Annotated in this window: 53 protein-coding genes (2 of these 53 cut by a window edge); 34 read left to right on the forward strand and 19 right to left on the reverse strand. The window is 65.4% G+C overall.

What is annotated here, in order from left to right; genetic code table 11:
- The 15 genes from trpB to JF515_RS04140 all read left to right on the forward strand — a co-directional run.
- On the forward strand, positions 1 to 1,166 hold the 3' portion of the coding sequence (gene trpB, locus JF515_RS04070) for a tryptophan synthase subunit beta (protein ID WP_203101263.1). Its footprint begins 46 nt before the window's first position; only the last 1,166 of its 1,212 coding nucleotides appear in the window; its start codon lies beyond the left edge, outside the window; it ends in the stop codon at positions 1,164 to 1,166.
- Positions 1,167 to 1,187: 21 nt separating this feature from the next.
- Positions 1,188 to 1,994 (forward strand): tryptophan synthase subunit alpha, encoded by an 807-nt coding sequence (gene trpA / locus JF515_RS04075; RefSeq protein WP_203101265.1) that lies wholly within the window; start codon positions 1,188 to 1,190, stop codon positions 1,992 to 1,994.
- Between the two features lie 22 nt (positions 1,995 to 2,016).
- Entirely contained in the window at positions 2,017 to 2,898 is an 882-nt protein-coding gene (accD, locus tag JF515_RS04080; protein ID WP_203101266.1) for an acetyl-CoA carboxylase, carboxyltransferase subunit beta, read from the forward strand.
- 10 nt (positions 2,899 to 2,908) lie between these two features.
- Positions 2,909 to 4,144 carry a bifunctional folylpolyglutamate synthase/dihydrofolate synthase gene (locus JF515_RS04085; protein ID WP_203101267.1) on the forward strand — a complete coding sequence of 412 codons (1,236 nt, stop codon included), beginning with the start codon at positions 2,909 to 2,911 and terminating at the stop codon, positions 4,142 to 4,144.
- Positions 4,145 to 4,789 carry an SPOR domain-containing protein gene (locus JF515_RS04090; protein WP_203101268.1) on the forward strand — a complete coding sequence of 215 codons (645 nt, stop codon included), beginning with the start codon at positions 4,145 to 4,147 and terminating at the stop codon, positions 4,787 to 4,789. It abuts the gene before it with no gap.
- Positions 4,790 to 4,867: 78 nt separating this feature from the next.
- Positions 4,868 to 5,362 (forward strand): CvpA family protein, encoded by a 495-nt coding sequence (locus JF515_RS04095; RefSeq protein WP_203101269.1) that lies wholly within the window; start codon positions 4,868 to 4,870, stop codon positions 5,360 to 5,362.
- Between the two features lie 38 nt (positions 5,363 to 5,400).
- Entirely contained in the window at positions 5,401 to 6,930 is a 1,530-nt protein-coding gene (gene purF, locus JF515_RS04100) for an amidophosphoribosyltransferase (RefSeq protein ID WP_203101270.1), read from the forward strand.
- Positions 6,931 to 6,941: 11 nt separating this feature from the next.
- Positions 6,942 to 8,153 carry an O-succinylhomoserine sulfhydrylase gene (locus tag JF515_RS04105; protein ID WP_203101271.1) on the forward strand — a complete coding sequence of 404 codons (1,212 nt, stop codon included), beginning with the start codon at positions 6,942 to 6,944 and terminating at the stop codon, positions 8,151 to 8,153.
- A gap of 12 nt (positions 8,154 to 8,165) precedes the next feature.
- A complete protein-coding gene (locus JF515_RS04110; RefSeq protein WP_203101272.1) occupies positions 8,166 to 9,077 on the forward strand; it encodes an AAA family ATPase in 912 nt (303 codons plus the stop codon).
- A gap of 34 nt (positions 9,078 to 9,111) precedes the next feature.
- Positions 9,112 to 10,056, forward strand: coding sequence for a DUF58 domain-containing protein (locus JF515_RS04115; RefSeq protein ID WP_203101273.1), 945 nt, complete (start codon positions 9,112 to 9,114; stop codon positions 10,054 to 10,056).
- Entirely contained in the window at positions 10,056 to 12,092 is a 2,037-nt protein-coding gene (locus tag JF515_RS04120; protein ID WP_203101275.1) for a transglutaminaseTgpA domain-containing protein, read from the forward strand. The genes JF515_RS04115 and JF515_RS04120 overlap by 1 nt, the downstream gene beginning before the upstream one ends.
- A 65-nt stretch (positions 12,093 to 12,157) precedes the next feature.
- Positions 12,158 to 12,934: a TenA family transcriptional regulator gene (locus JF515_RS04125; RefSeq protein ID WP_203101277.1), complete on the forward strand. Its 777-nt coding sequence runs from the start codon at positions 12,158 to 12,160 to the stop codon at positions 12,932 to 12,934.
- A 221-nt stretch (positions 12,935 to 13,155) separates the two neighbouring features.
- Positions 13,156 to 15,291 carry a putative bifunctional diguanylate cyclase/phosphodiesterase gene (locus JF515_RS04130; RefSeq protein ID WP_203101279.1) on the forward strand — a complete coding sequence of 712 codons (2,136 nt, stop codon included), beginning with the start codon at positions 13,156 to 13,158 and terminating at the stop codon, positions 15,289 to 15,291.
- A gap of 69 nt (positions 15,292 to 15,360) precedes the next feature.
- Positions 15,361 to 17,787 (forward strand): ATP-dependent helicase HrpB, encoded by a 2,427-nt coding sequence (gene hrpB, locus JF515_RS04135; RefSeq protein WP_203101281.1) that lies wholly within the window; start codon positions 15,361 to 15,363, stop codon positions 17,785 to 17,787.
- 57 nt (positions 17,788 to 17,844) lie between these two features.
- Entirely contained in the window at positions 17,845 to 18,642 is a 798-nt protein-coding gene (locus tag JF515_RS04140) for a thioesterase family protein (RefSeq protein ID WP_203101284.1), read from the forward strand.
- A 12-nt stretch (positions 18,643 to 18,654) separates the two neighbouring features.
- Here JF515_RS04140 and JF515_RS04145 read toward each other — a convergent pair whose 3' ends face one another.
- Positions 18,655 to 19,869 (reverse strand): GAF domain-containing protein, encoded by a 1,215-nt coding sequence (locus JF515_RS04145; RefSeq protein ID WP_203101286.1) that lies wholly within the window; start codon positions 19,867 to 19,869, stop codon positions 18,655 to 18,657.
- 178 nt (positions 19,870 to 20,047) lie between these two features.
- Between JF515_RS04145 and JF515_RS04150 the strand changes: the two genes are divergently transcribed.
- Entirely contained in the window at positions 20,048 to 20,311 is a 264-nt protein-coding gene (locus tag JF515_RS04150) for an acyl-CoA-binding protein (protein ID WP_203101288.1), read from the forward strand.
- A gap of 36 nt (positions 20,312 to 20,347) precedes the next feature.
- Here JF515_RS04150 and JF515_RS04155 read toward each other — a convergent pair whose 3' ends face one another.
- Both JF515_RS04155 and JF515_RS04160 read right to left on the reverse strand, forming a co-directional pair.
- Positions 20,348 to 20,953: a DUF805 domain-containing protein gene (locus tag JF515_RS04155; protein ID WP_203101290.1), complete on the reverse strand. Its 606-nt coding sequence runs from the start codon at positions 20,951 to 20,953 to the stop codon at positions 20,348 to 20,350.
- Positions 20,954 to 21,043: 90 nt separating this feature from the next.
- On the reverse strand, positions 21,044 to 21,505 hold the full coding sequence (locus JF515_RS04160; RefSeq protein WP_238400826.1) for a CopD family protein: 462 nt from the start codon (positions 21,503 to 21,505) through the stop codon (positions 21,044 to 21,046).
- A 167-nt stretch (positions 21,506 to 21,672) separates the two neighbouring features.
- On the opposite strand from JF515_RS04160, the gene JF515_RS04165 reads away from it, so the two are divergent.
- Both JF515_RS04165 and JF515_RS04170 read left to right on the forward strand, forming a co-directional pair.
- Positions 21,673 to 22,845, forward strand: coding sequence for a type III PLP-dependent enzyme (locus JF515_RS04165; protein ID WP_203101292.1), 1,173 nt, complete (start codon positions 21,673 to 21,675; stop codon positions 22,843 to 22,845).
- 120 nt (positions 22,846 to 22,965) lie between these two features.
- Positions 22,966 to 23,727: a zinc-dependent peptidase gene (locus tag JF515_RS04170; protein WP_203101293.1), complete on the forward strand. Its 762-nt coding sequence runs from the start codon at positions 22,966 to 22,968 to the stop codon at positions 23,725 to 23,727.
- Here JF515_RS04170 and JF515_RS04175 read toward each other — a convergent pair.
- Positions 23,724 to 24,014, reverse strand: a complete 291-nt coding sequence (locus JF515_RS04175) for a chaperone modulator CbpM (RefSeq protein ID WP_203101294.1) — start codon at positions 24,012 to 24,014, stop codon at positions 23,724 to 23,726. The genes JF515_RS04170 and JF515_RS04175 overlap by 4 nt on opposite strands.
- Complete coding sequence (locus tag JF515_RS04180; protein WP_203101296.1) at positions 24,011 to 24,913, reverse strand: DnaJ C-terminal domain-containing protein; 903 nt, start codon at positions 24,911 to 24,913, stop codon at positions 24,011 to 24,013. Before JF515_RS04180 ends, JF515_RS04175 begins: the two co-directional genes overlap by 4 nt.
- Positions 24,914 to 25,105: 192 nt before the next feature.
- On the opposite strand from JF515_RS04180, the gene JF515_RS04185 reads away from it, so the two are divergent.
- The 3 genes from JF515_RS04185 to JF515_RS04195 are packed head-to-tail and all read left to right on the forward strand — an operon-like array spanning position 25,106 to position 27,985.
- Positions 25,106 to 26,236, forward strand: a complete 1,131-nt coding sequence (locus tag JF515_RS04185; RefSeq protein ID WP_203101297.1) for a glycosyltransferase family 4 protein — start codon at positions 25,106 to 25,108, stop codon at positions 26,234 to 26,236.
- Positions 26,220 to 26,996, forward strand: coding sequence for a DUF2334 domain-containing protein (locus JF515_RS04190; RefSeq protein WP_203101298.1), 777 nt, complete (start codon positions 26,220 to 26,222; stop codon positions 26,994 to 26,996). Before JF515_RS04185 ends, JF515_RS04190 begins: the two co-directional genes overlap by 17 nt.
- Entirely contained in the window at positions 26,993 to 27,985 is a 993-nt protein-coding gene (locus JF515_RS04195; protein ID WP_203101299.1) for a lysylphosphatidylglycerol synthase transmembrane domain-containing protein, read from the forward strand. The genes JF515_RS04190 and JF515_RS04195 overlap by 4 nt, the downstream gene beginning before the upstream one ends.
- Positions 27,986 to 28,044: 59 nt before the next feature.
- Here JF515_RS04195 and JF515_RS04200 read toward each other — a convergent pair whose 3' ends face one another.
- The 6 genes from JF515_RS04200 to JF515_RS04225 are packed head-to-tail and all read right to left on the reverse strand — an operon-like array spanning position 28,045 to position 32,893.
- The gene (locus JF515_RS04200; RefSeq protein WP_203101300.1) at positions 28,045 to 29,373 is read right to left on the reverse strand and encodes a hypothetical protein; all 1,329 of its coding nucleotides are present in this window, start codon (positions 29,371 to 29,373) and stop codon (positions 28,045 to 28,047) included.
- A gap of 56 nt (positions 29,374 to 29,429) precedes the next feature.
- A complete protein-coding gene (locus JF515_RS04205; RefSeq protein WP_203101301.1) occupies positions 29,430 to 29,996 on the reverse strand; it encodes a cytochrome C in 567 nt (188 codons plus the stop codon).
- Positions 29,997 to 30,001: 5 nt separating this feature from the next.
- A complete protein-coding gene (locus tag JF515_RS04210; protein WP_203101303.1) occupies positions 30,002 to 30,529 on the reverse strand; it encodes a methylamine dehydrogenase light chain in 528 nt (175 codons plus the stop codon).
- A gap of 3 nt (positions 30,530 to 30,532) precedes the next feature.
- Positions 30,533 to 31,168 (reverse strand): methylamine dehydrogenase accessory protein MauD, encoded by a 636-nt coding sequence (mauD, locus tag JF515_RS04215; RefSeq protein WP_203101305.1) that lies wholly within the window; start codon positions 31,166 to 31,168, stop codon positions 30,533 to 30,535.
- A gap of 24 nt (positions 31,169 to 31,192) precedes the next feature.
- Complete coding sequence (locus tag JF515_RS04220) at positions 31,193 to 31,732, reverse strand: MauE/DoxX family redox-associated membrane protein (RefSeq protein WP_203101307.1); 540 nt, start codon at positions 31,730 to 31,732, stop codon at positions 31,193 to 31,195.
- A 12-nt stretch (positions 31,733 to 31,744) separates the two neighbouring features.
- Positions 31,745 to 32,893 (reverse strand): amine dehydrogenase large subunit, encoded by a 1,149-nt coding sequence (locus JF515_RS04225; RefSeq protein ID WP_203101309.1) that lies wholly within the window; start codon positions 32,891 to 32,893, stop codon positions 31,745 to 31,747.
- Positions 32,894 to 33,103: 210 nt separating this feature from the next.
- Between JF515_RS04225 and JF515_RS04230 the strand changes: the two genes are divergently transcribed.
- Positions 33,104 to 33,604, forward strand: coding sequence for a MarR family winged helix-turn-helix transcriptional regulator (locus JF515_RS04230; protein ID WP_203101311.1), 501 nt, complete (start codon positions 33,104 to 33,106; stop codon positions 33,602 to 33,604).
- Here the strand turns inward: JF515_RS04230 and JF515_RS19590 are convergent.
- The 7 genes from JF515_RS19590 to JF515_RS04265 form a co-directional block, all read right to left on the reverse strand.
- Complete coding sequence (locus JF515_RS19590; protein ID WP_203101312.1) at positions 33,601 to 34,860, reverse strand: hypothetical protein; 1,260 nt, start codon at positions 34,858 to 34,860, stop codon at positions 33,601 to 33,603. The two genes, JF515_RS04230 and JF515_RS19590, sit on opposite strands and share 4 nt — an antisense overlap.
- A gap of 189 nt (positions 34,861 to 35,049) precedes the next feature.
- Positions 35,050 to 37,002: an acetoacetate--CoA ligase gene (locus JF515_RS04240; protein ID WP_203101313.1), complete on the reverse strand. Its 1,953-nt coding sequence runs from the start codon at positions 37,000 to 37,002 to the stop codon at positions 35,050 to 35,052.
- Entirely contained in the window at positions 36,999 to 38,945 is a 1,947-nt protein-coding gene (locus JF515_RS04245) for an acetyl/propionyl/methylcrotonyl-CoA carboxylase subunit alpha (RefSeq protein WP_203101314.1), read from the reverse strand. Before JF515_RS04245 ends, JF515_RS04240 begins: the two co-directional genes overlap by 4 nt.
- A gap of 24 nt (positions 38,946 to 38,969) precedes the next feature.
- Positions 38,970 to 39,749 (reverse strand): enoyl-CoA hydratase-related protein, encoded by a 780-nt coding sequence (locus JF515_RS04250; RefSeq protein ID WP_203101315.1) that lies wholly within the window; start codon positions 39,747 to 39,749, stop codon positions 38,970 to 38,972.
- A gap of 210 nt (positions 39,750 to 39,959) precedes the next feature.
- On the reverse strand, positions 39,960 to 41,570 hold the full coding sequence (locus JF515_RS04255; RefSeq protein ID WP_203101316.1) for a carboxyl transferase domain-containing protein: 1,611 nt from the start codon (positions 41,568 to 41,570) through the stop codon (positions 39,960 to 39,962).
- Between the two features lie 78 nt (positions 41,571 to 41,648).
- On the reverse strand, positions 41,649 to 42,812 hold the full coding sequence (locus JF515_RS04260; RefSeq protein WP_203101317.1) for an isovaleryl-CoA dehydrogenase: 1,164 nt from the start codon (positions 42,810 to 42,812) through the stop codon (positions 41,649 to 41,651).
- Positions 42,805 to 43,200, reverse strand: a complete 396-nt coding sequence (locus JF515_RS04265; protein ID WP_203101318.1) for a MerR family transcriptional regulator — start codon at positions 43,198 to 43,200, stop codon at positions 42,805 to 42,807. Before JF515_RS04265 ends, JF515_RS04260 begins: the two co-directional genes overlap by 8 nt.
- A gap of 325 nt (positions 43,201 to 43,525) precedes the next feature.
- Here JF515_RS04265 and JF515_RS04270 point away from each other — a divergent pair, with 325 nt between their 5' ends.
- From JF515_RS04270 to JF515_RS04305, 8 genes are all read left to right on the forward strand, one after another.
- Positions 43,526 to 45,745, forward strand: coding sequence for a response regulator (locus JF515_RS04270; RefSeq protein WP_338015167.1), 2,220 nt, complete (start codon positions 43,526 to 43,528; stop codon positions 45,743 to 45,745).
- Positions 45,746 to 45,760: 15 nt separating this feature from the next.
- Positions 45,761 to 46,456 carry an NAD(P)H-binding protein gene (locus JF515_RS04275; protein WP_203101326.1) on the forward strand — a complete coding sequence of 232 codons (696 nt, stop codon included), beginning with the start codon at positions 45,761 to 45,763 and terminating at the stop codon, positions 46,454 to 46,456.
- 45 nt (positions 46,457 to 46,501) lie between these two features.
- Complete coding sequence (gene rraA / locus JF515_RS04280) at positions 46,502 to 46,984, forward strand: ribonuclease E activity regulator RraA (protein WP_203101327.1); 483 nt, start codon at positions 46,502 to 46,504, stop codon at positions 46,982 to 46,984.
- Positions 46,985 to 47,119: 135 nt separating this feature from the next.
- Entirely contained in the window at positions 47,120 to 48,661 is a 1,542-nt protein-coding gene (locus tag JF515_RS04285; protein WP_238400827.1) for a glucan biosynthesis protein, read from the forward strand.
- Complete coding sequence (locus JF515_RS04290) at positions 48,661 to 48,930, forward strand: hypothetical protein (RefSeq protein ID WP_203101329.1); 270 nt, start codon at positions 48,661 to 48,663, stop codon at positions 48,928 to 48,930. Before JF515_RS04285 ends, JF515_RS04290 begins: the two co-directional genes overlap by 1 nt.
- An 8-nt stretch (positions 48,931 to 48,938) precedes the next feature.
- A complete protein-coding gene (mdoH, locus tag JF515_RS04295) occupies positions 48,939 to 51,029 on the forward strand; it encodes a glucans biosynthesis glucosyltransferase MdoH (RefSeq protein WP_203101331.1) in 2,091 nt (696 codons plus the stop codon).
- Between the two features lie 68 nt (positions 51,030 to 51,097).
- Complete coding sequence (locus JF515_RS04300; protein WP_203101333.1) at positions 51,098 to 51,475, forward strand: CBS domain-containing protein; 378 nt, start codon at positions 51,098 to 51,100, stop codon at positions 51,473 to 51,475.
- A 43-nt stretch (positions 51,476 to 51,518) separates the two neighbouring features.
- Positions 51,519 to 52,085, forward strand: coding sequence for a DUF805 domain-containing protein (locus JF515_RS04305; protein ID WP_203101335.1), 567 nt, complete (start codon positions 51,519 to 51,521; stop codon positions 52,083 to 52,085).
- Positions 52,086 to 52,168: 83 nt separating this feature from the next.
- Here JF515_RS04305 and JF515_RS04310 read toward each other — a convergent pair whose 3' ends face one another.
- Complete coding sequence (locus JF515_RS04310; protein WP_203101337.1) at positions 52,169 to 53,149, reverse strand: malate dehydrogenase; 981 nt, start codon at positions 53,147 to 53,149, stop codon at positions 52,169 to 52,171.
- 633 nt (positions 53,150 to 53,782) lie between these two features.
- Here JF515_RS04310 and JF515_RS04315 point away from each other — a divergent pair.
- From JF515_RS04315 to JF515_RS04330, 4 genes are all read left to right on the forward strand, one after another.
- Positions 53,783 to 54,550, forward strand: a complete 768-nt coding sequence (locus tag JF515_RS04315) for a hypothetical protein (RefSeq protein WP_203101338.1) — start codon at positions 53,783 to 53,785, stop codon at positions 54,548 to 54,550.
- Positions 54,547 to 54,729, forward strand: coding sequence for a hypothetical protein (locus JF515_RS04320; protein WP_203101339.1), 183 nt, complete (start codon positions 54,547 to 54,549; stop codon positions 54,727 to 54,729). Before JF515_RS04315 ends, JF515_RS04320 begins: the two co-directional genes overlap by 4 nt.
- An 83-nt stretch (positions 54,730 to 54,812) precedes the next feature.
- Complete coding sequence (locus JF515_RS04325; RefSeq protein WP_203101340.1) at positions 54,813 to 55,568, forward strand: hypothetical protein; 756 nt, start codon at positions 54,813 to 54,815, stop codon at positions 55,566 to 55,568.
- 333 nt (positions 55,569 to 55,901) lie between these two features.
- Positions 55,902 to 56,684: the 5' portion of an NAD(P)/FAD-dependent oxidoreductase gene (locus JF515_RS04330; protein WP_203101341.1), read on the forward strand. The gene runs 330 nt beyond the window's last position; the window shows 783 of its 1,113 coding nt (coding positions 1–783); the start codon lies at positions 55,902 to 55,904; the stop codon falls past the right edge of the window.

Below are 56,684 nucleotides of genomic sequence, written 5' to 3' on the forward strand. Positions count from 1 at the left end.
ATTTCGGACGGTTCGGTGGACGCTTCGTCTCCGAGACCCTGATGGCCGCCCTCGATGAGCTGGAGACCATGTACCGCCGGCTCAAGGACGACCCCGAATTCCAGGCCGATTTCGATCGCGACCTGGCGCACTACGTGGGCCGTCCCTCACCGCTGTACCTGGCCGAACGATGGACCGAGCAACTGGGTGGCGCCCGTATCTGGCTCAAGCGCGAGGATCTCAACCACACCGGCGCCCACAAGGTGAACAACACCATCGGCCAGGCCCTGCTCGCCAAGCACATGGGCAAGCAGCGGGTGATCGCCGAAACCGGCGCCGGCCAGCACGGCGTGGCTTCCGCCACGGTGGCGGCGCGTCTGGGGCTGGAGTGCCATGTGTTCATGGGCGAGGAGGATATCCGCCGCCAGAAGCTCAATGTCTACCGCATGAAGCTGCTGGGCGCCGACGTGATTCCGGTGACCTCCGGTTCGCGCACCCTCAAGGACGCCATGAACGAGGCCATGCGTGACTGGGTCACCAACGTGGACGACACCTTCTACATCATCGGCACCGTGGCCGGCCCGCACCCGTACCCGATGCTGGTGCGTGACTTCCAGTCGGTGATCGGCCGCGAGGCCCGCGAGCAGAGCCTGGCCCAGGCCGGCAAACTGCCCGACGCCCTGGTCGCCTGCGTGGGGGGCGGCTCCAACGCCATCGGCCTGTTCCACCCGTTCCTGGAAGACGACGGCGTCGCCATGTACGGCGTTGAAGCGGCCGGTGACGGCGTCGAGACCGGCCGCCACGCGGCGCCGCTGTCCGCCGGCCGGCCCGGAGTGCTGCATGGCAACCGCACCTACCTGATGGAAGACGACAACGGCCAGATCATCGAAACCCACTCGGTGTCCGCCGGGCTGGATTACCCCGGGGTGGGCCCGGAACACGCCTGGTTGAAGGACATCGGCCGGGTCAACTACGTGGCCGCCGATGACACCGAGGCGCTGGCCGCCTTCCGCGAGGTGACCCGCGTGGAAGGCATCATGCCGGCGCTGGAATCCGCCCATGCCCTGGCCTACGCCCGCAAGCTGGCGCCCACCATGGGCAAGGACAAGGATATCATCGTCAACCTGTCCGGGCGCGGCGACAAGGACATCCTGACCGTGGCCGAGATCGACGGCATTCACTTCTGAGGATTGGGGAGACCACGCAACATGAGCCGTATTGAAACCACCTTCGCGCGCCTCAAGGAACAGCAGCGCAAGGCCCTGATCCCCTTTATCACCGCCGGCGACCCGGGGCTGGAAGTCACCGTGCCGCTGATGCGCACCCTGGTGGAGGCGGGCGCCGACGTCATTGAACTGGGCGTGCCGTTTTCCGATCCCATGGCCGACGGCCCGGTGATCCAGAAAGCCTGTGAGCGGGCCCTGGCCGCCGGCACCGGTTTGCCCGACGTGCTCGCCATGGTGCGCGAGTTCCGGCGCGGCGACGACACCACCCCGGTGGTGCTGATGGGCTACCTGAACCCGGTGGAGTGCATGGGCTACGAGCGCTTCGCGGAAACCTGCGCCGAAGTGGGCGTGGACGGCGTGCTGCTGGTGGACCTGCCGCCGGAGGAATGCGACGAGATCGCGCCGCTGTTCAAGGAACGCGGCGTGGACCTGATCTTCCTGGTGGCGCCGACCACCACGGAGGCGCGTATCAGCCGCATTGCCGAGGCGGCCAGCGGCTACCTCTATTATGTGTCCCTGAAGGGCGTTACCGGCTCCGCGTCACTGAACGTGGACGAAGTGGCGGCCCGGGTTGAAACAATTCGCAATCTTGCTCAATTGCCCATCGGGGTGGGCTTTGGTATCAAGGACGCGCAATCGGCGCGGGCGGTGAGTCGCGTGGCCGATGGCGTGGTGGTGGGCAGCGCCCTGGTCAGTCAGGTCGCCGCGCACGCCGACGATCCCATGGCCATGACCGCCGCCGTGTCGGAGATTCTGGCCGGCATGCGCGCCGCCATGGACAAGCCCTGAGTATTCGAGGAAGGCCCGGACGATGAGCAATAACTGGCTGGAAAAGATTCTCCCCACGGTGCGTCGTTCCCAGGAGAACCGACGCAGCAACGTGCCCGAGGGGCTGTGGCGAAAGTGCCCGCGCTGCGACAGTGCGTTGTACCGGCCGGAATTGGAACGCAACCAGGACGTGTGCCCGAAATGCGGCCACCATCTGCGGGTGGGCGCGCGCAAGCGTCTGCGCTTGTTCCTGGATGAAGGGCAGACCAGCGAGATCGGCGCCGATCTGGCGCCGGTGGATCGCCTCAAGTTCAAGGACTCCAAGAAATACAAGGACCGCCTTGCCGCCGCCCAGAAGGACACCCAGGAAAAAGACGCCCTGGTGGCCATGAAGGGCGGGCTGCATGGCATGCCGCTGGTGGCGGTGGCCTTTGAATTCCGTTTCATGGGCGGTTCCATGGGCTCCGTGGTCGGCGAGCGCTTCGTCCGCGCCGTGGACGTATGCCTGGAGCAGGGCCTGCCACTGGTGTGCTTCGCCGCCAGCGGCGGCGCGCGCATGCAGGAGGCGCTGTTCTCCCTGATGCAGATGGCCAAGACCTCCGCCGCCCTGGAGCGCATGCGCGAGGCCGGGCTGCCGTTCATTTCGGTGCTTACCGATCCGGTCTATGGCGGCGTGTCCGCCTCCCTGGCCATGCTTGGCGACGTCAACGTGGCGGAGCCCAACGCGCTGATCGGTTTCGCCGGCCCCAGGGTGATCGAGCAGACCGTGCGCCAGAAGCTGCCGGAAGGCTTCCAGCGCAGTGAATTCCTGCTCGAACACGGCGCCATCGACATGATCGTGGAGCGCCAGCATATGCGCGACACTCTGCACCGTCTGCTCGCCAATCTCACCGGGGCCCCGCTGGCCGATACCGCCGACGCATGAGCGCGCGGCCATGAGCGACAGCCTGGATACCTGGCTCGCCCGCATCGAGCGCCTCCACCCCAGCGAGATTGAGCTGGGTCTGGAGCGGCTGCGCGGCGTCGCCGGGGCGCTCGGCGTGGAGCGGCTGCCAATGCCGGTGATCACGGTGGCCGGCACCAATGGCAAGGGCTCGGTGGTGGCGCTGATTCGCGCCCTGGCCGGCGCCGCCGGCCTGGGCTGCTGCGTATACACCTCGCCGCACCTGCAACGCTTCAATGAACGCATCGTGCTGCCTGATGGCCAGGCCGGCGATGACGACCTGTGCCGCGCCTTCGAGGCGGTGGAAGCGGCCCGGGGCGATACCCCGCTGACCTATTTCGAATTCACCACCCTGGCCGGTCTCTGGCTGTTCCGTGACAGCGGCGCCGATCTGGCGGTGTTGGAAGTGGGCCTGGGCGGTCGTTTGGACGCGGTCAATTTGCTCGACGCGGACGTGGCGGTGGTCACGTCGGTGGGCCTGGACCATGTGGAATGGCTCGGCGACACCCGCGAGAAGGTGGCGGTGGAAAAGCTTGGCATCGGGCGTCCCGGCCACCCGCTGGTGTACGGTGAACGGGACGCTCCCGCCAATCTTGACGCGGAGCTGGAGCGGCTGGGCGTGGTGCCACTGCGCGCCGGTCGGGAATACCACGTTGACGATGCCCACCTGATGATCCGGGTCGGTGAGCGGTTGCGCCGCTACCCCTTGCCGTTGCCCGCGCGGCTCGGCTCGGACAATCTGGCCACCGCCTGCCAGGCATTGGCCGCCGCCGGTCTGGCGCCGGCGCCGGATCTGCCGCACCGGGTGGCGGATACCGGCCTGGTGGGGCGTTGCCAGGTACGCCGCTGGCGCGGCGCCCAGTGCGTGCTGGACGTGGGCCACAACCTCGAGGCCCTGAGCCGGCTGCGTGAGCGGCTGCCGCTGTGCGCCGGTCGTCGCCGGATCGTGGCTGGCATGATGGCGGACAAACCGGTGGAGGCGGCGCTGGGCCTGCTCGCCGAGCGCCCCGCCGACTGGTACCTGGCGCGCCCGGGCCTGCCGCGGGCGGCGGACCCGGCGCGGCTCGCGGCGGCCCTGCCCGAGAGCGCCCCCCGGCGCGTGTTCGACAGCGTGGCCGAGGCCCTCGCGTGCGCCGTGGCGGACTGCGGGGCTGGCGACCAGGTGTTGATCGTGGGATCCTTCTACACGGTGGCCGAAGCGCTCAACGCCATGGACGAGGATGACTAGGTGCGACAACGAACCCGCCAACGCCTGATCGGGCTGTTGCTGCTGCTGCTGCTGGCCGCCATTCTCGCGCCGCTGGTATTGCGTTCCCCTGAGCAGGTCCGGATGGCCCTGGATATGTCGATTCCGGAGCCGCCGGCGGTGGATGAACCGCGAGTCGACCCGGTGATCGGCGGCGAGGAGCAGGTCGCCACCGACCAGCAGATCAGCGAGGAACAGCAGGCGGTGGCCGAGGCCGGCGAGGAGCAAGCGAAGGACGAGCCAGCCGAGGACGCGCCCGCCACCACGCAAGCGCCCGCCGCGCCGAGCCGCGAACCATCGGCGGAGCAGGGCGGCGGGGCAAGGGATGAGCCCGCCCCGGCCCCGGCCAAACCGGACGGACAGGACGGACAGGACGGGCCGCGACCCGGCTTCACCGTACAGGTGGCCAGTTTCAGCGACGCCGCCAACGCCGAGGCCCTGGTCACGCGCCTGCGCGCCGCCGGCTACAACGCCTATCACCGCACCGTCAGCCAGGACGGCAACCACTGGGAACGGGTGTTCGTGGGCCCGGAGATCAAGCGCGCCGACGCGGAGTCCCTGCGTCAGCGCCTCGCCGACGACAAGGACTTCGCTCTGGATGGCCTGGTGCGGACCTTCGTGCCTTGAATCCGGGCCGACAAAGCCCTGTGCCGGCAAGGGCCGCTCTGGTAGACTTTGCCGCCTGTTCCAACCACGCGCGTGTTCATGAATCTGGCAGACGGCATCATTCTGTTCATCATCGCCGTATCGGCGTTGATCAGCGTTCGGCGCGGCTTCACGCGCGAAGCGTTTTCCCTGCTGACCTGGATCGCCGCCTTCATCGTCGCGCGCCTGTTCAGCCCGGCCCTGACGGTGCTGCTGGCCGATTCCATCGAAACACCCAGCGTGCGCCTGGCGGTGGCGTTCGGCGGCCTGTTCGCCGTTACCCTGATCGTCGGCGCGCTGATCAATCATCTGCTCGGCGAGCTGATTCGCGTGACCGGTCTCAGTGGCACCGATCGTCTGCTGGGCATGGTATTCGGCGCCCTGCGCGGCGCCCTGGTAGTGGTGGTGCTGGTGGCCCTGGGTCATCATCTCTTCGCCCAGGATGTCTGGTGGCAACAGTCGCTGCTGGTCCCGCATTTCGCCATGCTGGAGGACTGGACGCGGCGCGTCGCCGGGGATCTGATCGCTTATCTCATGAACGTCAGCGGAAGCTAAACTCTCAAGTTAGCGAAGCAAGCTAGAGGACACGCAAAATGTGCGGCATTGTTGGCATTGTCGGCCACTCCTACGTGAACCAGGCGATCTACGACGCCTTGACGGTTCTGCAGCACCGGGGACAGGACGCCGCCGGCATCGTTACCTGCGACGGGGACCGGCTGTTCCTGCGCAAGGACAACGGCATGGTGCGGGATGTTTTCCGTAACCGCCATATGCGTCGCCTGGTGGGCAACATGGGCATCGGCCATGTGCGTTACCCCACCGCCGGCAGTTCCAGTTCCGCGGAGGCGCAACCGTTCTACGTCAACTCGCCCTACGGCATTACCCTGGCGCACAACGGCAACCTGACCAACTCCGAGGTTCTGGCCGAGCATCTCTACCGCTCCGACCTGCGCCACATCAACACCACCTCGGACTCGGAAGTGCTGCTCAACGTGTTCGCCCATGAACTGCACGAGCGGGGCAAGGGCAAGCTGCGCCCCGAGCCGGACGATATCTTCGACGCCGTGGCGGCGGTGCACCGTCGCGCCGAGGGCGCCTATGCCGTGGTCGCCATGATCACCGGCTACGGCATTCTGGCGTTCCGCGACCCGCGTGGCATCCGTCCGGTGTGCTTCGGCAAGAAGGACACCGAGCACGGCCCGGAATACATGGTGGCGTCGGAATCCGTGGCACTGTCCTCCCTGGGCTTTCACCTGGTACGGGACCTGGCGCCCGGCGAGGCGATCTACATCACCGCCGACGGCGAGGCCCACACCCGCCAGTGCTACGATCAGCCGCGTCTTAACCCCTGCATCTTCGAGCAGGTCTATCTGGCTCGTCCGGATTCCATTATCGATGACATCTCGGTGTACAAGGCGCGCCTGCGCATGGGCGAGAAACTGGCCGAGAAGGTCGAGCGCGAATGGGCCGACCACGACATCGACGTGGTGATTCCGATTCCCGACACCAGCCGCACCTCGGCGCTGCAGATGGCCAACCGGCTGAATCTGAAATACCGGGAAGGGTTCATCAAGAACCGCTATATCGGCCGCACCTTCATCATGCCCGGCCAGCAGCAGCGGCGGAAATCCGTGCGCCAGAAGCTGAACGCCATCGAGCTGGAATTCTCGGGCAAGAACGTGCTGCTGGTGGACGACTCCATCGTGCGCGGCACCACCTGCCACGAAATCATCCAGATGGCCCGGGAAGCGGGCGCGCGCAAGGTGTATTTCGCTTCCGCCGCGCCGGCGGTGAAGTTCCCCAACGTCTACGGCATCGATATGCCCGCCGCCCGGGAACTGATTGCCCACGGTCGCAGCGACCAGGAAGTCTGCGATCTGATCGGCGCCGATCGACTGATCTACCAGGACCTGGACGATCTGGTCAGCGCCTGCCAGGAGGGCAACCCGAACATCACCGACTTCGATTGTTCGGTGTTTAACGGCGAATACCTGGCCGGTAACATCGATCAGAATTACCTGGATGAGCTGGAAGCACGGCGCAGCGACGACGCCAAGAAAAACAAGGAAAAGAGTCGCGCCCTGGCCGACAACGAAGTGATCGATCTCCACAATTCGAACTGAACGAGAAGGCAATGAGCGACAAACCGGATCCGAGCGACTACAACACCGACACCCTGGCCATTCGGTGGGCGCAACTGCGCACCGACGAGATGTCGCACTCGGATCCGATCTTCCTCACCTCCAGTTTCGTCTACAACAGCGCCGCCGAGGCCGCCGCCCGCTTTTCCGGCGAGCAGCCTGGCAATGTTTACTCGCGTTTCACCAACCCCACCGTGCGCGCCTTCGAGCAACGCCTGGCGGCCCTGGAAGGCGGCGAGCAGTGCCAGGCGCTGGCTTCCGGCATGGCCGCCATCAGCAGCACCTTTTTCGCGCTGCTGACGCCGGGGGATCACATCGTCAGCTCACGCAGCGTGTTCGGCACCACCAACGTGATCTACGATCGTTACCTGAAGAAATTCGGTATCGACACCACCCTGGTGGATCTCGATGATCTGGATCAGTGGAAGGCGGCGATCCGCCCGCAAACCCGGGTGCTGTTCCTGGAAACCCCCTCCAACCCGCTGTCCGAGGTGGGCGATATCGAGGCGCTGGCGAAGCTGGCCCACGACAACGGCGCGCTGCTGATCGTCGATAACTGCTTCTGCACGCCGGCGCTGCAGAAGCCCATCGCCCTGGGCGCCGATCTGGTGATCCACAGCGCCACCAAATACCTGGATGGCCAGGGTCGCTGCATCGGCGGCGCCGTGGTGGGCCCGGCGGATCTGATCAAGGAAGTGCACGGTTTCGTGCGTTCCGCCGGCCCCAGCATGAGCCCCTTCAACGCCTGGGTGTTCCTCAAGGGTCTGGAGACCCTGGGGCTGCGCATGAAGGCGCATTGCGCCAACACCCTGGAGCTGGCGCGCTGGCTGGAACGGCAGCCGGGCATTGCCAAGGTTCATTACGCCGGGCTGGAAAGTCACCCGCAGCACGCCCTGGCCGCCCGCCAGCAGAGCGGCTTTGGCGCGGTGCTGGCCATTGAGGTGGTGGACAGCGACGGCAATGCCGACCGTCAGGCCGCCTGGCGTTTTATCGACGGCACCAGGCTGCTGTCGATCACCGCCAACCTGGGCGACGTGAAATCCACCATCACCCATCCCGGCTCCACGACCCACGGTCGTGTGAACCCGGAAGAAAAAGAACGCGCCGGGATTACTGAAAACCTGATCCGTATCGCGGTAGGCTTGGAAGACATCGACGATCTGAAACAGGACCTGACGCTGGCGATCAAGGCGCTCGGCTTCTAAAGCAGGGGGTTTATGCAGGCACTGGACAAGGCGCTGGCCCAGGTGGGCCGCGTGGTACTGGGGAAGCCGGAGCAGCTCAAGCTGGCCCTGGCCTGCATGCTTGCCGGTGGCCACCTGCTGATCGAGGATCTGCCGGGCATGGGCAAAACCACCCTGGCCCATGCTCTGGCGAGGGTGTTCCGGCTTGATTACCGCCGGGTTCAGTTCACCAGCGACATGCTGCCCGCCGACATCCTTGGTGTTTCGGTATTCGACCCGGACAGCGGCGCTTTCAATTTGCGTGAAGGGCCCGTGTTCAGTCAGTTGCTGCTGGCCGATGAAATCAACCGCGCCACCCCCAAGACCCAGGGCGCCCTGCTGGAGGCCATGGAGGAGCGGCAGGTCACCCTGGATGGCCTGACCCGGCCATTGCCCGAGCCGTTCTTCGTGGTCGCTACCCAGAACCCGGTCACCCAGGCCGGCACCTTCGTGCTGCCGGAATCCCAGCTCGACCGTTTTCTGATGCGCATCTCCCTGGGCTATCCGGCCCCGGAGGTGGAGATGGAACTGCTCGCCGGCGGCGATCCGCGCGACACGGTGCGCGGCCTCAAACCGGTGATCGAACCCAGCGGCCTGATCAAGCTGGTGGCCCACGTCGGCAAGGTGCGCGCCACCCGCGACCTGCTCGATTACGTGCAGCGTTTGCTCGAGGCCACCCGCGCCGACGACCGGCTGGTGGCCGGGCTATCGCCCCGGGCCGGCCTGGGCCTGCTGCGCGCCGCTCGTGCCTGGGCCCTGATCCACGACCGCGACTACGTGCTCCCCGAGGACGTGCAGGCGGTGTGGCCCTCGGTGGCGGAACACCGTCTGCAGCCCCGTGAGGGGGGCAGCGTGGCCGCCATGACCCAGTCGCTGTTGCAAACCGTGCCCGTGGTGCGCGGCTGACCCGGCCCCCGGCCGCGGCCCGACGGAGAGCGCCATGGTCAAGAACGCCTGGCAACGCTGGCTCGACCGCCGCCTGCCCCGCGCCCGCCAGGTACGCCTGGATCAGCGGCGCATCTTTATCCTGCCCACCGGCTACGGCCTGCTATACCTGACCGTGGCGGTGCTGCTGTTCTTCGGTGGCATCAACTACGAAAACAACCTGATTCTGGCGCTGTGCTTCCTGATGGTGAGCCTGTTTCTGGTCGCCATCCTGCACACTTTCCGCAATCTCTCCGGCCTGATGCTGCGCGCCGGTGGTGGCCGCTCCGGCTTCGTCGGTGGCCAGGGCAGCCTGGAGGTGGTGCTGATCGCCCGCCGCCGGCCACACCGGGCGCTGTGGCTGCGCTGGCTGGACCAGGCCGCTCAGGAAACCAGTGTTGAGCCCGGGGAGGAAACCAGCCTGTGGCTGAACCTGCCGCTGCGTCGCCGGGGCCCGGTGCTGCCACCCCGACTGCGTGTGGAGAGCCGCTACCCTCTGGGTCTGTTACGGGCCTGGTCCCTGGTCGCCCTGGACCAGGAATGCCTGGCCTGGCCACGCCCGCTGGAAAGCGCCGATTGCCCGGCGGAGGGCGGTGACCGGGAACGGCGCGTGGCCCGGGCCGGGCAAAGCGGCAGCGAGGAATTCCGCGGGCTGCGCGGCTATGTGCCCGGCGACAGCCTGTCCCAGGTGGATTGGAAGGGCTATGCCCGGGGGCGTGGACTCAACGTCAAGCTGTTCGAGGAACCCGCCAGTGGCCGCCTGTGGTTGCGCTATGACCGTACCGAGGAGCGCCCTCTGGAACAGCGGCTGTCGATTCTGTGCTACTGGGTGTTGCGTCTGAGCCGCGAAAACCGGCCCTTCGCGCTGGTGTTGCCCGGTGCCGAGCTGGCCCCCGGCCAGGGCGACGAGCAACGCCTGCGCGCCCTGGACCTGCTTGCCCGTCACGGCAAGGAGGGCTGATGGCGCGCATCTATCAGGTACCCAGCCACGCCCGCCTGTGGCTCACCCTTGCGATCATCGCCGCCTCCCTGCCGCAGTTTCAGGACGGGCCCTGGTGGCAGGCGCTGCTGCTGCTGGTGGTGTTGGGCTGGCGCGCGCTGCTCGATCACCAGCGTCTGGCGCAGCCAGGCCGGCTGGTGCGCCTGGGGCTGCTGCTGGCCACCGTGGGCGCTACCTTTTACAGCTATGGCCGCCTGCACGGGCCGGAGGCGGGCAGCGCGCTGATCACCAGCCTGTTCGCCCTCAAATACCTGGAACTGGTCGGCAAGCGCGACGCCTATGTATTGATCGTGCTGGGTTATTTCGTGTGCGCCACCATCCTGCTGTTTCACCGCGGCCCCCTGGCGGCGCTCTACGTGCTGGGCTGCCTGACCCTGCTCACCGCCAGCCTGGCGGGCATCAACTACAGCGATACCCACGCCCGGCGGCGGCAGCATCTGACGGTGGCCGCCGCCATGCTGCTGCAGGCGCTGCCTCTGGCGTTGGTATTGTTCGTTCTGGTACCCCGGGTGGCGCCGCTCTGGAACATGCAGCTCGACAGCGGCCAGGCCCGCACCGGCATGAGCGACAGCATGTCACCGGGGCAGGTGAGCCGGCTCACCGAATCCAGCGAGCTGGCGTTCCGGGTGCAGTTCGACGGCTCGCCGCCGCCCCCGGAGCAACGCTACTGGCGGGGTCTCACCTACAGCTATTTCGACGGCGGCACCTGGCGGCAGGCGCGCCCGCCGGGATGGGGCGACACGGACACCCTCTACAACGGGCGTGGCCCGCAGCCACCCTGGTACCGGGATCTGCGTGCCGCCGCCCGGGGGCCGGCCTGGGAATACCGGGTGATCATGGAGCCCAGTCAGCAGCGCTGGCTGTACGCTCTGGCGGTGCCGTTCACCAATCTGGACGGCCAGGGCCTGGCCCGGGACCTGCGCCTGGTGGCCGACAATCCGGTGTCCGGCAGTTACAGCTATCGGGTGCGCAGCGTACCGGCGGCCGCCGAGGGCGTTACCCTGAACGGGCCCGAACGTCGCCTGATGCTGGATCTGCCGGCGCGCGGTAATCAGCGCGCCCGGGATCTGGCGGCCTCCTGGCGCCAGCGCTACCCGGACGACGACGATCTGGTGCGCGTCGCGTTGCGTTATTTTCGCGAACAACCTTTCCATTACACCCTGGAGCCGCCCAGGCTCGCCGGCGACACCGTGGACGGTTTCCTGTTCAACACCCGGCGCGGCTTTTGCGAACACTACGCCTCCGGCTTTACCTTCCTGATGCGCGCCGCCGGCATTCCGGCCCGGGTGGTGGCCGGCTATCAAGGCGGTGAACGCAACGGTGATTACCTGCAGATTCGTCAGTACGACGCCCACGCCTGGAGCGAGGTATGGCTCAATGGCCGCTGGCAACGGGTGGACCCCACCGCCGCGGTGGCCCCGGAACGCATCGAACTGGGCCTGCGTGGTCTGGTGGAGCAACGCGCCGACAGCGGCGGTGACGCGGTGACCGGTGCCCTGGGGCGTCTGCCGGTGCTGTTCCGCCTGCGGCAATGGATGGACTATGTGGACTTCAACTGGCAGAAGTGGGTGCTGGGCTATCGTCAGGAGGATCAGCGTGCCCTGATCGAACGGCTGCTGGGGGCGTTCACGCCTACCCGCGTGGCGCTTGCCCTGGTGGGCGCGGTGTTGCTGGTATGCGCGGCGTTGGCGGTAGTGATACTGGCGCGCCGCCGGGACGACCCGGCGCGGCCCCTGGAGCGGGAGTTCGGGCGCCTGCGCCGGGGGCTCGCCAGGCGTGGTCTGGATGTGAGTGCCTGCCATTCCGCCGCCGCCCTGGAAGCGGCGGTGGGGCGTCGCTGGCCGGGCAGTGCTGCCCGTGCCGGGCACTGGCGGCGCTATTTCGAGTACCTGGCCTACCGCCGCGACGGCGACCCGCCCCGGGCCGAACTGCACCAACTGGGCCGCCGGCGCCGGGCGCTGCTGAGCGGTTTGAATGCCGGCGCGGACCGCGCCTAGCATGAACCACGGCAACACAATGCGGGCATCAACGACGGATAATGAAAATCAAGGGAGGAATCGCTATGGGGGTCGCACGTTACAAGGAAGCCCTGTCACTTACCGAGCACTCGCCCTGGGCGCGCCGTTTCTGGGACGCCCTGGTGCCCCTCAAGGACCGGGTGGTGGAGCATCCGCTGTTCGTCCAGATGGGGCAGGGCAATCTGTCCCTGGAACGCTTCCAGGATGCTCTGCTGCATTTCTATCCGCTGGTGGAGAATTTCCCCAAGTACATGGGGCTGGCCCTGGCCAAGACCCGGGCCGGGCGCCTGCCCGGCCACGAGGACACCAAGAACTGGCTGATCGGCAACATCAAGATCGAGCAGCGCCACGCCTACTGGTATCAGGACTGGGCCGCCGGCTTCGGCCTGGACCGCCGGCGCCTGGAGACCACCACGCCACCACCGGCGATGGACGCCGTCAATCAGTTTCTGTGGAGCATCGGTCACCAGGGCACCCTGGAAGAGAGCATCGCCGCCACCAATCTGGCCATTGAATGGGCCACCGGTGAGTGGAGCCAGCGCGTGGTGGCCGGCGTCAAGCACTACGCCGAGCAGGGGCGCGCCGACATCAACCGCCACACCATGGCCTGGCTGCGGGCCCATGCCAGTTACGACGACGCTCATCCCCACGAAGCCATGGAACTGGTCAAGCGGCTGGCGGTGGACGAACCCGCCCGACGGCGCGCCTTCACCGCCGCGCGACGCGGCCTGGAATATTATGTGCTGGCGCTGGACGATTGTTACCAGCAGGCCGGAAAACGCTCGTTGGTGGTGCCGCCAGTACTCGCTGATTCAAATTAGCGCGCCATTTTTTGAAGAGAAATTCGTTTGATTCTCATTATTGAAAAAAAGGGGCTCGTTATTTTGAGCCCTTAGTATTTCAGAGAGTATTTTAACAAATAGAACAATAAAATTGCTGGACCACGAAAAACATCAACGCTATTTTCCGCCGGAAGGGAGGCGCAAGCCTCTTTTGACGGGCATTCGCCGATGAACGGCGACCTTAGGTCGGGAAAAGAAAGATGATGGTCCATTCATTGAATGAAGCATCGCGCCTGGGCGCGCTTACCGATTATAAAGTTTTTGGCACACCGCCCGAAAAGGAATTCGACCGGATCGTCAAGCTGATGGCGGAGGTGTTTTCCATGCCGACCGCGCTGATTGGCTTCATGGGCGGTGAATCGCATTATTTCAAGGCGCGGGTCGGCTTCGACGCTTGCGAGGCTTCCCGGGAGGTGTCGTTTTGCACCTATACCGTGGAAAGCAATCAATTGCTGGTGATCCCGGATACCCACGCGGACCCGGCCTATCGGGACAGCCCTCTGGTGCAGGGCCCGCCGGGCATTCGCTTCTATGCCGGCGCGCCCATCCGCAGCCCGGATGGCCATTGCCTCGGCGCCATCAGCCTGGTGGACTACGTGCCACGCGCGCCCCTGAGCGCGGCGCAGGAGACCATGCTGGAGGAGTTCGCCGAGATGGTGATGGACCATCTCAACCGGCGCCGCCTGCTGATGGTGCGTCGCGCCGCTCTGAAGCTGGCATCCTCGATTCCCGACGCGATCATCTGCACCAACCATTTCGATGAAGTCACGTTCTGGAACAAAGGCGCTGAAGGTCTTACCGGTATCCATGGCAACAAGGCGCGGGGTCGCAAACTGGGTGCGCTGTTGGGCGCTCAGTTTCAGCACCTGCTGTTCGATGTCGGCCAGCACGCTGGTCTGGACCGGCGCCCGGTGGAGAACGAACGCAGCTTCATTTTGCGTGACGACGGCAGCCACCGCCCGGTGGAGGTGTCGTCCGCGATCTGGATGGAGGACGATCAGCAACAGAGAGGGTTCGTGATTCGTGACGTGGCCCACCGCCAGGACCTGCAGAACCGGGTCCGTTATCTGCGCGACAGCGACCGCCTCACCGGCTTGCCCAACCGGAGCCGGTTCCTGGAAATTGCCCAGGACTATCTGGAGCGCGGTCGGGCGTTGACGGTGCTGAAGGTCGGGCTCGATAACTTCAAGGTGGTGAACTCCTCCCTGGGCATCGCCACCGGCGACGAGGTACTGCGTGAAGCGGCGCGGCGGGTGTCCGCCCTGGCGCCGGAGCAGGCCATGGTGGCCCGACTGGCCGGCGACGAATTCGGCGTGCTGTTGTCCGGCGACCCGGACCCTGAGACCATCCACCGGTTGGGTGAGGCCATCGTCCGCGACATGGCGCGCCCTTACCGAATCCACGGTTTCGAATGCCGGCTTACCGCATGCATGGGCATTGCCTCGGCGCCGGCGGAGGCCAAGGGCGAGCTGGACAGCGCCGGTCTTCTGAAACGGGCGCTGCTGGCCCTGCAGGAGGCAAAATGCCGGGGGGCCAACCAGAGCGTGGTGTTCACGTCGGCGCTTAGCGAGCAGGCGGACAAGAAGCATCGCCTGGAGCAGGACCTGCGCACCGCCTTTCAACAGCACGATTTCGAGTTGCACTTCCAGCCGCAGAATACCCTCGACTCCGGCAAGGTGGTGGGCGCCGAGGCCCTGCTGCGCTGGCGGCACCGCGAGCGGGGTCTGGTGTCCCCGGCGGAGTTCATCAGCGTGCTCGAGGTCAGTGACCAGGCGTTGCGGGTGGGCGACTGGATACTGGAAGCCAGTTGCGCCTTCGCGGCGGCGCAGCGGGTTCGGCACGAGACCTTCCGGGTCGGCGTCAATCTGTTCCCTTGCCAGCTCCATGATCCGGAGCTCGCCAATAAGGTGGAGGCCCTGCTGAACCGCTATGGGCTGCCGCCCCAGGCGCTGGAACTGGAAATCACCGAGACCACCATCCTCGAGAGCAGCCCGGATATTCTGGGGACACTGCGGCGGCTGCATGATCTGGGCGTGGGAATCGCCTTTGATGATTACGGCACCGGTTATGCCTCCCTGAGCCTGCTCAAGAAATACCCGCTGACGCGGCTCAAGATCGACCGTCAGTTCGTCGCCAATCTGGGGACCAGCCCGCATGACCTGGCGATCGTTAATTCGATCATCGTGCTGGGCCGCAATCTGGGGCTGGAGGTGATCGCCGAGGGCATCGAGGAACAGGGCCAGATGGAGATGCTGCTGCGCCTGGGGTGCCAGGAAGGGCAGGGTTATTGGTTCAGCCGCCCGGTGCCGGAGGCGGAGTTTCCCACCAGCCAGTGATCCACCCCGCGCGCGCTTTCCGATACCATGCCGGTTTTCCTGGCCAAGGGTGCAGGCGCGATGTCGAACATGAACCCCGCCTCCCTGCCCGTGGAGGCGGTGCTGCCGGAATTGCTGGACTGCCTGGCGGGGCAGGGTGGGGCGGTGCTGGAGGCGCCGCCGGGGGCTGGCAAGTCCACCCGGGTGCCGCTGGCTCTGCTGGGCGCGCCCTGGCGAGGCGAGCGCCGGATTCTGGTGCTGGAGCCGCGCCGGGTGGCGGCGCGGGCGGTGGCCACCTTCATGGCCCGCCAGCTTGGCGAACCGGTGGGTGCGACCGTGGGCTACCGCACCCGGCTGGATTCCCGGGTCGGGGCGACCCCCCTTGTGGAAGTAGTCACCGAGGGCGTGCTGACGCGGTTGTTGCTGGATGATCCTTCCCTGGACGGCTACGCCGCGGTGCTGTTCGATGAATTCCATGAGCGTTCCCTACAAGCGGATCTGGGCCTGGCCCTGGTCCAGGAAGTGCGTGGCGCGCTGCGCGAGGACCTGCGTCTGCTGGTGATGTCCGCCACCCTGGCGGTGGGGCCGCTGGCGGCAGGGTTGGGGTTGCCGGTGGTACGCAGCGAGGGTCGCGTGTTCCCGGTCACCATCGACCATGCGCCGCCGCCTCGCGACGGTGATCCCCTGGAACACTGCGCCCGGCAGGTGGCGGCGCTGGCCGGGCGGGGCACCACCCTGGTGTTTCTGCCCGGCGTGCGCGAGATCGAGCGGGTGCGTGAACGGCTCCGTGACGGCCCGCCGGTACAGGTGTTGCACGGGCGGCTGGACGGCGACGCCCAAGCGGCGGTCCTGGATGCCGGTGACGAAGCCCGGGTGGTACTGGCCACCAACGTGGCGGAGACCAGCGTTACCCTGGGCGGCGTCACCACCGTGGTGGACAGTGGCCTGGAACGGCGCCCGGATTATGACCCCCGCCGTCATCGCACGCGTCTGGTGACGCGCCGCATCAGCCAGGCCAACGCCGATCAACGCGCCGGGCGGGCCGGTCGCCTCGGCCCTGGTCGCTGCCTGCGGCTGTGGGCTCGCGAAGAGGTGCTGGCCCGGCACATCGAGCCGGAGATTCATCACACCGCCCTGGACGCCCTGGTACTCGATCTGGCCCGTTGGGGCTGCCGGGACCCGGCGGAGCTGTTCTGGCTCGACCCGCCGCCGGCCGGCCCCTGGCGTGCCGCCACGGGCCGCCTGCGCGAAGCCGGCGCCCTGGACGCGGCGGGTGGCCTTACCGAGTTGGGCCGACGCCTGCACGGCGTGCCGCTGCCGCCGGACCTGGCCGCTCTGGTGCTGCTAGGCCGTGATCGTGGCCGCCGCCGGGCCGCCGCCGCCCTGGCGCTGCTGCTCAACGAGCGAACCCCCGGCCTGGACCGGGAGCCGGATCTGTCCCGGCGCCTGCGGCGTTTTTCGCAACGTCCCGACGATTGGCCGCTGCTGGCCCGGGAGTGGCGGCGCCTCGCCGGTGAGCGCCAGGATCGGGATAATGGCTCACCGCTGGACGTCTTGCTGGCCGCCGCCTTCCCGGAGCGGCTGGCACGGGTTCGCGATGGCGATGCCCGTCGCTATCTGCTCGCCGATGGCAGTGGCGCGCGCCTTGATGCGGACAGCCCGTTCATCGGGCGTGATTGGCTGCTGGTGCTGGATACCGACGGTCGTGCCCAGGATGCGCGGGTGCGTCTGGCCTGGCCGTTGAGCGACGACGTTCTGGCCATGGTGCTGGGTGAGCGGGGCCGCGACGAAGAACGGGTGCATTGGGATGCCGACCGCGACCGCGTGGTGGCGGAGCGGGTGCGGGCGGTGGGCGCCATCGTGCTGGAGCGGCGTCCCCTGGCGAACCCGCCGCCGGCGCTGCTGGAACGGGGGCTGCTGGACGGAGTTCGAGCCCGGGGCCTGGAGCTGCTTCCCTGGGACGAGGCGGACCGGCAATGGCGCGCCCGGCTGGCCTGGATGCACCGGTTGGCGCCGGATGCCTGGCCGGCCATGGACGACGACGCCCTGCTGGCCGGGCTGGAGACCTGGTTGCTGCCGTTCCTGGCCGGCCGGCGTACCCTGCGTGATCTTAACCAGGTGCCGCTGCGCCAGGCGCTCAACCTGCTGCTGGCGCCGGGCCAGGCCGCCGAGCTGGAGCGGGACCTGCCGGCCCGTTGCCCGGTGGCCTCCGGGCGCGATGTGACAATCAATTACCGGGCCGAGGGTGGCCCGCGACTGGCGGTGAAGCTGCAGGAGTGTTTCGGCATGGAGTGTCTGCCGGCGCTGGCCGGCGGGCGGCTCGCGCTGACCGCCGAGCTGCTCACGCCCGCCGGGCGACCGGCGGCGATCACCGGCGATCTGGCGCGTTTCTGGCGGGAAGGCTACCCGGCGGTGCGCAAGGACCTGCGTGGCCGCTATCCCAAACACCCCTGGCCGGAGGACCCGACCACCGCGCAAGCCACCGGTAAAACCAAGCGGGCGTTGAGCGATCGCTGACCCCTTTCCAAGCGGGAGCCGCTCTGCTATCAATAGCCGCTTTGTTGGGAGCGATTTATGAAATACAGTTCCATTGTTGAGGCGGCCGCCGCCACCTCCATGACCGTGCCCGAGGGCTGGGGCCAGGGCCGGGCCACCTTCGGCGGCATCGTGGGCGCCATCCTGATCGCTCACATGGACGCCCATCTCAAAGCGGAGCAGGGCGACGACGTGGCGCCGCTGCGCAGTTTCTCGCTGTCCTTCGTGGCGCCGATGGCGCCGGGGCCGCTGGACCTGGACGCGGAAACCCTGCGCGCCGGCAAATCGGTGACCCAGGTTCTGGTCACCGCGCGCCAGGACGGCGCCGTGGTGGCGACCATGCTCGGCAGCCTGGGGCGCCCACGTCCCTCCTCGCTGGCGGTGCCCGGCGCCGGGGCGCCGGCCATCAAAGCACCGGAAGAATGCATGCCAATGCCCTTCATCGAGGGCGTGACCCCGGATTTCCTGCGTTACTTCGATCTGCTCTACGCCGGTGACAACCTGCCATACACCGGTTCGCCGCGACCGGACTTCGAGGGTTACATGCGCTTCAAGGATGACAACCAGCCCCAGGACGCCGCCAGCCTGGCTTGCCTGGTGGATACCTGGCCGGCGGCGGTGATCACCATGCTCAGCAAGCCGGCACCGATGAGTTCGCTGACCTGGACCATGGATTTCCTGGTCGATCCGGCGACCCTGCCGCCCACCCGCGACTGGCAGTACGACGTGATCACCGACGCCTTCGCCGACGGCTACGGCCATACCCGCTCAAGGATCTGGGATGGTGAAGGGCGTCCGGTGGCCTTCAGCCGCCAGGCGGTGGTGGTATTCGCCTGATCCGCGGGCCGCTCACCCGGCTTCGCGATGCCGGCGGATGTAATCCTCGCGACCCATGGCCGCCACCAGTGCATAGGCGAGCGGCGCCGCCAGCGCATCCAGCAGGGTGCGGGTATCGTCGTCGAAGGGCTCCAGCGATGCCAGTTCCAACACGCCCAGAGCCTCGTCGCCCTGGCGGATGGTCAGGAACAGCAGGTGGCCCGGACGTATCACGCTCTGGCCGGTTTCCAGGTCCAGATAACCCGCCGGCACGTCGTGGCGCACGGTGATCGTGCCTTCCGTGTCCAGGGCTCCGGCCAGCAGGCCGTCGCGCTCCACCCGGCCCGTTTGCCGGGCCTCGGCGTTGAGGCCCCGAGCGGCCTCCTGGTGCAGGCCATCGTCGTCCACCCGGTAGGCGGCGCCGGCCACCGCCGGCCCGTGCTCGATCATGAACGCCAGGGCCTGGTCGAGCAGCACCGCCACCCGGGGGTTACCGGCGATGTGCGCCATGAACTCGTTGAGCAGGGCCTGGCGGCGCGCTTCCCGGTCCGCGTTGTCGCGCCATTGCCGCAGGCGGTCGGATTCCCGATTGAGCAGCAGGGTGTTGGCGTAGCTGTGGCGGGCGCTGGCGTCGAGCATGTAGCCATTGAGCGCGCACACCACCAGCGGGAAGCCGTAGAACAACAGCAACGCCGCCGGGTCCACGGACCAGCCCAGGATCAGAGCCAGGGTCAGCGCCACCACCAGCGAGCCGAGACACCAGAACAGGGTGCGCGTGGGCGGCAGTCGCAGAATGGAAAAACCGATGATCAGCACGTAAACGGTCTCGAAGGCGGCCACCTGGCCCAGGAAGGTGTCGGCCAGTTTGATCGCGCCGAGCAGGGTGCCGGCCAGGGAGGTCATCAGCGCCAGGCCGATCAGGGTGCTCATGAAGCGCTTCAGAGCCTCCACCTTCACCGCCAGGAACAGCAGCGCCAGGGCACCGGCAATGGGCCAGAAGCCATACAGGCGCCAGGTGGCCAGGTGGCTGTCGTCGACGAAGACCAGTACCGGTAGCGTCACCGCCAGGAACAACACGATCAGCACGTACAGTGAACGACCGATCAGCTTACGGGCGCGGCGCAGGGCGTGAATGATGTAGGCGTCTTCCAGGGAACCGGGAAAGCGCACCCACAGGGTGGCGACCGCCCGCTTCAGATCGCGCTCCTGGCGCGCGTCCACGGCGGGCTTGGACGTGGAACCGGACATCGGTGGAACCCCCTCTTTGTTGTCGGTCTCCGTGCCCGGCATTGGCCCGGCGGCGCGGAGCGCTTCGCGTTATTGCTTTACGTCAGGGTGCTCGTTGGCAGTAGACTGGTGCCGTCGACCGGCCCCCACCGGCGGCGACCCTAAGGAAAAATCGGTAGCCAACAAACAGGTGAGAATAATGGCGGATACAGCGCGTTTTGAACAGGCCCGCGAGGACGTTCAGACCCTCAACAAGAAACCCGGCAACGATGACCTTCTGTTCCTGTACGCCCACTACAAGCAGGGCAGCCAGGGCGACGTCAGCGGCAAACGTCCGGGCATGCTGGACATGGTCGGGCGCGCCAAGTACGACGCCTGGGCCAGGCTCAAGGGCATGAGCGCCGACGATGCCATGCAAAAGTACATCGACAAGGTCGAAGCCCTGCTCAAGACCCACAAGTAGGCGTGGGCCGGGCGCCCCGACGGCGGGGCGCGCCGCTTATTCCGAATACTGCCGGTATTGTTCTTCCAGCAATTCCTGCTGGCGCTGAAGTTCGAACTGCTGGGCGCGGGCGCGGGCGCGCTCCGCGTAGTTCTGGTAGGCCGGCAGTGCCACGGCGAGCAGCAGCCCCACCCAGGCCACCACCAGCACCAGCAAGGTAACCGCTCCCACCACCAGGCCCGCGCCATTGGCGACCGGGCGCGGTCCGAATCGGTTTTCTGACGTGTTGCCCGGTACGAACAGCAGGACGACGGTGAGCACCAGGTTCACCAGGGGCACCAGCGCCAGCAGAATCCACCAGCCCGAGAAGCCCAGATCGTTGAGCCGGCGCTTGCCGAATATCAGGCCCGACACCGCGCACAGCACGGTCACCAGCAGCATCAGGGGCATCAGCACCATGCTGGCCGCCGATTCCGCCATGAACCCGGACACCAGCACGGAAGCGACGGTCAGCACGGCATACAGGGCCGCCACCACCGCACCGCCGTAGACGAAATAGCGCAACCGTCCAAGACGGCCCTCGATAGCGAAAAAACGAGGCACGTAGGTAACGTCCGCCGGCGTGCCCGCCGCGCCTTCCGGTGGTGTATAGGGCTGGTTCATCGTGGTTCCCCCGATTCATGAGTGCGTTTCAAGCAAAGCGGGCATCATAGCCGGTCGCCGTCGCGCCAGCCATGAAGGGGTTGGCGTCGTTTACAGATAACGGCCGGCGGAGCCGATCACCACCACGATCAGGCCCAGCAGCAGGTTGAGCCCCACCAACTGGCGAATTTGTCCCACCCGGCGTGCGCCTTCGGCGGTGTCGCTGGCCGCCACCGCCTGCTTCAGGCGCCGGAACGGCGCGAAGTATACATGGGCGAAGATCAGCATCATCACGATGCCCAGCCCGAGCATGGCGTGGATATGCCAGCCGACTTTGGCCATGCCGCCGTAGACGCCGAAAATCATGCCGAAGCCGGTGGCCAGCAACAGCGCCACCGCCGCCCACACCCAGACGAAGAACCGGCCCAGGGTTTCCGCCCACAGGCGGGGTCGCCAGGCGGGGTCGATCACCGCGCCCACCGCCGGGCGCATCGCCATGTAAGCGTAGAACATACCGCCTACCCAGATCACGGCGGCGAGCAGGTGAAGGGCGAGGGGAAGGGCCATGGCCATGGTGGTCTCCGGGGTTGGTAATCAGGGCCGGCCAGTCTATAAAAAAAAGCCTTGGAAGTATCTCCCCAAGGGGGGCGGAGCTTGCTACCTTTGGCGCCCGTTGCCATCGCAACGGATCGTGCCCATTTACGGGCCGGGTCAGCGCGCACAAGAGGAAAAACGCTCCCATGACCATCGAGGCCATTCGCGTCGAGGATTATTACGAACCGGCGGTGTTCCGCCGCATCAAGGACCTGGCGGACACCCAGGAAACGCCCTTCGTGGTGATCGACACCGAGACGGTCGGCCGCCATTACGACCAGCTCATCGAGCAGTTTCCGTTTGCCCGCGTCCACTACGCGGTGAAGGCCAACCCGGCCCCGGAGCTGATCACCCTGCTGCGCGACCGGGGCGCCAACTTCGACATCGCCTCCATCCATGAGCTGGATAAGGTGATGGGCCTGGGCGTGGCGGCGGAGCGCTGCATCTTCGGCAACACCATCAAGAAGGCCCGGGATATTCGCGCCTTCCACGAAAAGGGCGTACGCATGTTCGCCACCGACTCGGAGGCGGATCTGCGCAACATCGCCAAGGCGGCGCCGGGTTCACGGGTGTATGTGCGCATCCTTACCGAGGGCACGCACACCGCCGACTGGCCGTTGTCGCGCAAGTTCGGCTGTCAGACCGACATGGCTCTGGATCTCATGATCCTGGCCCGGGATCTGGGCCTGGAACCCTACGGGGTGTCCTTCCATGTGGGATCGCAGCAACGGGATATCGGCGCCTGGGATGCCGCCATCGGCAAGGTCAAGATCATGTTCGAGCGGCTCCGCGAGGAAGTCGGCATCGAGCTCAGGATGATCAACCTGGGCGGCGGCTTCCCCGCCAACTACATCGCCAAGACCAACGATCTGGAAACCTACGCCTCGGAAATCATCCGTTTCCTCAAGGAGGATTTCGGCGAGGACCTGCCGGAGATCATCCTGGAGCCGGGCCGTTCGCTGATCGCCAACGCCGGGGTGCTGGTCAGTGAGGTGGTGCTCATTTCCCGTAAATCCCGTACCGCCCTGCAGCGCTGGGTATTCACCGACGTGGGCAAGTTCTCTGGCCTGATCGAGACCCTGGACGAAGCCATCAAATACCCGATCCATACAGAGAAGAAAGGGGAAATGGAAGAGGTGGTGATCGCCGGCCCCACCTGCGACAGCGCCGATATCATGTACGAGAACTACAAGTATGGCCTGCCGCTGAATCTGGCCATCGGTGACCGGTTGTACTGGTTCTCCACGGGCGCCTACACGACCAGCTACAGCGCCGTGGAATTCAACGGTTTCCCACCGCTGAAAAGCTACTTCGTGTAGGTGTCGCTCACGCTGCCTTGACCGTATTCTGAGACATTCTTCCCTAAAGCGCTTTACGCGCGGCAAGAAAAAGCGGCAAGCTTTAGCCCCTTTTTCATGGTTGTGCATATGGGGAGAGGCATGCTGAAGCAGGCCCGAAGATGGTTTGAGGACCGAAAACTGGCGCGGTTGCCGGTGGATCGGGACCAATGGGAGGAGGCGGTGGCCCGCTGGCCGGTGGCCGCCCGCTATGAAGGCGCGCAGCGCGATCGGTTGTTCGAGATGACGCTGCGCTTTCTGGTCCGCAAGGAACTGGCCAGCGGTGGCGGGTTCGAGCTGGACGACGGTATGCGCCTGCTGATCGCCACCATGGCGGTGGTGCCGGTGCTGGAGCTGGGCCTGGACTGGTACGACGGCTGGTACACGGTGATCGTCTACGAGGACACCTTCGTGACCCCGGAAGGGGAAATGGACCAGTACGGCGTGGTCCACGAAGAAGGCCGGGTGCTGGCCGGCGAGGCCTGGCTGCAAGGGCCGGTGATTCTATCCTGGGGCGACATCCGTCGCGCCAGTGCCGAGGACGGCTACAACGTGGTCATCCACGAGCTTTCCCACAAGCTGGACATGCTGGCCGAGGGTGCCAATGGCGCGCCGCCGTTGCATCCAGGCATGGACGGCGAGCATTGGCATGAGGTATTCAGCCATGCCTGGCAGGCGTTGCAAAGCGCCGAGAAGGGCGGTCACCCGTTTCTCGACCCCTATGCCCTGGAGGACCCGGCGGAGTTTTTCGCCGTCGCCTCCGAGAGCTTTTTCGAGGCGCCGGCCTACCTGCGCCGGGTGCTGCCGGACGTCTACGAGCAACTGGCGCTGTTTTATCGTCAGCGCCCGGGCGGGGATCGTTAGCGCGGGTCCAGGAATCGTTCCAGGCGTCGTCGCAGGGCCGCGTTCTCCCGACGCAGGCGCCGGTTTTCCTCGCTCAGTTCCAACGCCAGGGCGACACCGCTCCAGTCCATGGCCAGATCCCGGTGCAGCCGCGCCGCCCGGGTCACCAGCACGGTGACGGTTTCGTCGAACAGCCAGTGAGGGTCGTGGCTGTCCGGCTCGATGATGCCCAGTTCGACGATCTCGGTGACCGTGGCCACCGGCAGGGCCACGCGTCGGGACAGTTCGGTGAGGGTCAGTCGGCTCATGCTCGTTTCTCCCAGTCCGCGCGTGGATCGAAGCCCGCCCGGTCAGCCAGTTGCCGCCAGAGTGCGAGGCTTTCTTCGTCCTGGTGCTCGGGCAGCACCACCTTGAGCACCGCGTACAGGTCACCGGTATGGCGCTGGCCGACGAGGCCCTTGCCCTTGATGCGCAGGCGGCGACCATTCTGGCTGTTGGCCGGCACCGTCAGGCTGATGCGTCCGCTCAGGGTGGGCACCGATACCTTGGCGCCGAGCACCGCCTCCCAGGGCGCCACCGGCACCGTCACGAGCAGGTCGTGGCCGTCCACGTCGAACAAAGGGTGGGGCACCAGCCGCACGCGCAGATAGAGGTCGCCGGCGGGGCCGCCGTCCAGGCCCGGGGCACCCTGACCCTTGAGCCGGATGCGTTCGTTGTCGCCGGTACCGGCGGGCACGGTCACGTTCAGAGTGCGATCACCGACCCGGATTTGCTTGCGAGTATCCGCCACGGTGTCTTCCAGAAACAGGGGCAGCTCCACCTCCAGATCCCGCCCGGCACGGGGCCCGCCGCGCTGGCTGAAACCGCCGCCACCACCGAAAATCGATTGGAAAAAGTCCGAGAACGCGCCGGCGTCATCGAAATGCGCCTCGCCGCCACCCTGGCGGAAACCCTGCCAGCCGTCGGGGCCGGCCTGGCCGCCGCCGCTTTGCCGATAGCGCCGCAACTGGTCGTATTCGGCGCGTTTTTCCGGGTCCTTGAGCACGTGATAGGCCTCCGACACCGCCTTGAATTTGCTCTCGGCGTCGTCGTCACTGCTCACGTCCGGGTGGTATTTGCGCGCCAACTTCCGGTACGCGCCCTTGATGGCCTTGTCGTCGGCATCCGGTTTGATGCCGAGAATGTCGTAGTAGTCCTTGAACTCCATAATCGCCGCGAACTCCTTGGGAGTCTTCGTTCTGAATGTCCTTTTTATGGCGTCACGGCGGGCTTTTACAAGCCTTTACCAGCGCCCCGGACCGCTTTTCCCATGCCAATGCTATTTTAGTTCCAGTCAGTGTTTTTTGACGAAAATCAGCAAGTTGAGCCAGCGAGCTGGACCAGGGAAAAGGAGAGCGGCTTGAAGATTCTCGACACCACCCTGTTTTACACCCAGGCAAGCGGGGGTGTGCGTACCTACGTGGACGCCAAACGACAGGCATTATTGCGACGCGGCGGCATGGGCCACAAGGTGGTGATGCCCGGCGCCGGGGTGCGTTTCGACGAGGACTTCATCGAGCTGCCGGCCATGCCGTTGCCACTGGCGCCCGGTTACCGGTTCCCTCTGCGGCTGGGGTTGTGGGCCAGCGTCATGGCGGGGCTGCAGCCGGACCTGATCGAGGCCGGTGATCCCTATACGCCGGCCTGGGCCGCTCAACGCGCCGCGCGCCTGCTGGACGTCCCGGCGGTCGGTTTTTATCACTCGGATCTCATGTCGCTGGTGCATCACCGGGTCGGCGCCTGGCTCGACTCGGGTAGCCGTTCCTACATTCGCCGTCTGTACCGGGGGTTCGATCTGGTGCTCAGCCCCAGCCATTTGATGGCCCGGCGCCTTGAACAGTGTGGGGTGGAGGACGTCCAGGTGCAGCCGCTGGGCGTTGATCTGGAGGCCTTCCGGCCCGACCGCGCCAAGCCGGACGCCCGGCGCCGGCTTGGCATCGACGACGATCGTCCATTGCTGGTGTTCGCCGGTCGTGGCACCCAGGAAAAGAACATCCCGGTGCTGCTGGAGGCGATGCGTCACCTGCCGGAGTATCACTTGCTGTTGATCGGTACCGGGCTGCAGCCGGACGCGCCCTCCAATGTGTCGGTGATCCATGAATTCTGTCCGGCTCCGGAAGTGGCCGGTTGGATGGCGGCGGCGGACGCGCTGGTGCACGCCGGTGACCAGGAGACCTTTGGCCTGGTGGCCCTGGAAGGCATGGCCTGCGGCTTGCCGGTGGTGTGCGCCGACGCCGGCGCGCTGCCGGAGGTGGTGCCGGAACAATGCGGTCGACGCGCCGCCCCTAACGACGGTGGTGCCTTCGCCGAGGCGATCCGCGACCTGTTCGAGAACGACGATCCGGCGGCTCTGGGTCAGGCGGCACGGGCCCATGTGGAAGGCCGGCACAGCTGGAACGTGGTGGTCGACAATCTGCTCGCCCACTACCGGCGCGTGCTGGGTGAACACGAGCAACCGTCGATGGTGCCGAGCCATGAATCCCATTCCTGATCTCGGCCCCGCTTTCTTTCTGTCGCTGCATGATGTGGCGCCGCACAGCTGGCCGCTGTACCGGGCCTTCCTGGCCGAGTTGGAGCGGTCGGAGGAGGGCGGTCGGCTGGCGTGCACCTTGCTGGCGGTACCGGATTTTCACCACCGGGACACGGCCGAGCGCCATCCCGGCTTTTGCCAGGACCTCCGTGAGCGCCAGCGGGCCGGCGATGAGCTGGTGCTGCATGGTTTCTACCACGAGGACGATGGGCCGCCGCCGCGCGGGCCCGGCGCGCTGCTGCGGCGCCGGGTGCTGACCCACGAAGGCGAATTCTCGGCGCTCAGCGGCGGCGAGGCGGCGCGTCGTATCCGCGACGGGTTGTCCTTGTTCTACGGCCAGGGCTGGCGCACGGACGGCTTCGTACCGCCCGGCTGGGTCACCAATGAAGCCAGCCGCCGGGCGATCCGCGAGGCGGGTTTCGCCTACCGCACCGACGCCAGCGCTCTTTACCGCCTGCCCGACGAGCGCCGGTTGCCACTGCCCACGCTGGTGATGTCATCCCGCTCCGCCTGGCGGCGGCGCCTGTTCGTGGCGCTTAACCGGCTACGACTGTGGCGCTACCGGCATGCCCCGGTGATCCGCCTGGCGTTGCATCCCGTGGACCTGCGCCACGAAGAAAGCCGCCGGTTCTGGCTCGATACCGTGCGCCTGCTGCGACGGCAACGTCGTTGCGTCACCAAACGTCGCTGGCTGCTGGAACAGGCCGGGGCGGCGCGATGAGACGTCACTGGCGGTGGCTGCTGCTGGCGGCCCTGGTAGTGGGCGCCACGGTGCCGCTGGTAATGGGCGGCCCGGCGGCGTTCCATGAGCTGGTACGGCTGCCCCCGTCCTGGCTGCTGGGCATGCTGGCGCTGATTGGCCTGTGTTGGAACCTGAACGCCTGGCGCCTGCGGCTGATGCTTAATGGCCGGGCACCGGGTATGGGCCACGGGTCGGCCCTGGCCACGGTGGTGGTCACTGAATTCAGCCTGAACGCCACTCCCGGCGGTAGCGGTGCTCCTTTTACCCTGGCGGCGCTGTTGTCACGGTATGGCGTGGCCCCGGCCCGGGCCACCGCGGTGCTGGCCGTGGACCAGCTCACCGACATGCTGGTGTTCGCGACCCTGTTGCCCACCGTGGCGCTGTATGGTTTGGCCCGTTATCTGGACTGGGGCGGCTGGTGGCAACTGGCGGTGCCGTTGGGACTGCTGGTGGGGGGCCTGGCGTTGGTGACGTTGCTGGCCCGGCATCAGCGTCGCGTGTTGATCGCGTCCGGGGACCTGCTGGCCTGGTTGGGCCTGCGCCGACGGCGTCGGTATCGCATGGCGCGGGCGGTGTTGCGCTTTCGCCGGGGGCTGGAGGAGACCCTGGCGGTGCCGCGCCGTCGGTTGCTGCTGATGTTCGCGCTGTGTCTGCTGCACTGGTTGCTGCGCTACTCGGTGATTTACCTGGCGGTGCTGGCCCTGGGCGAGCACCTGGACTGGACCTACGGGTTCTTCGTGCAGATGGTGGCCATGGGCGCCGGCCATCTGACCCTGCTGCCCGGTGGCGCCGGCGGCGCCGAGGTGGCCGGCGCGGCGCTGCTCAATCCCTGGCTGGGCACGGTGACCGCCGCCACGGTGATCGTGATCTGGCGCTTCGTGACCTTCTACTGGTATCTGATCGCCGGCGGTCTGGTGATGCTGTTCCTGGGCTTCAAGGAAGCCCGCCCGCTGATGAACGGCGGATAAAAAAATCCCCGGCCGGGGCCGGGGAGATAGACACGCTTCAAGGTGCGTCGAGCGTTAAATCAGAAACCAAAGGCCAGAATCAGCTGGGTGTAGAGGTTGCCGTCGTCGTTGCCAAGCTGGGTGCCACCTTCGGCGGCGGAGGCGTCCGGCTGGTACAGCCCGACCAGCGGGATGATCGCCAGGTTCGGCGTTACGCCCCATTCCACGAACAGATCGAACTCGCGGGCATCCAGGTTGCCGCCGGCGCCCTTGTCCAGGGTGGTGAAGTCATAGGCCAGCAGGCCCACCGCCAGGTTTTCCCGGGGCGCGGCGTGCACGGCCACGTTGTGGACCTTGGCGTTGGTATTGAACGGCCCCGCGTAGTTGGCCGCCACCTCGCCCTGGAACCAGGTGCCGAGGGTGCGCCCGTTGCCGTAGAACATCGGGTCGAAACCCTCGGAGAAGCGGCTGTAGCGGTAGTTCACGCTGGGCTGCCAGGGCGCGTCGGCGAACGTCCAGCCGGCTTCCACGTACCAGGCGTCTTCATCGCCCTGGTCCTGGTCCTGCCAGGCGTATTCTCCGGACAGGAACAGGTTTTCGACGCCGGCGCTGCCCTGGTAGCGCAGGCTCCAGGTTTCCATGCCGTCGCGTTGCGGGTACAGGAAGGCCAGGTCTTCTTCCACATCGTCCACCTTGATGTAGCTGAGGCCCACGGTGCCGTTCTCGCCGACGTGCTCCAGGTTGCCCACCTTCATGGACGCTTCCACCTGGGCCGGGTTGTCCGACTCGATCCACATGGCGTCGCCGCGCCAGCCGCTGTCGCCGCCCAGGCTGAGCACGGCGGTCTTGTCGAAGGCCTGGCGGGCGGCCAGGTAGTAGGCGCCACCCCGGTCGAGCAGGCCGCCGGCGATGCCCTCACCGAAGTTGAGCGCGTCACCGGCGATCAGGAAGCCATCGCCCAGTGTGATGGCCTGGCGCCCGGCGGAAAGGGCCACGCCGTCTTCTCCCAGTGCCGGGAACAGATCCCCGGAGCGCCAGCCCAGATAGGCGTCTTCCACGTCGGTTTCCCGCTCATCGCCGTTGCTGAAACCGGCGGCGTCGCCGTCGCCCCAGGTGCCGCCACTGAGGGCGTTGAGGGCACCGAACAGGCGGCCGGCGCCCAATTCCTGTTCCAGGGCGAAGCCGTATTTGAGGTAGCCTTCCTGCCAGCTGGAGGAGCCTTCGCTCTTGCTGCCGGCGGTGGCGTAGTTTTCCTCGCTGTGGAAGGCGCCGGCCACGCCTTCCACGGTGAGATCCAGTTGCGTGGTGTCGTTGGCCACCAGCTCCAGGGCCTGGGCCTGGACCCCCAGGGCGGTCAGTGAACAGGCAAGCAGGGCCCGTTTCACGGCTTTCGGATAAGCAGTGATCATGGTTGAGTCTCCATTCGGGTGAAGCCCGCGCCGGCGGCGCGGGCCGCGGGATCAGCTCATTGGCTGTCTCCGTTGTCGTTGTTGTCGAGCAGGTCCTCGTGGGGCATGCCGTCGTGGATGGCGATGCCCTGGTCGTGCATGCGCCGGATCAAGTGGGCGCGGGTGTCCGGCAGATTGTTCAACCGGGTGGCGCGAATGCGTGTTACCTCGGCGGCGGTGTAGGGCGCCGCGTCCTCCGGCGTGCTGGTGCCGGCCATGCCGTCGCGGTCAAGAATCCAGTTGAGCAACTCGGCGAGTTGATCGTCGCCGAGCGCGGACTGGGAGACGCCGGGTACCCGTACCAGGAACTCGCGGCCACCTTCCACGCGCAGGAAGTTGCCGACGAATCCGGTCATGCGGGGTACATCATTGCGCGGTGCCCCCTGGCCTTCGGACAGGTGACAGCCGGCGCATTGCAACTGGTAGTTCACGGCTGGTCCGTAGCCGGCCCGGGACAGAGGAATCTGCGGCACCTCGTTGCCCGGCGCTGGCGTCTGCGACGGGTCCGGCATGGCCCGGGCGTGGGCGCCCGGGCCGGTGACGGTGGCCGCCAGCAGAACAGTAAGCAGCAGGCCGTGTCGCATACGCCTCAACCGGCCTTGGCCACGCCGCGGATCACCGCCACGGTGCAGTTATAGACGTTGGCGTCGGCGCCCAGGCACCAGTTGATGTCGTTGTTGTTGAACGGCCGGTACATCGGCTCCTCGCTGTCGTTACGGGTGCAGGCGCACTGGGCGCAGCTGTGCTTACCGCAGCAGTCGTTGTAGGAAATGATGTAGTCGATGCCGTCCGCCGGGTTGCGGCAGGTGCCCACCCAGGTCACTTCCGAGCCCTGGGTGCCCGGCGGGCAGCTGTTCACGGTGCCGCCGCAGCAACTGCACAGGAAGCCGTCGATGGAGCAATAGCGCCAGTAATCGCAGCTGGTGGGGTCACCGGGGTCGCCGGCCTGGGGCGATTCCGCCGCCAGGGCCTTGGCGGTGCGGTCCACCGGCAGCAGGACCGGCATGGCGGCGCCGGCCACCAGGAAGGAGCCGAGCCGGCCCAGGAAACGGCGCCGCGAGGTGGTGCTGGCCACATGGCGGGTGGAACGCTCGAAGAAACGGTCGAGGAATTTCATGGTTCAGGCGCTCCCTTTTTCGGTGGGCAGGTTGTCACCGGGATGGTGGATGTGAGGCGCCTGGCCACGCAGGTAGTCCTGCAGGGTGGCGGCGCCCAGCAGTTCGGTCTCGAACAGGCTGTCCAGGTGCTCGCGGGAGTTCACCAGCCCCTTGGCCTTGAGGGTGCCCTCGGCGTCGATCAGCACCGCGTAGGGCAGCTTGCCGATCTGGTAGGTCATGCCCACTTCCGGGTTCACCACGTAGCGGGAGCGGTCGAGCTTGAACTCGGCGATGATCTTTTCCTGCTCGGCCATGTCGCCGTCGCTGACGTAGACCACCTCCAGGTCGTCCCGGGAGCGGTCGATGGCGCGCACCGCCGGCAGCAGGGATTTACAGATCGGGCAGGTGGGGGACAGGAAGAACAGCATCTGTGCCCGCTCGCCGGGGTAGCCCACGTTCACCGGGCGTCCCAGGCGGTCCTCGGCGGTCAGTTTCGGCGCCGGCTGATTCACCGCCACCCCCTTGTCCACCATCAGGGCGCCGGCCGGCGCGATGCGCCCGTGCAGCACGCCGATCTGGCGGATCAGACCGACCACCACCAGGGCCATGGCCACCAACAGGCACCAGAGAAGTACATTGGAAACAATCAAGGCTTGCATGGATGTCACCTTAGTTCTGTTTGTTCATCGTCCGGACAGACCGAGCAGACGGGGCTGGTTGGCCAGCCACACCTCGATCGCCGCGTACAGCAAAACGGTTACCGCCGTGGCGGCCAGCACCACGAAGCCGTCGAACACACCCAGCGCGCGGGGCGCGGCGGGGGCGGCGGCGAGCAGTGCCAGCCCGGCCAGCAGCAGGTTGCGCGAGAGCAGCCGGGGGTGCAGCGGCTGCGGCGCGCCGGGGCCGGCGCAGCCGCAATCCAGGTCGTGGCGGCCGCGCGCCAGGTTGACGCCGATGGCGGCGGCGTACAGCCCCACCAGGGCGAGCGCCGCCAGGGCCGCCGCGCCACGCGTGGCCGGCCACAGCAACGCCAGCGCCAGGGCACCTTCCAGCAGCGGCAGGGCGCGCGCCGCCGGCCCGTGCAGGGCCTCCGGGAGCAGCCGGTAGTCGGCCACCTGGCGGCGGAACCAGGCCGGCGCGCGTACCTTGTGGCTGGCGGCGCTGGCCAGGATCACCGCCAGGGAGACGGCACCGGTGGCGGTGAGAATGGGATCCACGGTCATGGGCCCTCCTGGTTAATGGTTGATGACCAGGGTCGGGGTCTTGCTGACGCCGTCCATGGTGTCCACGTACTCGCCCTTGGTGAGGTCGAAGATGTCCAGACCGCCCTCGATGTTGGTGCCCAGCAGCAGGGGCTTGTCATCGGAGGTGGCGTTCAGGCTCCACACCAGGCTGGGTGTTTCCATGGTGTCCACCTTCTTGCCGGTCTTGAGATCGTAGACCCAGATGGTCTGGCTCGGATCTTCCCATTTGTGCGGTGCGTGCTCCGGGTGCATCAGCACGTAGAGCCGGTTCAGCGCCGGGGCCACCGCCATCAGTTGCCAGCCGCCCGGGGCCCAGCCTTCCTTGCGTTCCTGCTTGGTGGTCAGCCACCAGTCACGCAGCACCTTGGGTTTCTTGCCGGACAGATCGACGCCGCGTACATGACCTTCGGTGGTGACGAAATAGTAGGTGTCGCCGTTGCCCACCGCCCGTTCGATCAGCTTCTCTTCATCCGGGTTGAAGAAGCGGGTGGCGGTGCGGTTCACCTCCTGGCCATCGTCGTCCAGGGTGATGACCTGAAGCTTGCCATCGCCGCACAGGGAGGCGAAGCGGCGCTCGCCGGCCGGGTAGTTGAGGATGCAGCCGGGGATCGCCAGTTCGTTGACTACTTCCTGCTTCTCGGTGTCCACCACGGTGATCGAGGTGGAGGGCGTGAAATTGTAGATGTACACGAAACGGTCATCGGCACTGGTGCTCAGGCCGTAGCGCTCGGTGAGGATGGAGGCGCGTTTGCTGGGGATTTTCACTTCCCAGCGCGGCGACAGGGAGGAGGTGTCCCAGGCGGTGATCACGTCGGTGCGCTTGCCGCGCACATAGCGCTCGAAGAAGATGTCCGCGGTGTACACGGTTTTCTGGTCGTGGGACAACACCGCCGGTGCCGCGCCGCCGGTGCTGAGCATGCCCAGTACCTTGCGCTGGTCCGGATCGACCACCACCACCCGGGTGGCGACCATGTTGTTGAACTCGAAATCAACGATGTAGCTGCGGTGCGGGTCCGGCGGGAACGGCAGGGTGGTGTTCTGCCCCAGCTTCTCCACCGGCAGTTGCGCCTGGGCTCCGGCGGCGGCCACGCAGGCCGCGGCCAGCAACAGGCCCTTGCACAGGGGTCGTAGTAGTCGCATAGCTGCTCCGGTTGTAGGTGTGGTTATTCATCGAGTGTGTGCCAGCGCCGGCCCGCGCGCATGCTATTGCGTGCCAGAGACTTGTTAATTTTTGCCAATCCGGCACCCCGGAGGGCGTATCAATGGAGACAAAAGTGCCATCGCCACGCCTCCATTGGTTACACTAGTGGGCGCGCGCCGTCGCGTCCGCTGCAAGGAGAAAACCACTCAATGTCCCGCGAAGACCGGAATCCGGACGCCTCTCATCCGGCTACGGAGCTGGATCTGACCCGCTTTTTGCCGTACCGGCTCAACAATCTGGGCGGGCGGATCAGCCAGGCCCTGGCGGTGATCTACCGCGAGCGGTTCGGTATTTCCATCCCGGAATGGCGCATTCTGGTGTGGCTTAATGAGCGACCGGTGCTTACCGCCAAGCAGTTGACCGGGTTGACGCAGATGGACAAGGTGCGGGTGTCCCGTTCGGTGCGCGCCCTGGAGAGTCGGGATCTGATTCAGCGCCGCCCGTCCACGGAGGATCAGCGTCAGCAGCTGTTACGGCTCACTGATCCGGCCCGGGAACTGCTCGCGGAACTGATACCGGCCACCCGCCGTTGGGAGGCGGAGTTGGCGGCGACTCTGTCGGAGGGGGAGCACGAAGCGTTGCTGGCGGCGCTGAACAAGCTCGAGGAACGTCTCGAGCACCTGGTGGCGACGGAGAGCGACAACAGCTAGGGCGCCGGTCGCCATTGCATCGCCGGTCGCGCCCGGCGGGCCTTGGCCAGCGCCCCCGGGCCGCCTTCGGAGAACGTCAGTTCGGCCATGAAATAGAACGATTCGCCGAACGGGATGCGATCAAGAGCGAAGCCCACATTGGGAGTCTGGCCGGGAAAGCGCTCCGGTTTGTCTTCCAGCTCCGGATCATCCTGGTAAAGAAAGCGCGCTCCGGTGCCGAAGCCGGAGGCGAAATTCAGCCGCGCCAGCATGGCGAAGCCGTTACCGGTGTCGAACCACAGCCAGTTGCGGGCCGGCACCGGGCTATCCACCATGGCCCGCTCATCGGCGTCCAGCCGGCCATCCACCCGCGCCTCCCGGTCTCCGGTCCAACTGGTACGCAGCCGCGCGCCGTTCAGATCGTGGCCGTCCACGGTGACCCGGGCGCCGGGTTCGCGCAGCACGGCGGCGGCGAAACCGGGCAACCGGAAGCGGGCGTGCACCGCCACCGCCTGGTCCTGGATCACCAGGAAATTGTATACCTTGAGCACCGGCAGGCCGGCCACCCGTACCCGGGTGCGGGCGTATACCAGGGTCGCCAGGGGGCCGTCGATCACCTGGCGGATCTCCGGGTCCAGATTTTCGTTGGTGAGGGTAAGCCGGGCACCGGCGCTGAACACTCCGGCGCTCAGACGCAGTTTAAGACTGTCCAGCAGATTGCGGCGCCGGCCTTCGGCGTCGGTGTAGCCGTCATGGAAAAAGTCCCCCCAGAGGAACAGGTTGTCGTCGCGCAAGCGCAGCTCGAAGTCGTCGGTGCGTAGACGCAGCGGGTCCCGGCGCAACCGGGCCGGCGCCGGGTGGGGGGAGGGTGGCCGGGCCAGCAGGTAGAGGGTTCGGGTGTCGTCGCCGGCATCGATGATCAGAGTGCCGAGAAGTCCCGGCGGGTCGGTGGAGGGTGCTCCGTCGGTGTCCTCCGGCACCTTCACCAGCAGACGGTCGGCGGTGGCGATGCGCGTCACCGGCAGGTCGCGTTCGCTGTCCGGGTCCTGCTCGAAGTAGGGAGCCTGGCCGTTGCTCCAGGCCAGCCATTGGTGGGGTACGCTCTGGAAGGCGCCGTCGCGGTAAACGGCCACGTCCACCGCCGCCCGTTCCTGGCCGGCCAGGCCCTCCAGTCCGCCGCCTTCCAGCGCCACCACCCGGGCGGTGCCGGCGGCCGGTACCAGCAGCAGCGCCAGCGCGGCGGCGATCAGATTCCGGGAACGTACGCGAGTTAGCATGGGCCTCCTTGCCTGACTCGACGGATTGATTCATCACTGATCAGGCTCGGCGTGAGGCGCCGGGAAGTCGAGGCCGCCCGGCCCTGTTGGGCGGGCGTTCGGGTCATGGGGTGGTAATCGCGGCTAAAGCCGCTCCTACGGCGAAAAATATCCCTATAGGAGCGGCTGTAGCCGCGATCGAGCTCAACGTCAGTCCGCCAGTTCCGGGCGGTCGGCGAAGTGTTGTAGGGCATCCGGGTTGGCCAGGGCGTTGCGGTTACGCACCTCCCGGCCGTGCACCACGTCGCGCACCGCCAGCTCGACGATCTTGCCGCTCACCGTGCGCGGAATCTCCGGCACGGTGAGAATCACCGCCGGCACATGGCGGGGGCTGGCGCCGGCGCGGATGGTGGTCCGGATTTTCTTTTGCAGCTCGTCGCTGAGCTCGACACCCTCGGCGGGCACCACGAACAGCACCACCCGCACGTCGCCCTGGAACTGCTGGCCGATGACGATGGCTTCACGAATTTCTTCCAGGGTTTCCACCTGACGGTAGATTTCGGCGGTGCCGATGCGCACGCCGCCGGGGTTGAGCACGGCGTCGGAGCGACCATGGATGATCAGTCCGTCGTGGCCTTCGTGGGCGACGATCTCGGCGTAGTCACCATGGGCCCAGATGTTCTCGAAGGTGTCGAAGTAAGCATCGTGGAAACGCTGCTCATCCGGGTCGTTCCAGAACGCCACCGGGCAGGCGGGGAAGGGCGCCCGGCATACCAGCTCGCCTTTTTCGCCGACCACCGCTTCGCCGTCGTCGTTGAACACCGCCACGTCCAGCCCAAGGCCCAGGCATTGCAGCTCGCCCCGGTAGACCGGCACCACCGGGTTGCCCAGGGCGAAGCAGGACAGGATGTCGGTGCCGCCGGAGATGGAGCTTACCAGCAGGTCCGGTTTGACCTGCTCATAGAGGAAGTCGTAGCTCTCGTGGAGCAGCGGCGAGCCGGTGGACATCAGGGTACGCAGGGTGGACAGATCGTGGCTCTCCCGGGGCACGATGCCGGCTTTTTCCACCGCTTGCACGAACTTGGCGCTGGTGCCGAAGTGGGTGATCTTCTCGGCGTCGATCAGATCGAACAGGCGGGCGGCGTCCGGGTAGGCCGGGTTGCCGTCGTAGAGCACCAGGGTGGCGCCGGTCTGCAAACCGCTCACCAGCCAGTTCCACATCATCCAGCCGCAGGTGGTGAAGTAGAACAGCACGTCGTCGGCGCCCAGGTCGCCGTGCAGGCGGTGCTCCTTGGCGTGCTGGATCAGGGCGCCGCCAGTGCCGTGCACGATGCACTTAGGGGCGCCGGTGGTGCCGGAGGAATAGAGAATGTAGAGCGGGTGGTTGAACGGCAGCTCGGCGAACGGCGGCGGCGCTTCGGCGGCGGCCAGCCAGTCGCCCCAGTTGAGCGCCTTGTGCACCCGGCTGGTGTGGCCCCGGCCGGGGATCGCCACCAACAGCTCCGGTTGCAGCTTGTCGTGCAGGTCCTGGATGCGCTGATCCAGTTCGATCCATTTCCCGTTGTACTGATAACCGTCGCAGGCGAACAGCACCTTGGGTTCGATCTGGCCGAAGCGGTCGATCACGCCTTGCACGCCGAAGTCCGGCGAACAGGACGACCAGATCGCACCGATCCAGGCGCAGCCCAGGGCGGCGATCACGGTTTCGATGCGGTTCGGCATGAAGCCCGCCACCCGGTCGCCGGGTTGTACGCCGGCGGCACTCAGTTGCGCGGCCACCTGACCGGCGGCCACGCGCAGGTCGTTGTAGCTGATCTCGTCGCGGTGTCCGGACTCATCCACGCTGATCAGCGCGGGGTGGGTGTCGTGGCGCGCCAGCAGATTCTCCGCCATGTTCAGACGGGCGTCCGGGAACCAGCGGTTGTGACGGAATACGGGACTGGGTTCCAGGACCCGTTCGCCCTTGTGCCCTTGCAGCGCGCAGAAATCCCAGACCAGGTTCCAGAACGCCTCGGGCTCGCGCACCGACCATTGATGCAGGGCGCGGTAATCGTCCAGGGCTTGTCCGGTGAGGGCTTCCGCCTGTTTACGGAACGCGGTGAGCTGGCTGTGTTCCAGCCGCCGCGCGTCGGGCTGCCAAAGCGGGGATGGGGCTGTTGTCATTCTTCCTCCGTTTCAAAGTCCACCAACAAGGTGCCTTCAGAAACGCTGTCTCCGGCTTGCACGAGGAAGGCCCGCACGGTGCCTGGGGCACTGGCGCGCAGGGTATGTTCCATTTTCATGGCTTCCAGTGTAATCACGGCATCGCCGGCGGCCACGGGCGTATCCGGCGCCGCATGGCAGGCCACGATGGTGCCGCTCATGGGCGCGCGGAAATCGTCCGCGCCGCCGGCGTGCTCGCTCTCCCGAGCCGGATGCGTTTCGATGCGATAGTCCTGTCCGTGGACGAACAACGTCAGGCGCCGGCCATCAAAAAAGAGGGCCTGGCCGGAAAGCCTGTCTTCACCCCAGTCCAGTTCGAACAGGTCGCCGTGCCGGCGCAGCCGGTAGGGCGCGCGCCGATCCGCGACGGTCGCCTGTTCATTATCGAGGACCACGGTGAAGTCGTGTTCGTCCACGCGCAGCGGCACTAGGGTACGCCGGCGGCCAAGCGGACGCCAGGCGGGCAGCCCGGACCAGGGGTCACCGCCGGCTTGGCCCTGGCCGGCGACCAGCGTGGCGGCGGCCACCGCCAGGGGCTCCGGCGCTTGCCCGGCGGGCTCCAGCAGGTAGGGGCGGTGCTCCAGCAGGCGGGTGTCCAACTCGCCGGCGGCGAACGCCTCGTCCAGCAACACCCGACGCAGGAAGGCGGTGTTGTGATGCACCCCGGTGAGCGCCAGCTGGTCCAGGGCCCGGGCCAGACGCCGGCGGGCCTGGTCCCGGTCGTCACCGTGGGCGATCAGCTTGGCGATCATGGGATCGTAATAATCGGAAACAATATCCCCTTGCTCCACGCCGGCGTCGACGCGCACGCCGTCCGGCCAGCGCAGTTGGTCGATGCGCCCGGAGGACGGCAGGAACTGTTGGTAGGGGTTCTCCGCGTACAGGCGCACCTCCATGGCGGCGCCGTTCAGACACAGGTCCTGCTGGGCCTTGGGCAGCGGCCGGCCCTCTGCCACCGCCAGCTGCCAGGCCACCAGGTCCTCGCCGGTGACCAGCTCGGTGACCGGGTGCTCCACCTGCAGGCGGGTGTTCATCTCCATGAAGAAGAATTCGCCTTCGGGGGAAAACAGGAACTCCACGGTGCCGGCGCCCCGGTAATCGATGGCGCGGGCGGCGCGTACCGCCGCCTGGCCCAGCTCCTGGCGCTGTTGTTCGCTGAGCCCCGGCGCCGGCGCTTCCTCGATCACCTTCTGGTGGCGCCGTTGCACCGAGCAGTCACGCTCGAACAGATGCACGGCGTTACCGTGTTCGTCGGCGAACACCTGCACCTCCACGTGGCGGGCGGTGGGCAGATAGCGCTCCAGCAGCACGCGGTCGTCGTCGAAGGCATTGCGGGCCTCGCGGCGGGCGGCGGCCAGGGCTTCCTCGAACTCCTCGGCACGCTGCACCGCGCGCATGCCCTTGCCGCCGCCCCCGGCCACCGCCTTGATCAGCAGCGGGAAGCCGACCCGGTCGGCCTCGCGGAGCAGGGTGGCGTCGTCAGCGCCTTCCCGGTCGAAGCCGGGCAGCACCGGCACGCCGTGCTCCGCCATGCGCTGGCGGGCGGCGGCCTTGTCGCCCATCAGGCGGATCGAATCCGGCGCCGGGCCGACGAAAATCAGCCCGGCCTCGGCGCAGGCCTCGGCGAAGGCGGCGTTCTCCGACAGAAAGCCGTAACCGGGGTGAATGGCGTCGGCGCCACTGTCCCGGGCGGCGGCCAGCACCGCTTCGATGTTCAGGTAGCTGTCGCGGGCACTGGCCGGGCCCAGATGCATGGCGCGGTCCGCCTCGCGGACATGGGGCGCGTCGGCGTCGATGTCGGAATACACCGCCACCGTGGTGAGCCCGAGCTCACGGCCGGTGCGGATGATGCGCCGGGCTATTTCGCCCCGGTTGGCGATCAGAAGGGTGTCGATGCGGGCCATTGTTGTTCCTTTCTGTGTGGGCGGCTATTCGTCGATCCAGTTCGGGGCGCGTTTTTCCAGGAAGGCGCTCAGGCCCTCCTGACCTTCGGCCCCGGTGCGCAGCTCGGCGATCAGGTCGGCGGTGTAGTCCACCACGGCCGGGTCCACGGCGCTGCCGTCGGCACGGTGCACCAGTTCCCGGGCGCGTTGCTGGGCGCCAGGCGCGCCGTTCAGCAGGGCGGCGATCAGCCGTTCCACGGTGGTGTCGAGATCCACCGCCGGCACCACTTCATGGACCAGCCCCAATTGCCCGGCGCGGGGGGCGTCGATCACCTCGGCGGTCATGAAATAGCGGCGCGCCTGCCGTGGCCCCATGGCGCGCACCACGTAAGGGGCGATGACGGCCGGCAGAATGCCGAGCTTCACCTCACTGAGGCAGAAGCGGGCGTCGTCGGCGGCCACCGCGATGTCGGCGGCGCAGATCAGCCCCAGGGCGCCGCCGAAGGCGGCCCCCTGGACCCGGGCGATGACCGGCTTGGCGGCGCCGTCGATGGCGCTCATCAGCGCCGCCAGCCGGCGTGCGTCGGCGCGGTTCTGGTCCGCGTCCAACTCGCCCATGGCGCGCATCCAGTTGAGGTCGGCGCCGGCGGAAAAGTGCTTGCCGGCGGCGTCCAGCAGGATCACCCGGGTGCTTTCCTCGTCGCCGGCCCGCTGGAACGCTTCGATCAGCGCTTCGATGATGGTGTCGTCAAAAGCATTACGTTTGTCCGGCCGGTTGAGGGTGATGTGCGTAACCAGGCCCGTATTGGTGCTTGTTATGCTCATGGGTTGCTCCTGTTGTTGGTCGCTGGAGGTCAGACGCCGGACGCCTGACGCCTGACGCCTGACGCCTGACGCTGGACGCTTAACCCTGGGCGCCCAGGTGTGACGTGTTTTCTGACGGGTTGTTCTGAACTGGCAGGGAACACGTCATCCTTTCAAGGCTCGGTTTAAGCGTCCGGCGTCCAGCGTCCAGCGTCCAGCGTCTGGCGTTACTCACATCCGAAACACGCCGTAGCGGGTTTCGCCGATGGGGGCGTTAAGGCTGGCGGAGATCGCCAGGCCAAGCACGTCGCGGGTGTCCGCCGGGTCGATAACGCCGTCGTCCCACAGCCGCGCGCTGGCGTACCACGGTTGCGCCATGGTTTCGTATTGCTCGGTCATGTCCGCCTGGAAACGGCGCGCCTCGTCCTCGTCCCAGTGCTCGCCTTTCTTCTTCAGGGCGGCGGCCTTCACCTGGGTGAGCACGCTGGCGGCCTGCTCGCCGCCCATCACCGAGATGCGCGCGTTGGGCCACATGAACAGGAAGCGCGGGTCGTAGGCGCGACCGCACATGCCGTAGTTGCCGGCGCCGAAGCTGCCGCCCGTGATCACCGTGAATTTAGGCACGGCGGCGCAGGCCACCGCGTTGACCAGTTTGGCGCCGTGCTTGGCGATGCCCTCGGCCTCGTACTTCTTGCCCACCATGAAGCCGGTGATGTTCTGCAGGAACAGCAGCGGAATGCCGCGCTGGTTGCACAGCTCCACGAAGTGAGCGCCCTTGAGGGACGATTCGGAATAGAGCACGCCGTCGTTGGCCAGAATGCCCACCGGGAAACCGTGGATGCGGGCGAAGCCGGTGACCAGCGTGGTGCCGTAGTTGGCCTTGAACTCGTCCAGGTCGGAGTCGTCGACGATGCGCGCGATCAGTTCCCGGGCCGGCATCGGCGAACGGGTGGTGGGCGGAATCAGGCCGTACAGCTCGTCGGCGTCGTAGGCCGGCGGTCGGGCCGGGCGCACGTCGAGCTGCTCGGGCTTGCGTCGGTTGAGCCGGTCGATACAGCGGCGCGCCAGGTCCAGGGCGTGGGGCTCGTCGTCGGCCAGGTGGTCGGCCACGCCGGACTGCTCCCCATGCAGCGCGGCGCCACCCAGTTCCTCGGCGGTGACCTCCTCGCCGGTGGCCGCCTTGACCAGCGGCGGGCCGGCCAGGAACACGGTGGAATGCTCGCGCACCATGATCACCTCATCGGCCATGGCCGGTACGTAGGCGCCGCCGGCGGTGCAGGAGCCGAGCACCACGCTGATCTGGGGAATCCCCCGGGCGGACAGATTGGCCATATTGAAGAAGATGCGACCGAAGTGTTCCCGGTCCGGGAATACCTCATCCTGGCGGGGCAGGTTGGCGCCGCCGGAATCCACCAGGTAGATACAGGGCAGATTGTTTTCCGCGGCCACCGCCTGGCAGCGCAGGTGTTTCTTTACCGTGAGCGGATAGTAGCTGCCGCCTTTCACGGTGGGGTCGTTGGCGACGATCATGCATTCCACGCCGGCCACCCGGCCGATGCCGCCCACGCAGCCGGCGGCGGGCACGTCCTCGCCGGGGTAGACGCCGTCGGCGGCCAGCGCCGACAGCTCCAGGAACGGCGAGCCCGGGTCCAGCAGGTGCTGGATACGCTCGCGGACCGGCAGCTTGCCCCGTTCGCGTAGGCGCCGTTCGGCGGCTTCGCCACCGCCGGCGGCGACCCGGTCCAGTTTTTCCCGGAGTTGCTCGCGCAGGGCCAGGTTATGGTCCCGGTACTCGGCGTATTCCGGGGTGCTTTTGTTGAGTTGGCTGATGATTTTTGGCATGGCTACGCCTCGCTTACACGCTTCACGCTGGCACGCACCACGCTACGGGCGGCGTGCCAGCGTGAAGCGTGGTGCGTGTTAGCGGGTTTCATTGAACAACTCCCGACCGATCAACATACGGCGGATTTCGCTGGTCCCGGCGCCGATTTCATAAAGCTTGGCATCGCGCAGCAGGCGGCCGGTGGGGTAGTCGTTGATGTAGCCGTTGCCGCCCAGGCACTGGATCGCGTCCAGGGCCATTTGCGTGGCGTTCTCGGCGCAATAGAGGATGGCGCCGGCGGCGTCCATGCGGGTGGTGCGGCCGGTGTCGCAGTTACGCGCCACCTGGTAGAGGTAGCTGCGGCTGGCGTTGATGGTCACGTACATGTCGGCGATCTTGCCCTGCATCAACTGGAACTCACCGATGGCCTTGCCGAACTGCTTGCGCTCGTGCACATAGGGCAGCACCACGTCCAGACAGGCCTGCATGATGCCGGTGCAGCCGCCGGCGAGCACGGTGCGCTCATAGTCCAGGCCGCTCATCAGCACCTTGACCCCTTCGCCGACCCGGCCCAGCACGTTTTCCTCCGGTACCTCGCAGTCCTCGAACACCAGCTCACAGGTGTTGGAGCCGCGCATGCCCAGCTTGTCCAGCTTCTGGGCCCGAGAGAAGCCGGGGAAATCCCGTTCCACCAGGAAAGCGGTGATGCCGCGTGGGCCGGCGTCCGCGTCGGTCTTGGCATAGATCACGTAGGTGTGGGCGTCCGGACCGTTGGTGATCCACATCTTGTTGCCGTTGAGCACATAGCGGTCGCCTTTCTTGTCGGCGCGCAGGCGCATGCTCACCACGTCGGAGCCGGCGCCGGGCTCGCTCATGGCCAGGGCGCCGATGTGCTCGCCGCTGACCAGGCCGGGCAGGTAACGGGCGCGCTGGGCGTCGTTGCCGTTCAGCCAGATCTGATTCACGCACAGGTTGGAATGGGCGCCGTAGGAAAGCCCCACGGAGGCGGAGGCCCGGGAGATTTCCTCCATTACCAGGGTGTGGGCCAGGTAGCCCAGGCCGGCGCCGCCGTATTCCTCGCCCACGGTGATACCGAGCACGCCCAGGTCGCCGAGTTTTTTCCACAGGTCATTGGGGAACTGGTTGTCCCGGTCCACCTGCTCGGCGAGGGGCGCGATTTCGTTGCGGGCGAAGGCGCGGGCGCTGTCGCGCAGGGCCTCCAGGGTATCGTCCAGTTGAAAGTCCAGGCCGCCGTTAAACATGATCGTTCTCCAGGTTTTCCATTGCTTGCCGGGCACGGGCCTCGGCGTCCTCCAGTTCCCCTTGCAGGATCCGGATGTCGGTGAGTTGTTGTTCGAGCTGGGCGCGTTTTTCGTTGATCTTGCCGATCAGGGCCATCAGCTGATCGCGGTTGTCCTCGGTGGGCCGGTACATGCGAATCAGGTCCCGGGATTCGGCCAGGGAGAAGCCCAGCCGCTTGCCGCGCAGGATCAGCTTCAGCGTGGTGCGGTCCGCCGTCGAATAGATTCGGGTCTGGCCGCGACGCTCCGGGCTCAGCAGGCCCTGATCCTCGTAGAAGCGGATGGTGCGCGTAGTGACGTCGAAGGCACGGGCCAGCTCGCCGATGGTGTAGGTCTTTTGAGTTTCCATGGGGTCGGAGATTAGGGGAAGTTTACGTTAACGTAAAGTGGCGGTTATGGATGGGACCGTGCCGTTGCGGGTGCCGGCGGGCCGGACACGCGGCAAGTACGTCCATGTAGCTCGTTTCCGGCATCCCTGCCTCCAACGGTCCGGCCCGCCGGCACCCGCAACGGCACTCCCGGGGTAACCTTCCCCTTGGGGGGTAGGAGCGGCTTTAGCCGCGATTGGGGGTGGCACGGCGGTCGGTCTGGCTCGGTCGCCAGCCGCGATGCGGTAGCCTGGGCGGTTGGGGGGTGTTACCTTTAGCGCCCGCTGGTTCCGAGGGTGTGGGACGGTGATTTACAGAAAAGATCGCAAGGTCCTCAAAAGAGTGGATTTCGGGGCCGCCAAGAATTCCCTGATGGGGGTGTTGGCGGCCCTTGTGGTTTACGCGCTGGTGATTGCCTGGGGCCGCGTTTACGAGGCGTTCCAGCTGGAGGCGCTGATCGCCGGTGGCGCGGTGGTGGTGGTGACCGCTTTCCGCCTGTGGCTGGTGGCGCGCTTCGATGCCCTGTATGGCGCCGGGCCGGCGCGCTGGCGGAGGCTGTTCGCGCTCGGCCTGATTCTGCACGCTCTGGTGTGGGGGCTGCTGCCGGCCTGGCTGGTGTGGCGCGTGGGCACCGGCTTCAATTTCTTCGTGGTGATTCTCTACAACGTCGGCGTGACCACCGCCCTGGGCAGTTCCTGGATGGCGGGGCTGCGGGTGCGGCAGGTCTATATCGTGCTGATGTTCCTGCCGGTGATCATCGCTCTGGTGTTGGGTGGCGGCCTGCGTGAGTGGCTGCTGGCGATGCTGGTGGCGGCCTATACCTTCTACCTGTTCCGGCTTTATCGCGGCCAGTACGAGCTGTTCTGGCACGCCGTGACCCGGGAACGCCGTGGTGGGGGCGTGGAGCGGCGCCGGGAGCTGCCGGCCAGCACCGACATTCAGCTCAGTCTGGTGTACCGGCTGGCCCATGAACTGCGCACGCCGATGAATTCGGTGATGGGCATGATGTCGCTACTGGAAGACACCCGCCTGGATGATGAACAGCAGGAATACCTGCAGGTGGCCGGGCAGAGCGGCAAGCTGATGATCACCCTGATCGACGACGTGCTGGATTATTCACGCATTCTCACCGGCCGCATCACCCTGAGCCCGGATTACTTTGATCTGCGTTTGGCGCTGGAACAGATTCTCGAGGCGTTCGGGCCGATGGCTCAGAGCAAGGGCCTGGAGCTGGCCGCCGTGGTGGATCGCTTGTTGCCCAAGCGGGTACGTGGCGACCGCGACCGGCTCATGCAGGTGCTCACCAACCTGCTCAGCAACGCGGTGAAATTCAGCGAACGGGGCGAAATCCGGGTGGACGTGGATTTCACCGCCGAGGGGGAAAACGATGGCGTGTTGCGGGTGCGGGTCAGTGACCAGGGGGCCGGCATGGACACCGACACCCTCAAGCACCTGTTCGAGGACCAGTTCCTGGATGGCGCCCAGGACGCCTTCGCGGTTCGTCACGCGGGCTTCGGCCTGCTGGTGTGCAAGGGGCTGATCGAGGCCATGGGCGGCCATATTGGCGCCGAAAGCGTGGAAGGGGAGGGCTCCACCTTCTGGTTCACGGTGCGGCTGGGCATGCAGGCGGACATGAGCGAATCCACCAAACTGGCCGCCGCCATGGCCCAAGTTCAGGGGCTGGTGGTGGGCGCCGGCGGCGGCTCCCTGGCCGCCCTGCAGGAAGAGTTCGAGGCACTGGGCAGCCAGTGCCAGGGGGCGCGGGATTACGATCATGCCTTGCAGGCGCTGCGCGCCGGTCACCGCGAGCAGGCGGAGTTCGACCTGTTGCTGGTGGATACCCACGACCGCCGTGAGCTGGCGCTGAATCTGTGCCGCAACGTGCTGGAAGACCCCAGCTTGCGACCGGTGAAGCTGATGCTGATGTGCACCATCGAGGAGCGTGGCCAGCCGACCATCCAGCGTCTGGTGGACAAGCATGGCCTGGTGACCCTGGTGCGGCCGGTGCATCGCTCCGGGCTGCGCATCGCCCTGGGCCGGGTGCTCGGCATCCGCCGTCCGGCGCCGGTACAGGATCTGCCCACGGAGACCCCGGAGGAGCGTCAGCGTCGCAAGCTGTTCCGCCTGCTGCTGGTGGAGGACAACGAGGTTAACCAACTGGTTACCCGGGGCATGTTGGGCAAGCTCGGTTACCAGGTGAAGACCGTTAATAACGCGGAAACCGCTCTCGCGCTGCTGGAGCAGGAGACCTTCGATCTGATCCTGATGGACTGCATGATGCCGGACCTGGACGGCTTCGAAGCCACCCGGGTATTGCGCGAGCGGGAGCAGGCCGAGGAAAGCCCGCGCACGCCGGTGATCGCCATCACCGCCAATACCGCCGAAGGGGTGCAGGCGCGTTGCCTGGCCGCCGGCATGGATGACTTTCTCGCCAAACCCGTGCATCTTCAGGAACTGGAAACCGTTCTGCGGCGTTGGCTTTCGAAGGACGAGGACGACGCCGGAGGGGAACAGGACAGCGAATAACAAGAGGATGACGCCATGAGCCGAAGGGCCTTGCTGCTGGGCGCCACTGGATTGGTGGGCGGACACTGCCTGCGACTGCTGCTGGATTGCGACGAGTATGACGAAATCCGGGTACTCACCCGGCGCGCCACCGGGGTCGAGCACCCCAAACTGGTGGAAAGGGTCATCGACCCGGCGGACATCGAAGCGCAGGCGGACTTCTTCGCCGTGGACGACGTGTTCTGCGCCATCGGTACCACGCTCAAGCAGGCCGGTTCCAAGGATGCTTTCCGGCGCGTGGATCTGGAGCTGGTGATCACCGTCGGCCGGCTGGCCCGGGACGCCGGCGTGCAGCGCTTCCTGCTGGTGTCGGCGGTCAACGCCAACGCCCACTCGCCATTTTTCTACGCGCGTACCAAGGGACAACTGGAGCGCGAGCTCAAGGACCTCAAACTGCCGTTGCTGGCCCTGTTCCAGCCGTCGCTGCTACTCGGTGAGCGGGAAGTGCCGCGCCCGGTGGAGGCGTTCGGCATTCGTTTTTCCAAGATCATCGACCCGATCACCCGCTGGACCGACGCCCACTGGCTGCCGGTGAGCGGCGAACGGGTCGCCGAGGCGCTGATCGGCATGGCGTTGATGGGCCCGGACACCGGCACCTACCGGGTGCGGTTCCGGGATTTCATCGTCTACGCCGGCAAGTTCCGCGACAAATGTTTGCGCTCGGCCTCCTGAGCGCGAAGGAGTTCACCCCCGGACAATGCAAACAATGGAGAGACAATGACTTTCGTCACCTGTGATCTGTGCGACGACAACGCCGACATCGTATCCGTGGTCACCGGCCTGAACTGGTTCAGCTACGGCGGGCGGAGTGCCTTTGGCGGTGAGATCGTCACCGTGAAATGCTTCGAGGACAATTCCCGGGTCAAGGAGCATCTGGGCACCGACGGCAAGGGCAAGGTGCTGGTGGTGGACGGCGGCGGCAGCCTGCGCAACGCACTGATCGGCGACATGATCGCCGAAAACGCGGTCAAGAACGGCTGGGAAGGGGTGATCATCAACGGTGCCTGTCGGGACGTGGATGAACTGGCCAAGCTGGACATTGGCGTCATGACCCTGGGTTGCGTGCCGATCAAATCGGTGCGCCGCGACGAGGGCCAGCTTAATATCGATGTTACCTTCGGCGGGGTCAGCTTCCGCCCCGGCGAATACGTCTACGCCGACAACAATGGCGTGATCGTGGCGCCCCGTTCGCTGCTTTGAGCGGCACCACCCACGTTTTGCGAAAATTTATAGTTCGTTCCGTGCCGACGCGAGCCAGTCGGTGGTCCGCCGTATAGGATGTAGCGCAACATCTTCGTCGATTCTTGCGTTGTTCCGTTGAAGGGGTGGTAGTACATGGAGCGTTTTCGTTGCTGGCCGGTGCTGATCATGGTGCTGGTCTGCTGGCCGTTGGCGGCCCAGGGCTTTGGTTTCCAGGACGTCATCGACCGCGCCAGGGAGCAAGCCGGGGAGCCCTACCGGGCGCCGACGCCGATTCCATCCTTCCTGCAGGAACTCAACCACGAGCAATACCAGGGCATCCGCTTCAAGCCGGAGCGCACCCTGTGGCATGAAAGCGGCTCGCGTTTTCAGGTGCGACTGGTCTCGCCGGGGCTGTATTTCAAGCACGCCGTCAAGCTCCACCAGGTGGACGCGGAGGGCGTGCACGACGTGCCCTACGACAAAACCGATTTCAACTACACCAGCGAGGAACTGGCACGGCGAGTGCCGGCGGACCTTGGCTACGCGGGCTTTCAGCTTACCTATCCGTTGCACGGCGAGAACAGCCGCGATCCTTTCCTGGTGTTCGCCGGCGCCAGTTATTTCCGCGCCGTCGGCAAGGACGGCCACTTCGGGCTGTCCGCCCGGGGCATCGCCGTGAACACCGGCTTGCCATCCGGTGAGCAGTTTCCCTCGTTCACCGAATTCTGGCTGGTGCGGCCGACCGCCAAGGCCGACACCATGACCTTCTACGCCCTGCTGGACGGCCGCGCCCTCACCGGTGCCTACCAGTTCGACGTGCGTGTCGGTGACGCCGCGATCATGGACGTGAAGTCCCGGCTGTTCCTGCGCGAGGACATCGAGAAACTGGGCATCGCGCCGCTCACCTCCATGTTCTTTTACGGTGGCAACACCGCCCGGCCAGTGGGCGAGTGGCGCCCCCGGGTACACGATTCCGACGGCCTTCTGATGCACGACGGCGGCAGCGGCGAATGGCTGTGGCGGCCACTGCTCAACCCCAAGAATCTGAAGATCGATTACTTCAGCGCCGAGAAAACCGGTGGTTTCGGGCTCATGCAGCGCCAGACCCGTTTCGATGATTTCCAGGATTTCGCCGCCCATTATCACCAGCGACCAAGCGCCTGGGTGGCTCCCAAGGGAGAATGGGGCAAGGGCCGCATGTCCCTGGTGCAGTTGCCGTCCAGCAACGAAAACAACGACAACATCGTCGCCTTCTGGACCCCGTCCGAACCGGCCCGCAAGGGCCAGGCCCTGGCCTACGACTACCGCCTCAAGTTCGGTGATCCGTCGATCAGCGGCAGCCAGCGGGCCAGCGCCGTGAAGACCTTCGTCGGCGACGGTAACCGCGCCGGCGGCGGTAACGTGGAAGGCGCCTACCGGGTGGTGGTGGATTTCGCCGGTGGGCCGCTCGGCGATCTGTCCGGTGACGCCCCGGTGACCAGCGCGGTGACCGCCGAGGGCAACGGCGAGGTGATCGAGCACTTCGTGGAGTACCTGTCACCGGTGAATCGCTGGCGTATCTCGATCCTGGCCAAGCCAGCGCCGGAACGGCCACTGGCCCTGCGTGCCTTCCTCAAGAACGGTGATGAAGCGGTAAGCGAAACCTGGTCCTACGAGATTCCCGCCAACAATGACATTCTGGGAGCGGAATCCTGATGAGCGATAATCTGATCGAGGATGCCCTGGGCCGGGCGCTGGCCTACCTGCGTCTGGCCGGCCTGGATGCCGACCCGGCGCTGACCCGACGCGCCCTGCGATTGGTGGACGAAATGCTGGAGCAGGGCGAGGATGGCCTGGTGGAGCGGGTGATGTCGGCGCTGCCGGAGCGTTTCGCGGTGCCCGAGCCGCCGGAGCCGCTGGGCACGCCGCCGATTCACCGTGGTGCCATCGGCTATGGCGTGGGCGGTTACGGCGTGGGGCGATGAGCCTGGCCATGAACGCGAACCCCGAAGCACCCACCGTGCCGCGCTGGAAGGTGGTGGCGGCCACCCGCCGCACAATACTGATACTGCTGGTGCTGGCACAGACCGTGGGTGGCCTGTACGGCATGCAGTCGGTGCTGCCTTATCACGGTGGCAACCTGCTGGAAAAGGGCATCCTGTTCCTGTTCGCGGTGTTGTTCGCCTGGATCTCGGTGGGTTTCTGGACCGCCTTGCTGGGGTTCTGGCTGCGCCGGCGCGGCGGCGACCGCTATTCCCTGGTACGCCACCATGACGCCGCCACCCTGGCGGCCACGCCTCTGGCGCGCACCGCGGTAGTGATGCCGGTGTACAACGAGCCGGTGGACCGCACCCTGGCCGGTTTGCGCGCCACCATCGAGGACCTGCGCGCCACCGGCGAGCTGGACCACTTCGATTTCTACATTCTCTCCGACAGCCGTGACGCCGAGCAGTGGCTTGCCGAACGCAGCGCCTGGTATCGGCTGTGCGAGGAACAGGATCTGCATGGCCGGCTGTTCTACCGCCACCGGCCGGTCAATCTGAACTTCAAAAGTGGCAACGTGGCGGATTTTCTGCGCCGCTGGGGGCGCGACTACGTCTACATGGTGGTGCTCGACGCGGACAGCGTGATGGGCGGCAATACGCTTACGCGCATGGTGCGGCACATGGAGCTGGCCCCGCGCGTGGGTATCCTGCAAACCAGCCCGTCGCTGATCAACGCCCATTCCGCCTTCGCCCGCTTCCAGCAGTTCGCCAACCGGGTGTACGGTCCCTTGTTCACCGCCGGTCTGGCCGGCATTCAACTTGGCGAGGCCGCCTACTGGGGCCACAACGCGATCATCCGCACCGATCTGTTCATGCGTCACTGCGGTCTGCGCCGGCTCAGCGGGTTCGGCCTGTTCAATGGCCCGATCATGAGCCACGACTTCGTGGAAGCCGCCTACATGGGCCGGGCCGGCTATGAGGTATGGATGGAGCCGGAGCTGGACGAAAGCTACGAGGAATCACCGCCCACCCTGGTGGACGAACTGACCCGCGACCGGCGTTGGGCCAAGGGCAACCTGCAGCACGCCTGGTTGTTCTTCTTCGCCCCCAGGCTGCGTTTCGCCCATCGCATGGCGTTCCTTAATGGCATTCTGTCCTATCTGTCGTCGCCGATCTGGCTGGTCTTTCTGATTCTGACCAGCATCGAGGCCACCCGGCTGACGTTGTGGCCCATCGATTACTTCCCCGACCAGCGCGGCAGCATGTTCCCGGTGTGGCCGGAGTGGCACCCGCACTGGGCCGTGGGATTGGTGCTGAGCACCCTGTTTCTGTTGTTCGTGCCCAAGTTCCTGGCGGTGCTGGATGTGCTGCTCACCGGTCGGCGGCGCCAGCACGGCGGCGCCTGGCGGTTGTTCTTGTCGGTATGCCTGGAATTGCTGGTGTCCATGTTGCTGGCGCCGATTCGCATGCTTGCCCACAGCCGTTACGTGCTGGAAGCCCTGTTCAACGTGCGCCTGCACTGGGGTGGCCAGAACCGCACCGATGAGACCGGCTGGCGACAGGCGTTTCTCAGCCAGGCGCCGGGCACCCTGCTGGCGATCGGCTGGTCGGGCCTGGCTTTGCGGCTGGACCCGATGTTCTTCTTCTGGTCCCTGCCGGTGGCGCTGCCGCTGATTCTGGCCGCGCCCACCTCGGTACTGCTCAGCCGGGTGGCGATCGGTGAACGCCTGCGCCGCCGGCGTCTGCTGCTCACCCCGGAAGAACAGCGGCTTTCCCCCCAGGTGGATACCATCGCCGCGCCGCGACCGCTCAACCCGGTGCGCCTCACCGCCTTCGAGGCGGCGGTGCTGGACCCGGTCCTCAACCGGGTGCACCGGGCGCTGGCCCGGCGCCGGCGCCCGGTGGATGCCGAGGCCTGGCGGCAGTGGCTGGAGCGCTGCATGAAGGAGGGCCCGGACGGCCTCAACCGCCGTCAGCTCAATGCCCTGGCCCGGGACGCCGACGCGCTGGCGCGTCTTCATCAGGCCGCCTGGACCGCGCCCCGGGACAGTTACTGGGGCGTGCGGGTCGGGGTGGTGAAAAGCCGCGATTATGGGTAGGCTTCTGTCCCTTCTTTGACGCTTCAAGGGACGAAGCCATGTTGAGAGCCAATCCGGTCAGGGATTGCATGAAACCGGACCCCTTCACACTGTCTCCTTCCTCGACGGTAAGCGATGCCGCCCGGGCCCTGCTGACGCGCAATCTTTCCGGCGCGCCGGTAGTGGATGAGCGCGGAGAGCTGATCGGTATGTTTTCCGAAGCGGACGCGCTCAAGGCCGCCCTGGACGCCGATTACCACGGCACCGGCAGCGGGCGGGTAGTGGATTATATGAGCCGCGAAGTGCATGGCGTGCCGGTGGCGGCCACCGTGCAGGAGGCGGCGGAACTGTTCTTGCGTTATCACCGGCGAACCTTGCCGGTGGTCCAGGGGCCGCGGCTGGTGGGACTGCTAAGCCGCGGGGATGTGCTGCGCCAGGTGACGCCGGCGAGGACAACGTCACCGTGATGGTGGTGGCACGATGTTTAACGACCAAACAGGGGATCACCCGATGAATCAACCTTACCAAGCGCCGGAAGCCAGCCTGGGGGCCGGCTCCGAGGAAAACTATCAGCCCAGGTTGTTCCAGACCTCCGGCCGTCTCGGTCGGGCGCGTTATTTCGTTTACGTGATGGCGCTCACCATGATCACCTACCTCGCCATGGGGCTGGTCATGGGGGTGGGTTTCGGCAGCGCCTCACCGGGCAGTGGCCCCAGTGGCATCTTTATTATCCTGATGCTGCTGGTGATGGCGCCGGTGAGTATTTTCACCATGGTGATGAGCATCATTTACGGTATTCGCCGGCTTAACGACATGAACATGAGCGGCTGGATGATTCTGCTGATGTTCGTGCCCATCGCCAACTTCGTGATCGCCATCATGCTGCTGTTCGTGCCCGGCTCCAAGGTGGCCAACAAATACGGCCCGAAACCGGCGCCCAATGGAAACGGCGTGATCGCCGCCCTGGTGGTGCTACTGGTTCTGTTCGTGGGCGGCTTCGTGGGCATGGGCGCCATGATCGGCTCCATGAGCCAGGGCATGAACAGCCCGGGCATGTACCAGATGGACGGCTACTGAGCATCTGAGCATCGAACCAAAAAAGGCTCCCCGAGGGGAGCCTTTTTCATGCGCCGATCGCCGCCAGGAGACGGCGGGCGAGGTTACGGCAGCAGGTGTTTCACCGCGTCGCGTTCCTCGGCCAGCTCGGTCTCGGTGGCGGTCATGCGCTCGCGGGAGAAGTCGTTGACCTCCAGGCCCTGAACGATTTCCCAGTCGCCGTTCTTGCACACACACGGGAAGGAGTAGATCAGACCTTCCTGAATGCCGTAGGAACCGTCGCTGTAGATGCCCATGGACACCCAGTCGCCCTCGTCGGTGCCCAGCGCCCAGGAGCGCATGTGGTCGACGGCGGCGTTCGCGGCGGAGGCGGCGGAGGAAGCACCACGGGCCTTGATGATGGCCGCGCCGCGCTGTTGCACGGTGGGGATGTACTCTTCCGCGTACCACTTCCGGTCCACTTGCTCGGCGGCGTTCTTGCCATCCACTTCGCAGTGGTGCAGATCCGGGTACTGGGTGGAGGAGTGGTTACCCCAGATGGTCATCTTCTTGATGTCGTTCACGGTCTTGCCCAGCTTCTCACCCAGCTGCGCCATGGCGCGGTTATGGTCGAGACGGGTCATGGCGGTGAACTGGCGCGGATCGATGTCCGGCGCGTTGCGCTGGGCGATCAGGGCGTTGGTGTTGGCCGGGTTGCCGACCACCAGAACCTTGATACCACGGCTGGCCACCTCGTTGATGGCCTGGCCCTGAGCGGAGAAGATCGCCGCGTTGGCTTCCAGAAGGTCCTTGCGCTCCATGCCCGGACCACGCGGACGGGCGCCGACCAGCAACGCGTAATCGGCATCCTTGAAGGCCACCTTGGCGTCGTCGGTCTGCACGATGCCAGCAACCAGCGGGAAGGCGCAATCTTCCAGTTCCATGGCGACGCCTTTCAGCGCTTCCAGGGCAGGGGTGATTTCGAGCAGCTGCAGGATGACCGGCTGGTCCTTGCCGAGCATGTCGCCGGAGGCGATCCGGAACAGCAGGGAGTAGCTGATTTGACCAGCGGCGCCGGTGACAGCAACGCGTACAGGTGCTTTCATGAACAATCTCCTAACCAGAATTCGGGAGGACGTAAGTGACTGAAAGTTGGGGAGCCTTCGAGCAATGGCGAAACCCGGCACGGGCCAGCGGGCCCGGGACGGCGCGTATTATAGAGGAACCGCGAGCTCATTCATACTTGCCGCGCTGACCTGTTCCCTGATCTCCCCCTAACCTCCGTCTTGTGCGTGGCGGGCCCGCCGCCTGCCAGGCGCTGCCCGCATAGTCCGTCGTCTCCAAAAAATCAGCGGACTGCTTTGTTTCATAGCGGGCTCCTGCCCGAAAAGGTCGCATTTCGCTTCTGTGATCCATCTCTAATAATGCTAAGCCATAATTATTATAGGCTGGCTAAAGGATGTCTTTGATTGGTTGTGCGCCCGCCGGGGATCAGGGGAGGGCAGAGGTTTTTGCCGAAAATAGAAGCTATTTCACGCCGGTCCGTTATTGCCTTTTATATCATCTTACGAGTAATCCGAATCAACTGGGCCGCAAATGCGCGGGCTTGCGATATTGCCCGACCGTGACCCGGCAAGAGTCCGCTGACCAAGCCGAATTGGGGGTTTTTAGGTAATATTTTCCGGGGCGTTGATATTGGGCGTCTACCTCTCGAGTTTACAGCTTGTATGGTGGGGGATATGAGTTTTTCCAAGAACAACACGAAGTTAGTTGGGCGCGTGGCGCGAAAACCGTTGTGGATTTTTCTTATATTTTTTGCTTTAGCAGTTTTATTTCTTGTGGCGGAGGGCATATACAAAGATATCATCCATGATGGACTTGAGCCTGGTCCGAAGCTGGCGACGGTCGAGTATGTTGAGCCGACGAAAGATTTTCCGAACGGCAGTGTTGAGAGATGGTCCTACAAAAATGGATTTTTCTCTTTTGATACCAGAAATGCAAGATCTAGGTTAATAGCTGCATCTGAAGAGACCAGTTTGATGGTTGTCATGGGGGCTTCATGGCGGGAATTTTATGATAAAAAAAACTATTTCAATAATATAAGAAATGATCCTTATAGTGAAATGAGAATTATTTTTCAAGTTAGAACTGATACAGGAAATGCTCATACCCAAATCAGTCATGATATCAGTGTCCTAGGTGGTGTGGATCAACGTTACCCTGATTTCTACGGCTATGCCCGAGGGAGCGGGGCATATCCAAGGTGGACTTATATTGGTAGGTATCCTGAACTTATGAAGCCAAACGGCGAACCTGTAATAATCTCATGCACTGGCGATGATGTTGTTGGGATAGGAAATACAAAAAAGGGTTGGTGTAGTTATTCGTTTATTTACGACGATTTGCTTCGTGCACAAGTCAGGTTTAATAAGCCTTTAATGTATGAGTTCAGCAAAAAACACAGCGATCTTGTCAAGTTTTTGGAATCTTTCAAGGAGGAAAGATGATGGTTTTTTATTATTTTGATCTGTTTACAAAAATAAAAGCTCATGTGGCGGTGCTTTACCATGGAGGCCAATTTTTAGAGAAATGGAAAGAGGTACAGCGGAAAGTATCTCGCCTTATTTACGGCTTTTCCGTAAGAGAGAGTAAAGTTAATGAGTGGTTGTCATGGCTAAGTCATTGACCTGCGAGCAACTCGAAAGTTATCAATTGATTATTGATTGGAGGACAGTCACTTGGGTCAAGCCTTGTTGCTCGCTCGCTTGAATGGGGTGGCTGGAAATGTTTTTAGAGTTAATAAAGAAAATCGTTGGAAGGCCAGTTGTTGCTCTTTTCTTTCTGTTTTTTGGGGGAGCTTTGTTTCTTGTTGGGGAGGAGTTATATAAAGATAGCGTCTATGCAAGAGAAGTGCCGCCACCAATAGCAACTGTTCAATTTTATAAACCAACAAAAGAATTTCCTTCTGGGAGCATGGAGAAGTGGAGATATAAGTACGGTTTTCTTAAAGTCGATAGAAGGTATGGTTATGCTAGGAGTTATAGACTTCCAGAGCCAAGGCTCTTCGCGGCGACAAATGTCGCATGGCCTCATTATGATAAAATGGAAGAGCGTTATGAATTTATCAAGGAAAATCCGGACAGTCGATTGAGAATTCTGTTTTTTATAAAGAGGGGCACAAAGGATATACGTACGGTACTTCCTGCTGATATGGATAAGTTGAGAGGGGTGGATAAGCGTTATCCTGGTTTTCTTGGTTATGCTTATCAGAGTGATAAGAAGCCTCTATGGATTTATATAGGGAAATACCCTGATTTGATTAAACCTGACGGGGGGCTCGTCACGGTGCGATGCTCATCTGATGAAAGCTATGGGATCGATAACAGAAAGGTAGGGCATTGCAGTTACATATTGGTTTTTGATGATTTTCTGCATGCACAGGTTAGATTTAATAAACCATTAATGCATGAATTCAGCAATATGCATAGTGATCTCGTTAATTTTTTGCACTCATTCAAGGAATGATGGATGTGTGATTCATGGACATCGTTTCACTTTTTCTGGCCTCAGGTCGAGCTTGTGGCTTGGATCGCGCATCCCGTACACCTCACCCCAGAAAGGCGTGTCGTGGATTAAATCCATGAATTTTTCCATTGGTCTTCTGCCTCCATGAACCGCTTCTGAACTTTTTCTGCAATCGCCGCTGAATTTCTCTGTTCATGACTCCCGAGTATATTGAAGGGGTGTCTATGAATTACATGGCTCGTATATTTCCACGGCGGATATTCCAAGCCTGTGATGGCCCGAGAATCCGCGGGGACTCAGTCTCGAGCCGCTGCATGGATGAGAGGAGAGACCATGGTGCACTGGGACGTGATCGTGGCGGGGGCCGGCCAGGCGGGATGCGCGGCGGCCTGGGATCTGGCCGCCGGTGGCGCCCGGGTGTTGTTGCTGCACGGTGGTCCGGAGCGGCCCAAGCCCTGTGCCGGCGGCCTTACCATCAAGGCCTTGCGGCGCTATCGCTTTCCGGTGGACGCGGTGATCCGCGAGCGGGTTGATCGGGTGGCCATGAGCCGGGCTGGTGGGCCGCGGGTGTTGGCGGGCGCGGCGGTTCCGTTTTGTGTGATGACCCACCGGCGGGAGCTGGACGCTCTGTGCCGCGAGCGGGCGCTGGCGCGGGGCGCCGAGTGGCGCGCCGTCGCCGGGGTGCGCGCGGTGCGTCAGGGTGCCGCCGGCGTCACCCTGACCACTAGCGAGGGGGAGGTGCTGCGGGCTACCTGGCTGGTCGCCGCGGACGGCGCCCACAGTCCGGTGCGTCGTTTGTTGCAAGGCCAGCCGGCGGCATCGCCGGCCATGGCGCTGGAAGGGCACCTGCCCCGGGCGAAGGCCCGTCATTATCCCCCCATGACCCTGGATTTTCAGGAGGTGCCGGGCGGCTATGGCTGGCTGTTTCCCAAGGGCGATCACATCAACGTGGGCTTGTACGTGTGGCGCCGGGATCGGGCGCGGCTGGGCCGCGATCATTTGGCCGATTACGCCCGCCGGGCATTGGGCAGCGGCGCGTTGGAGGAGGTGGCGGGGTATCCATTGGGGACCTGGCTGGCGCGGCGTTCACCCCGGTGTGGTCGGGTGCTGTTCGTC

It is taken from the genome of Alloalcanivorax marinus, assembly GCF_016785095.1.
GTDB classification, from domain to species: Bacteria; Pseudomonadota; Gammaproteobacteria; order Pseudomonadales; family Alcanivoracaceae; genus Alloalcanivorax; species Alloalcanivorax marinus_A.

Coding starts and splice junctions, on each gene's coding strand:
- JF515_RS04200 (WP_203101300.1), bottom strand. CDS start 29,373: ATGATCACTGCTTATCCGAAAGCCGTGAAACGGGCCCTGCTTGCCTGT.
- JF515_RS04125 (WP_203101277.1), top strand. CDS start 12,158: ATGGGGGTCGCACGTTACAAGGAAGCCCTGTCACTTACCGAGCACTCG.
- JF515_RS04195 (WP_203101299.1), top strand. CDS start 26,993: ATGAGACGTCACTGGCGGTGGCTGCTGCTGGCGGCCCTGGTAGTGGGC.
- JF515_RS04300 (WP_203101333.1), top strand. CDS start 51,098: ATGAAACCGGACCCCTTCACACTGTCTCCTTCCTCGACGGTAAGCGAT.
- JF515_RS04255 (WP_203101316.1), bottom strand. CDS start 41,570: ATGCCAAAAATCATCAGCCAACTCAACAAAAGCACCCCGGAATACGCC.
- JF515_RS04150 (WP_203101288.1), top strand. CDS start 20,048: ATGGCGGATACAGCGCGTTTTGAACAGGCCCGCGAGGACGTTCAGACC.
- JF515_RS04240 (WP_203101313.1), bottom strand. CDS start 37,002: ATGACAACAGCCCCATCCCCGCTTTGGCAGCCCGACGCGCGGCGGCTG.
- mdoH (WP_203101331.1), top strand. CDS start 48,939: ATGAACGCGAACCCCGAAGCACCCACCGTGCCGCGCTGGAAGGTGGTG.
- JF515_RS04190 (WP_203101298.1), top strand. CDS start 26,220: ATGAATCCCATTCCTGATCTCGGCCCCGCTTTCTTTCTGTCGCTGCAT.
- JF515_RS04095 (WP_203101269.1), top strand. CDS start 4,868: ATGAATCTGGCAGACGGCATCATTCTGTTCATCATCGCCGTATCGGCG.
- JF515_RS04155 (WP_203101290.1), bottom strand. CDS start 20,953: ATGAACCAGCCCTATACACCACCGGAAGGCGCGGCGGGCACGCCGGCG.
- JF515_RS04285 (WP_238400827.1), top strand. CDS start 47,120: ATGGAGCGTTTTCGTTGCTGGCCGGTGCTGATCATGGTGCTGGTCTGC.
- JF515_RS04260 (WP_203101317.1), bottom strand. CDS start 42,812: ATGTTTAACGGCGGCCTGGACTTTCAACTGGACGATACCCTGGAGGCC.
- JF515_RS04205 (WP_203101301.1), bottom strand. CDS start 29,996: ATGCGACACGGCCTGCTGCTTACTGTTCTGCTGGCGGCCACCGTCACC.
- JF515_RS04315 (WP_203101338.1), top strand. CDS start 53,783: ATGAGTTTTTCCAAGAACAACACGAAGTTAGTTGGGCGCGTGGCGCGA.
- JF515_RS04325 (WP_203101340.1), top strand. CDS start 54,813: ATGGGGTGGCTGGAAATGTTTTTAGAGTTAATAAAGAAAATCGTTGGA.
- JF515_RS04170 (WP_203101293.1), top strand. CDS start 22,966: ATGCTGAAGCAGGCCCGAAGATGGTTTGAGGACCGAAAACTGGCGCGG.
- JF515_RS04320 (WP_203101339.1), top strand. CDS start 54,547: ATGATGGTTTTTTATTATTTTGATCTGTTTACAAAAATAAAAGCTCAT.
- JF515_RS04305 (WP_203101335.1), top strand. CDS start 51,519: ATGAATCAACCTTACCAAGCGCCGGAAGCCAGCCTGGGGGCCGGCTCC.
- JF515_RS04220 (WP_203101307.1), bottom strand. CDS start 31,732: ATGACCGTGGATCCCATTCTCACCGCCACCGGTGCCGTCTCCCTGGCG.
- JF515_RS04265 (WP_203101318.1), bottom strand. CDS start 43,200: ATGGAAACTCAAAAGACCTACACCATCGGCGAGCTGGCCCGTGCCTTC.
- mauD (WP_203101305.1), bottom strand. CDS start 31,168: ATGCAAGCCTTGATTGTTTCCAATGTACTTCTCTGGTGCCTGTTGGTG.
- JF515_RS04105 (WP_203101271.1), top strand. CDS start 6,942: ATGAGCGACAAACCGGATCCGAGCGACTACAACACCGACACCCTGGCC.
- JF515_RS04165 (WP_203101292.1), top strand. CDS start 21,673: ATGACCATCGAGGCCATTCGCGTCGAGGATTATTACGAACCGGCGGTG.
- JF515_RS19590 (WP_203101312.1), bottom strand. CDS start 34,860: ATGCTAACTCGCGTACGTTCCCGGAATCTGATCGCCGCCGCGCTGGCG.
- JF515_RS04145 (WP_203101286.1), bottom strand. CDS start 19,869: ATGTCCGGTTCCACGTCCAAGCCCGCCGTGGACGCGCGCCAGGAGCGC.
- JF515_RS04175 (WP_203101294.1), bottom strand. CDS start 24,014: ATGAGCCGACTGACCCTCACCGAACTGTCCCGACGCGTGGCCCTGCCG.
- JF515_RS04225 (WP_203101309.1), bottom strand. CDS start 32,893: ATGCGACTACTACGACCCCTGTGCAAGGGCCTGTTGCTGGCCGCGGCC.
- JF515_RS04250 (WP_203101315.1), bottom strand. CDS start 39,749: ATGAGCATAACAAGCACCAATACGGGCCTGGTTACGCACATCACCCTC.
- JF515_RS04245 (WP_203101314.1), bottom strand. CDS start 38,945: ATGGCCCGCATCGACACCCTTCTGATCGCCAACCGGGGCGAAATAGCC.
- JF515_RS04115 (WP_203101273.1), top strand. CDS start 9,112: ATGGTCAAGAACGCCTGGCAACGCTGGCTCGACCGCCGCCTGCCCCGC.
- JF515_RS04130 (WP_203101279.1), top strand. CDS start 13,156: ATGATGGTCCATTCATTGAATGAAGCATCGCGCCTGGGCGCGCTTACC.
- trpA (WP_203101265.1), top strand. CDS start 1,188: ATGAGCCGTATTGAAACCACCTTCGCGCGCCTCAAGGAACAGCAGCGC.
- JF515_RS04290 (WP_203101329.1), top strand. CDS start 48,661: ATGAGCGATAATCTGATCGAGGATGCCCTGGGCCGGGCGCTGGCCTAC.
- hrpB (WP_203101281.1), top strand. CDS start 15,361: ATGAACCCCGCCTCCCTGCCCGTGGAGGCGGTGCTGCCGGAATTGCTG.
- JF515_RS04085 (WP_203101267.1), top strand. CDS start 2,909: ATGAGCGACAGCCTGGATACCTGGCTCGCCCGCATCGAGCGCCTCCAC.
- JF515_RS04310 (WP_203101337.1), bottom strand. CDS start 53,149: ATGAAAGCACCTGTACGCGTTGCTGTCACCGGCGCCGCTGGTCAAATC.
- accD (WP_203101266.1), top strand. CDS start 2,017: ATGAGCAATAACTGGCTGGAAAAGATTCTCCCCACGGTGCGTCGTTCC.
- rraA (WP_203101327.1), top strand. CDS start 46,502: ATGACTTTCGTCACCTGTGATCTGTGCGACGACAACGCCGACATCGTA.
- JF515_RS04110 (WP_203101272.1), top strand. CDS start 8,166: ATGCAGGCACTGGACAAGGCGCTGGCCCAGGTGGGCCGCGTGGTACTG.
- JF515_RS04230 (WP_203101311.1), top strand. CDS start 33,104: ATGTCCCGCGAAGACCGGAATCCGGACGCCTCTCATCCGGCTACGGAG.
- JF515_RS04275 (WP_203101326.1), top strand. CDS start 45,761: ATGAGCCGAAGGGCCTTGCTGCTGGGCGCCACTGGATTGGTGGGCGGA.
- JF515_RS04180 (WP_203101296.1), bottom strand. CDS start 24,913: ATGGAGTTCAAGGACTACTACGACATTCTCGGCATCAAACCGGATGCC.
- JF515_RS04210 (WP_203101303.1), bottom strand. CDS start 30,529: ATGAAATTCCTCGACCGTTTCTTCGAGCGTTCCACCCGCCATGTGGCC.
- JF515_RS04160 (WP_238400826.1), bottom strand. CDS start 21,505: ATGGCCATGGCCCTTCCCCTCGCCCTTCACCTGCTCGCCGCCGTGATC.
- JF515_RS04120 (WP_203101275.1), top strand. CDS start 10,056: ATGGCGCGCATCTATCAGGTACCCAGCCACGCCCGCCTGTGGCTCACC.
- JF515_RS04140 (WP_203101284.1), top strand. CDS start 17,845: ATGAAATACAGTTCCATTGTTGAGGCGGCCGCCGCCACCTCCATGACC.
- purF (WP_203101270.1), top strand. CDS start 5,401: ATGTGCGGCATTGTTGGCATTGTCGGCCACTCCTACGTGAACCAGGCG.